We start from the raw sequence: 52,482 nt of genomic DNA on the forward strand, positions 1-52,482 counted from the left end.
TTAAGTCTTTAAAATAACTACAGGGGTGTAGCTCCAATTGGCAGAGCAGCGGATTCCAAATCCGCGTGTTGGGAGTTCGAATCTCTCCACCCCTGCCATCTTCAAGAAAGCCTCGTCAGAAATGACGAGGCTTTTTTACGTCTGTATGATTGTAAATTCCCACATAAAGAAAGCCCCACGATAAAGTGAGGCTTAATATGATGATCATTGATAGTGATAAAAGTGACGTAGCCAACGTTCAGCTATCATTATTTCGTCATCTTCACATAATGATTGAATACCTGGTTTAAATTGCGTGGCATCTTTAATGAGCTTTAATCCTGCAAGCATATGAGCCGCTTCAAATAAATACAGAGTTGGATCGCCCATCCCTGTTTTAAAAGGCGTATTTGCTGATTCCCCCCCCGCAAAGAGATACACGCTGTACCCATGACGTGTTTTATATTCTTTGGTTAAATTATTGGTTTTCACTTCGGTGAGTACACCTTGTTGTAATAAATCAGGCAAATGAAGTTCATCATCAGCAGAGGTAACTGTGCTGATAAACATTGGTTGTGAAAGTGCATCAATCATCTCAGGTGTAATTGATTGATTGCCTGTGCAACAAAACAACATATTACAATGTTCGACTAAATATTTGATTGAGCAAGCTTGAATGCCGTCACGAGGAAACTGAGTTAATCTTCTTGGGTCGATATCAGTAACATGAATATTGGTAATACCTTTTGATCTGAGATGTTTTATCACACCGCGGCCAAGGTTTCCCGCTCCGATTACGCCAGTTTTTAGAAAGCCTGAATTATTAATTTTAAGGCCAAATTCTTCTCGTAATATTTGATCGGAATAGTGAACAATACATTCAGAAGCTTCAAAATCTGCTGGCGCTTTGATACTCAGATGGGAAACCGTAACAAGAGGCTTTGAAATTGATTTATTAAGATATTTTTGTAAGCCATTCGCGGTTAACTCAGTAATACCTATGCATTGTTCTTTGAAGGTGTCGCAAATATGTGTAATAGAGGACGAGAAATATCCACCGTGATCAAGAATAAGGAAAGGAGTGTCAGGAGTAATATGTTGGCGGATAAACATCTCACAATACTCAATATTTTTTAAATGAGCTTTATTATTGTGAGTCGAAACAACATGACAACGTGGGATTTTCTTTATCGTTGCGAGAAGTTCTGGGTTTGCGCCTACAGTGGCATCTTTGGGAATGAATATAAGTTTGTCTGCGAGCTCGGCAAGAACGTTAATATAGGGTAAAGAGCCTTCATAGCAATGCATGACAGAAAAAATCACAAGATTATTAGGGAGAACATATTCTTGTGAGAGTTTTTTTAGAAATTGATAACCATGATCAGCATAAAAATCAGCACAATATGAATGCGTTAATATTGGACTAGGCACTACTGTTGTTCCTTGAAAAATGCACTAATAAAACGAGCTAAAGTAAGTTATCTACATAGCTATCATTAAAAAGCTGTAGTAAAGCATGCAATAGAGGCTCTTGCTCACGGGACTGTTTACAACATAAACCTAAACTCATCGGCTCTATTGATTCTGTGTTAAACCGTTGTACTTTATCACTAACAGGACTGTTGTTAATAACAACATCGGGCGCTATGCCTACACCACAGCCAAGCGCAACCATACTAACAATGGCTTCATGGCCTGATATTTGGGCATAAATAGAGGGTGTTATTTTCTTTTTCTTGAACCATTTATCAGCACGGGTTCGCGCAGGTCCAGATTCTGGCAGTATAAAAGATAAAGATTTCCAATCTGGATCATAAGTTAAGCTTTTTTGTAATGTGGGTGATGAGATTAATGGCCCAATCAACGACATCTGGATTTGATCAACTTCGATGTAAGTTAATTTAGACGGTAGGGTGTCTGGTTTAGCAGCAATAGCGATGTCGACATCACCGGATAGGACTTTCTCTATTGCGAGGGCAGGATCCCCTGTTTGAAGTTGAATTTCGATATGGGGATAAATGACGCGAAACTTATTTAAGATATTAGGAAGGTGGCTATAGCTTGCCGTCACCGAACAGAAGAGGGTTAATTTCCCTTGTAGCTGAGAATGATCTTCCTGTAATTCACTTTTTAATTCGAACCAATTACTCACAATTAAAGATGCGACGGGAAGCAATTTCTTTCCAGCTAGCGTTAATTCAACACTGCGATTATCACGCATAAATAAGGTTTGGCTTAACTCCTCTTCGAGACGCTGAATAACGCGACTTAATGCCGAAGGGCTGATATGCATGGCTTGTGCTGTTTGGCTAAAGTTATGGGACTCACAAAGGTGAATAAATAGTTGCAGATTTTTAATATTCATCATCCATGTTGCACAATTTGCAATTAGTTGTTGTGAATATAGCACTTTGCGCAACAAATTACCTGATCTACTATCAGGTTATTCGACAATAATATGTCGACTAAAGGATTTATTTTTTCACGGAGTTTGTTGTTATGGCTAATTATTTTAATACCCTGAACCTACGTCAGCAGTTAGATCAACTAGGTCGTTGTCGTTTTATGGATCGTGCGGAATTCGCAACAGAAGCTGATTACCTTAAAGGTAAGAAAGTGGTGATTGTTGGTTGTGGTGCGCAAGGTCTAAACCAAGGCCTAAACATGCGTGACTCAGGTCTAGATGTCTCTTATGCGCTACGCCAAGCGGCGATTGATGAGCAACGTCAATCATTTAAGAATGCAAAAGAAAATGGGTTTGAAGTAGGTAGCTACGAGCAACTGATCCCACAAGCTGATTTAGTGGTAAACCTAACACCTGATAAGCAGCACACGAATGTGGTTGAAACGGTTATGCCATTAATGAAGCAAGGTGCATCTCTTGGTTACTCACACGGTTTCAACATCGTTGAAGAGGGCATGCAAATTCGTAAAGACTTAACCGTTGTTATGGTTGCACCTAAGTGTCCAGGTACAGAAGTTCGAGAAGAATATAAGCGTGGTTTCGGTGTGCCAACACTGATTGCTGTTCACCCAGAAAATGACCCACAAGGTGATGGTCTTGAGATTGCTAAAGCATGGGCGGCAGCAACAGGTGGTCACCGTGCGGGCGTACTTGAGTCATCATTTGTCGCTGAAGTAAAATCTGATCTAATGGGAGAGCAGACGATCCTGTGTGGCATGCTACAAGCAGGCTCTATTGTTTGTTACGAGAAGATGATTGCTGATGGCATCGCACCAGAATACGCAGGTAAGCTTCTGCAGTACGGTTGGGAAACGATCACTGAAGCACTGAAGTTTGGTGGTGTATCTCATATGATGGATCGTCTATCAAACCCAGCTAAAGTAAAAGCGTTTGACCTATCGGAAGAGCTAAAAGATCTGATGCGTCCACTTTACAACAAGCACATGGATGACATTATCTCTGGTCACTTCTCTAGCACTATGATGGCTGACTGGGCGAACGATGATGCTGATCTTCTTGGCTGGCGTGGTGAGACCGCTGAAACGCAATTTGAAAACTACCCATCTTCTGATATTCAAATCAGTGAGCAAGAGTACTTTGATAACGGCATCTTGATGGTTGCTATGGTACGTGCAGGTGTTGAGCTGGCATTTGAAGCAATGACGGCATCAGGCATCATTGATGAGTCAGCATACTACGAGTCGCTACACGAACTACCACTTATCGCAAATACTATTGCACGTAAGCGTTTATATGAAATGAACGTAGTGATCTCTGATACCGCAGAATACGGTAACTACCTATTTGCAAATGTGGCAACACCTCTACTTCGTGAGCAGTTCATGCCAAAAGTAGCGACGGATGTGATTGGTAAAGGACTAGGTGAGACATCTAACTTTGCTGATAACCAGAAGTTAATTGAAGTGAATGAAGCGCTGCGTAATCACCCAGTAGAAGTGATTGGTAAAGAGCTACGTGGTTACATGAAAGACATGAAGCAAATTGCTGTTGGCGGTTAATTTTAGCGTTGATTAAATAGAAAAAAGCCCGGTTTATACCGGGCTTTTTAATGTCGGAATTTTCAAATTAAGCGTTATCGCTTTTCGCTTCAGCATCAAGTTTTGCTTCAAGCTCTGCCATTTTTTGCTCAAGTTCATTAAGCTTCTGTCGAGTACGAAGGAGAACCTGAGTTTGCACATCAAATTCTTCACGGTTCACGACATCTAATTTACCCAATTGCGCTTGGATCACTTGTCGTACTTTTTGCTCAACGTCATTGCCGAGCTCTTTTACTGGCTGTGGCATTGCGTCTTGAATTTGCTTAGCTACTTGCTCAAGCTTCTTTGGATCAAACATGATTCGCTTACTCCGTTGCGAGAATCGTTATTCTTCTATTGTAATCGTCGTACTAGCTAAAATAAAAGGGCGCGGAAGTTCCAGCGCCCTTTTTCATTTATTTATTACTTAGAAATGGCTATCTGTTGCATCGTCATCTTCAACGAATACAGGTAGCGGTTTGTGTTCGCTTGCGAGGAATGTATAGATAACTGGCAGAACAAACAAGGTAAACAATGTACCGATAGAAAGACCTGCCACGATAACGATACCAATACTAAAGCGAGAGGCTGCACCTGCGCCTGATGCGTAAAGTAGTGGAACCAAGCCTGCAATCATCGCACATGTGGTCATTAGGATTGGACGAAGACGTATCTTCGCGGCTTCCATGACCGCTTCTAAGCGATTCTTACCATGGTATAACTGTTCTTCTTTTGCTACTTCACAGATCAAGATGCCGTGTTTGGTTATCAAACCTATCAAGGTTATCAAACCGATTTGTGAGTAGATATTCAAGGTCGTCGCTCCCCATGCCAGTGCGATTAACGCACCACAAATAGCAAGTGGAACTGACACAAGAATAACCAGCGGATCGCGAAGTGATTCAAATTGAATCGCAAGTACTAGGAAGATAACAGCCAATGCTAAACCGAAGGTTGCGTATAGTGCATTACCTTCTGTTACGTACTGACGGCTCTCACCAAGGTAGTTGTAGCTATAACCTTTAGGGAGAACTTTTGCTGCTTCGGTATTTAACCAACTTACCGCTTCACCAATGGATGTGCCAGGGGCTAATACGCCACTGATGGTTGCTGCGTTTTGCTGGTTAAAGCTTGGTAACGTTGGTGGGGTTGATTTCACCGTGATGGTTACTAAGCTACCTAGTGGGATCAGATCACCAGTATTGGTTTTCACATAATAGTTGTTTAAATCATTTGGATTGAAACGATTCTTACGCTCAACCTGTGGGATCACCTTGTATGAACGACCTAAGATATCAACACGGTTAATATCACCACCGGCTAACATGGTACTTAATGTGTTACCGATTGATTGCATCGTCACACCATAAGCGCCTGCTTTGTCTTTGTTGATATTGATTTTCATATCTGCCGAGTCGTACTTCAAGTTAAGATCTGAGTAGACGAACATCGGGTTGTCTTTCACCTTAGTCAGCATATCAGATGCCACTTGGAACAAACTTTTAAAGTTATTCGGCGTGGTGATCACGAACTGCACAGGGAAACCACCGCCAGCACCAGGCAAGCTTGGCATTTGGAACGCAGCCACTGACATTTGAGGAATGTCTTTGATTTTCTTAGCAACCTCATTTGCCACTTCGGCTTGGCTCTGATCACGCTGACTCCAAGGTTTCAAGGTCGCTAGACCAAAGGCTTGGTTAGATGCAGGGATACCGGAGAATACCTGTGCATACTCTACGCTCTTTTGATCGGTTAGCACCTTGTTAACTTGGTTCATGGTGTCTTCAATGTAATCCAAGTTTGCGTTTGATGGCGCATTACCTTGGAATACCACCACACCATTATCTTCAGCTGGTGCCAGTTCACTTGGAATGAACTTGAATAAGAACGGTAAGCTCGCAAATGCACAAATTGCAAATACAATCACGACTGAACGCATCTTCATGATGCCACCTAGCATTTTTTCATAGCGTAGGGTGAGGCGATCAAGGAAGCGATGCACTGTTTGTTCAAATTTATTTGGCGCTGCGTTTTCTTTCAGGAAGTGGGCACACATTACCGGCGATAATGTTAGTGCGATGATCCCTGAAATAAATACGGCGCCCGCGAGTGTTAATGCAAACTCTTTAAACAGCGAGCCTGTTAAGCCACCCATTAATGCGATAGGTGCGTATACCGCGCCTAGGGCGATAGTCATCGAAATAACCGGAACGGCAATTTCACGGGTACCAATAATGGCAGCACGGAAAGGGCTTTGTCCCATTTTCATGTGACGCTCAACGTTTTCAAGAACAACGATGGCGTCATCCACCACCAGTCCGATGGCGAGTACCATGGCCAGTAGTGTCATGAGGTTCCAAGAAAAACCAAACATTTGCATCACGAGGGCGACACCAACAAGTGATAGCGGGATCGTGATGATTGGGATCAGTACCGAGCGTAGTGAACCGATAAATAGGGCTATCACCACTAATACAATCACGGCTGCTTCAAGGATGGTTTTAATGACCTCATGAATCGAGTCGTTAATCGCAATCGTTGAATCGTACATCACCGTCATTTTGATGGTGCTTGGCATATTACGTTCAATGGTTGGCAGTAGTTTTAGCACATCGGATGCAATATCAATTGGGTTTGCACTCGGCGCTGCTTGGATAGCGGCGACTACGGCTTCTTGACCATTTGCTGTCGCACGGTAGCTGTCACTGCTTCTTGATAACGTTACTTTAGCAATGTCACCTAAGCGAGTGACTTGACCATCTTTACTAGTAACAACTAACTTTTCTAGTGTTTCAGGACTATTTGATTGCGTGTTAGCGCTGCCGTTATAAAGTACAAAGTCGTTATTAACCTGACCAACAGCAGATTGGTAGTTATTGGCTTTGAGTACTTGAATAACATCGGCAGCTGATAGGTTAAATGCCGCCATCTTTTGTGGATCTAACCAAACACGTAAGGCGTAAGGAACACCACCGTACATATCGACTTTAGACACACCGTTAACGGTAAATAACTGTGGTTTAACCACTCGCTCAATGTAGTCAGTGATTTGACTCGAGTTTAAGCTCTTACTGGTGAAACCTAAGTAAAGCACACCGGTATCACCACCTGTTGATAAGGTGATCGTTGGATCTTGGGTTTCTGTAGGTAGTTGTGAACGTACTGAGTTTACCTTCGCCAAAATGTCAGCCAAGGCTGCATTGGGGTTGGTATTCAGTTTCATTTGTACCGTAATTGTCGACATCCCCAAGGTACTTTGGGCGGTGATGTAGTCAATATTATCGGCTTGGGCAATGGCTTGTTCTAAGGGCTGAGTAATAAAGCCCTGCATCAGATCGGCACTTGCACCGTAGTAAGCTGTGCTTACGGTTACTACGGTGTTGGTCATTTCTGGATACTGTCGAACCTGCATTTTGAAAATCGCCTGAAATCCGAGCAATGCGATCATTAAACTGATCGAAATTGCGAGGACTGGGCGTCTGATAAATATATCAGTAAAGCGCATACTGAGTGTTCTCCAATTACAACAGTGGGGTTACGGCTGGAGCTTTAAGTGCATCATTTTCAACGATATGTACTAGCGTCTTATTACTTAAACGGATTTGACCTGTAGTAACAATTTGCTCGCCAGCTTTAATACCAGAAAGGATTCGCACTTGATTACCATGATTTTGACCTGTGGTTATCACTGTTTGAATTGCACGTAATTTACCGTCTTGTTCTTTTAGTACGTATACCGTGTCACCGTATAAGGTGTAAGTAATCGCAGTTTGTGGGACGATAATTTGATCGGGAATGGTTGGTAAGATCACGCGTGCACGAGCAAACATACCGCTACGTAATTTACCGCCACTGTTTGGAATATCTGCTTGAACTTGGATTAGACCTGTCTGGGCATTTACTGCCGGCTCAATCGCTGTGATTTGACCCTTGAAGTTAATATCTTGGTAAGCATCGACATTGATATCTACTTCTTGACCAATTTTGATCTTAGAAATATCTGTTTGAGGAACCGTAAAGCGAAAACGCATGGTACGGGTATCTTCAAGGCGAACAATTTGCGTACCCGGTTGAATGTACTGACCTAAGTAAACATTACGTAAGCCAACTTCACCAGTAAAGGGTGCCACGATATCACGGCGTTGGATTGATTCTTCTAACGATTTGATCTGTGAGACAAGTGCAAGGTAATTAGCTTTTGCTTCATCAAGGTTTGATTTAGATACCGAGCCTTTACGATATAGATCTTGGTAGCGCTTGTAGGTAGCCTCTACTGCCGGTAATTTCGCTTTAGTACTTTCTAGGCTAGAGACTTCTACATTAGAGTTAATTGATACTAACTCTTGACCGGCTTTAACATGCTGACCTGATTCAAATGCAATTTTGCTGATCACACCTGAGGCTTCAGAAGTTAATGTTACACCTTGTACTGGTTCAATAAAACCAATCGCTTGAATGGCTGGATACCAGTTCTCTCCTTTTGTTGTCATCGCCGTAACTGGATAATTGGGCTCTGGCATATTTGCCATGTACTCCGCGATTTTTTTCTGTTTGAACAAGTTGAAACCAATGACGCTCCCGAATAACAGGAGGACAAGAAGTAACACGACTATCCATTTTTTCATTGTAAAGTTTGCTCCGGTTTTACGCTATTAATGCAGAATGATGGCGTCCCACGAAGCATTGATTACTGCTTCAAGTTCGTCATCGTTGATCTGTAAACCACCATTGATTTGACGTCGAGCTAGGTTACAACTCGTCTCAAGGCTCAAAACACTCAGAACCTCGTTATCAATATTTTTAAATAAGCCGCAGGTTTTTCCTTCATTAAACATAGTTGCTACGGAAGAAAATAATTTTTGGCTTAAGTGCTTCTGCTCTTGTCTACTGCGACAAGGCAGATTTTGGAACTGACCCCGAATGATCAATGGGGCATCACCATTTAGTGTCATATGCCATAAATTAAGCCACATGGTGCGATAACGCTGCTTAATTGGCATGGTATCGACAACATTATTACTAATTTGAGCGGCGATATAACTTAAAATATGATCATGTAATTGGTTGAGTAAGTCGTCTTTATCGTTGAAGTAACGATAAATAGTTCCTGCTGCAACATTGGCTTCTTTAGCCACCATTTGCATTGAAAGGCCGTGAAAACCAAATTCAGCAAGTAGCTTTTCTGTCGCTGCCAATATACGTACTTTTTTCTCATTCATAGTGGTAATCATATTTGGGGGTGCAATGAATGAACGCTCGTTCATTATTGTAGATAGTCACCCTTGATACGCAAGTTTTTAATATGGCTTTTGCACAATATTCATTGATTATTCAGTTTAAGTTATATGCTAGGCGAATGGTGGCTTTGAACTTATTTGTTAGATGTTATAGGTGTTGCTATTAGAGGAAGTTAGAGGTAAAAAAACGCACACCCAAAGGCATGCGCTAATTTATTTTTCGGAGGAAGTATTACTCGGCTACTTGCTCTTTATTGTCGGTATTTTTCTTTTTGCCGCGGCTGAAAATACGCTCAACCACCACAAAGAATATTGGAATAAAGAAAATCCCAAGGAATGTCGAACTTAACATACCGCCAAGTACTGCAGTACCAATCGCATTCTTACCGCCAGAGCCTACACCAGTACTGATTGCCAATGGCACAACACCGAGACCAAATGCCAGTGATGTCATGATAATTGGGCGCAGACGTACACGAACAGCGTGGAGTGTTGCTTCAACCAGTCCAGCGCCTTTTTCGTAGTACTCCTTAGCAAATTCGACAATCAAGATGGCGTTCTTAGTTGCCAAGCCAACTGTGGTTAATAGACCTACTTGGAAGAACACGTCATTTGGCATACCACGAGCGTTCATGGCCAGTAGTGCACCGATGATCCCAAGTGGCACGACTAATACCACGGCAAAAGGAACAGACCAGCTTTCATACAAGGCTGCAAGTACTAAGAATACAACTAAGATAGATAACGCATACAGCATAGGTGCTTGGTTACCTGATAGTCGCTCTTCATAAGATAAAGCATTCCATTCGATACCAAAGCCCGGTGGTAATTGTTTTACCATCTCTTCAATATCAAGCATTGCCTGACCTGTACTGTAACCCGGGACCACGCTACCTTGAATGTTGACCGCAGGTGTCGCATTGAAACGCTCAAGTCGAGGTGATGCGTATTTCCATTCGCCCGTCGCAAATGCGGAGAATGGTACCATTTCACCTTTGTTGTTACGGACATACCAGGTATCTAAATCCGTTGGTTTCATACGATATTGTGCATCACCTTGTACGAACACTTTTTTCACGCGTCCACGGTCGATGAAGTCATTCACATATGAGCTACCCCAAGCGGTACCTAATACTTTATTTACTGATTGAATATCAATACCGAGAGCACGAATTTTGGCTTGATCAATATTGATTTGGTACATCGGTGCATCTTCTTGCCCGTTAGGACGTACCCCAACAAGATTTGGGTTTTGTGCCGCTAGACCTAACAACTGGTTACGCGCTGCGATCAGTTTATCGTGTCCTTGACCACTTCTATCTTGGAGGTAGAAGTCAAAACCACTCGCTGTACCTAATTCAATGACCGCAGGTGGTGCAAATGAGAACACCATTGCGTTCTTTATTGTCTGGAAATAGGCCATTGAACGGTTAACGATAGATTTCACATCCATCCCTGGCAATTGGCGATCAGACCAATCTTTTAATCCAACAAAGGCCATACCCATATTTTGACCACTACCAGCAAAACTAAAGCCTGATATACTTAATACACTAGCGACAGTCTCTTTTTCTTGATTTAGGTAGTAATCAGAGACCTTATCCATCACTTCTTGGGTTTGCTCTTGGGTAGAGTTCACCGGCAAGATAGCCTGACTAAACAAGATACCCTGATCTTCATCAGGTAAGAACGAGGTTGGCATACGCATGAAGATCCAACCGACAGCAACGGTTAGGCCAAGGAAGATAAACATCACGCGAATAGAGCGCTTAATCATCGCCGCAACACTTGATTCATAGCGCTTGGTTAAGTTATCAAAGGTGCGGTTAAACCAACCAAAGAAGCCTTTCTTCTCTCCGTGCTCTACCGGTTTTAGCATGGTTGCACACAAGGCAGGGGTCAAAATCACGGCCACCAAGACTGAGAGTGCCATGGCGGTAACAATGGTTATTGAGAACTGACGGTAAATAACCCCTGTTGAGCCTGACATAAATGCCATAGGAACAAATACAGCAGAGAGGGTTAAGGCAATACCGACCAGTGCGCCCGTGATCTGATCCATCGACTTACGTGTTGCTTCAACGGCATTTAAGCCTTCTTCATGCATCACACGTTCAACGTTTTCTACCACCACGATAGCATCATCAACCAGCAAGCCGATGGCAAGCACCATCGCGAACATGGTTAAAGTATTGATGGAGTATCCCGCCAGAGACAGCACCGCAAAGGTACCTAATAGTACAACCGGAACCGCAATAGTTGGGATCAAGGTTGCACGGAAGTTCTGTAAGAACAGGTACATGATGATAAACACCAGTGCCACCGCCTCAAACAGTGTATGAACAACCCCTTCAATCGATTTTTCAACGAATGGCGTAGTATCGTACGGGTAAACCGCGGTTAAACCTTCAGGAAAGAAAGGTTTTAGCTCTTCAACTTTCGCTTTTACCGCTTCTGCTGTCGCAAGTGCATTAGCCCCTGTAGCGAGTTTTATACCTAAACCACTAGCAGGTTTTCCGTTGTAAAGTACTTGAACAGAATAACTTTCAGCCCCTAATTCAACTCGTGCAACATCACTAAGGTGGACTGTTGCGCCAGAAGAGTCAGATTTAACAATAATGTTTTTAAATTCTTCTGGTGTTTGTAAGCGGCTTTGTGCGGAAACTGTCGCGTTAAGCTCTTGGCCTGGCAGAGAAGGAGATGCACCAAGTTGACCTGCCGAGATCTGTGCATTCTGCTCTTTAATTGCCGAAATAACATCAATACTGGTAAGGTTATATTTGGTCAGTTTTAAAGGATCTAGCCAGATACGCATCGCATATTGTGCACCGAAAGTGGTGATTTCACCCACACCCGGAACACGACTCATAGGATCGGCAACATTCGAACTGATATAGTCCGAAATATCGTTTTTATCCATTGAGCCATCTTCAGAATAGAAACCAACAACCATCAAGAATGATGAGCTTGCTTTGTTTACCTTCACACCTTGTTGTTGCACTTCCATTGGTAACAGAGGAAGGGCTGATTGCAGTTTGTTCTGCACCTGTACCTGAGCGATATCAGGATCCGCTTCAGCATTAAAGGTGAGGGTAATTTGAGTATTACCAAAGCTATCACTGGTGGAGGATAAATAGCGCAGGTTATCGATACCTGTCATACGTTGTTCGATAACCTGAGTAACGGTATCTTCCATGGTTTTTGCGTTTGCGCCAGGGTAGTTAGCGCTGATCACCACCGTAGGTGGTGCAATACTCGGATACTGCGACACTGGCAATTTGAGAATTGACAGTACCCCCGCAAGCATCACGATAATTGCGATCACCCAAGCAAAAATAGGGCGATCGATAAAGAAACGAGCCATATCTTATCTCTACTTTTGTGGTTGTGTGTTATCGGCTATGGTCGGTTGAACCAAAGCACCTGGGCGAACTTTTTGTAAGCCATCAACAATGACTTGGTCACCATCTTTTAAGCCTTTGGTGATACGCCATTGGTTATCAATCACTTGTGCTGTAGTTACAAGGCGAGATTCCACTTTGTTTTCGGCATTAACAACCATGACCGTTGCTTCGCCTTTACTATTACGGGTAACGGCTTTTTGTGGAACCATGATAGCTTTAGGATCGGTACCTGTGTTTAGCACTGCGCGAACATACATACCCGGAAGTAAGATACCGTCTGGATTTGGGAATTCAGCGCGTAATGTGACAGAGCCTGTATTAGGATCAACGTTGACTTCAGAAAACTGTAATACGCCGTGATGAGGATAAACCGAACCATCTTCTAGGATAAGTTCAACATCAGCATTCTGGCTAGCTTGGAGTTCACCTTGCTTTAATGCCGCTTTTAAACGGAGTAATTGCGCACTAGATTGAGCAATATCGACATTAATGGGATCTAACTGCTGAATAGTTGCAAGTACTTGAGCTTGCCCTGCATTAACTAATGCGCCAGGAGTTACAGAAGATTGACCAATACGACCTGAAATTGGGGCTTTAACTTTGGTATAATCCAAATTGATTTTGGCTGTATTGACGTTTGCTTTTGCTACTTCAAGTCCTGCGATAGCAACTTTATAGGCAGCTTGGTTATCATCGTTAGTTTGTTTGCTGAAAGCACCGCGTTCTACTAGCTTTTTACTACGAATAGCTAATGCTTTTGCTGATTCTAACGTTGCTTGTGCCTTGGCAAGTTCTGCTTTAGCACTTAAGTAAGCGGCATTATAAGTTGCAGAGTCAATGTTATAGAGTGATTGGCCTTTCTTTACATCACTACCTTCGGTAAAACCACGGTTTGTGATAATGCCAGAAACTTGAGGACGAACTTCTGCTTCTAAATAAGCTTTGCTTCGACCGGGTAATTCCACGCGGATTTCTTGTGGGTGAGATGTAATGGCAATAGTACCGACGGGGATACTTTTTGCTGCTTGTTGCGCAGTATTTTCTGCCGCATTCTGATCACAAGCTGTTACCCATAGTGCCATACTGACAACCATGGCCATTTTTGCGATTTTCCGCATGAAATCTCCTAATTTTAAGCAATATAACCGAGCGTAAATATCCAAATATATGGATTTACAATAGAGTAACCACTATTTACCATTTTGTAACCTATGATAACCGTTTAAACACAGAACGGTTATTTTTGGCATAAAATAGAGTTTCTACCATGGAGTCACGTAGAAATTACTATTTATACCTTTAGGGGATTGTTAATCATTACGTATGATTTTTTGTGATTGGTCTGAGTTTTAGTATTTGCCATATGAATAAAACTCAAGTTTAAAGTGAATGTATATGCACCTTTTTAAACGAGCGTCAGGATAACGAATGAAACTGAACCCAAGGCAAACAGAAGCAGTAAAATACGTTTCTGGGCCATGCTTAGTACTTGCTGGTGCAGGCTCTGGTAAAACCCGTGTGATCACTAATAAAATTGCTTATTTAGTACAGCAGTGTGATTACAAAGCACGCAATATTGCCGCGTTGACTTTTACTAATAAAGCGGCACGTGAAATGAAAGAGCGTGTAGGGCAAACATTGGGACGTCAAGAATCGAAAGGGTTGATGGTTTCTACCTTTCATACTTTAGGTTTGAATATCATTCGTCGTGAATATAAGCATTTAGGTTTAAAAGCCAGTTTTTCACTGTTTGATGATCAAGACCAAATGGCGCTTCTCAAAGAGCTCACCGAAGATGAGCTTGAAGGCGATAAAGATTTATTAAAGCAATTAATGTCCTCTATTTCTAATTGGAAAAATGACATGTTATCGCCAGCCGATGCGACAGCACACGCCCGTAGTGAGCGCGATCAATTGTTTGCACATTGCTATGAAATGTACCAGCGTCAAATGAAAGCCTATAACGCATTAGATTTTGATGATTTGATTTTACTGCCTGTTTTGTTGCTGCGAGATAACGCCGAAGTGCGTAAACATTGGCAGAACCGTATTCGTTACTTGCTGGTGGATGAGTATCAAGATACCAATACTAGCCAATACTTATTTGTAAAACTATTGGTAGGTGAGCGTGCGCGCTTTACTGTGGTTGGTGATGACGATCAGTCTATTTACTCATGGCGTGGAGCGCAGCCAGAAAATCTAGGCTTGCTGAATAAAGATTTCCCTAGTTTAAAAGTGATCAAACTCGAGCAAAATTACCGTTCGACCAGCCGTATTTTGCGAACAGCGAATATTTTGATCGCTAATAACCCCCACTTATTTGAAAAAGCCCTTTTCTCTGAGATCCCTGATGGCGCGATGCTTAAAGTGATCACAGCGAAAAATGAAGAGCATGAAGCAGAAAAAGTGATTGGTGAACTCATTGCTCATCGCTTTATGAATAACACCGCTTATAAAGATTATGCGATCTTGTATCGAGGTAACCATCAGTCACGCTTGTTTGAAAAGTCGCTGATGCAAAACCGTATTCCTTATAAAATTTCAGGTGGCACATCATTTTTCTCACGTTCTGAAATCAAAGACATCATGGCGTACTTACGCCTACTGACTAACCTCGATGATGACAACGCATTTTTACGTATCGTCAATACACCACGTCGAGAAATCGGCCCAGTGACACTCGAGAAGCTTGGGACATACGCTAACATGCGTGGCAAAAGCTTGTTTGCCGCGAGTTTTGAGATGGGGTTAGAGCAACACCTATCAGGTCGAGGTTTAGAATCACTGCAACGCTTTACCCATTGGGTTAATCAATTAGCAGATAATGCTGAACGCGGTGATACGGTGGCGGCTGTGCGTCAATTAGTGCGTGATATTCATTACGAAGATTGGCTATACGAAACCTCACCAAGCCCAAAAGCTGCTGAGATGCGAATGAAAAACGTCTCTGATTTATATAGTTGGATCACCGCTGATTTAGAAGGTGATAACTATGATAATGAAGAGAAAACCTTAAAAGAAGTGGTGCAACGTTTAACCCTACGCGACATGATGGAACGAGGGGATGATGATGACGATGCTGATCAAGTACAACTTATGACGTTGCACGCCTCTAAAGGGCTGGAGTTTCCTTATGTGTTCTTAGTGGGGACAGAAGAGGGGATCTTGCCGCACCAAACCAGCATTGATGAAGAAAACGTTGATGAAGAACGTCGCCTTGCATATGTTGGGATCACGCGAGCACAGCGCGAACTAACCTTTACTTTATGTAAAGAGCGTCGTCAGTATGGCGAGCTAATCAAACCTGAGCCAAGTCGATTCTTGTACGAATTACCACAAGATGATTTGGAGTGGGAAAGTGAGCGCAAACCTGTTTCTGCTGAAGAGCGGATGAACAAAGGGCAAGCGCATATTGCTAATATTCGCGCGATGTTTAAAAAGTAACCCTACAAAATAGCGGCCATATAAAAAGAGGGTGAGCATTAATAATGCTCACCCTCTTTATTTATGATTGAGAAATCTATGGTTGAGAAAAATTATAAGCCAGCAATCATGTAATTAATTGCGGCAACAATTTCTTCATCACTACAATCCATACAGGCCCCTTTTGCAGGCATAGCATTAAAGCCATTAATAGCATGATCGGCTAACACATCTTTACCTTGGGCAATACGAGCAGACCAATCACCCGCATCGTCTTTCTTTGGCGCGCCCATGACACCAGAAGTATGACAAGAAGCACAAAAAGTATTATAAACGGCATCACCATTACGTGGAGCTACTGTGACTTCTACAATAGGGGCTTCACCTTCAAGATGTAATGAACCTACAGGTTTAATGCGCTCAGCAATAGCTTCATCTGTCATGTCGTCAGCAACTGTGGGAGCTGCAATGGTGAATGCGACTACAGCAGCGAATAAAAATTGTCGAAAAGAAAAATCCATGGCGTTCACCTTATACTTCCCAATTGTATTTTTAGTTGTTGTTATCTTTACGCGCAGCTAATGTTGAAATTGAACGGTTAATGTTTTTAAATGATTATATTGTTGCATATTTGTTAGTATATCGGGTTGTGCTGTAGGATCAAACTTGTGCGCTGTATTTGTATGATACGAATCAATAGTTATTTGAGCATAAAATCAGCGAGCGAAAGAAAAATAAAAAAAAACACTTGCCGAGAGGCGTTCTGATCCGTAATATTCACCCCCGTCGATAGGGCAAGGCGCCCGTAGCTCAGCTGGATAGAGCGTTGGCCTCCGGAGCCAAAGGCCGAAGGTTCGAATCCTTTCGGGCGCACCATTTAAATGGTCGTATTGGCGGAAGGTAATACATTGGTGGCTATAGCTCAGTTGGTAGAGTCCCGGATTGTGATTCCGGTTGTCGCGAGTTCAAGCCTCGTTAGCCACCCCATATTATAGAGAGTTGATACGTCAGCTTTCTGGCTTTTTTAAAGCCCGCTTGTTTATTCAAGCACACAGAATTAAGTCGGTGAATAGCGCAGTTTGGTAGCGCATCTGGTTTGGGACCAGAGGGTCGGGGGTTCGAATCCCTCTTCACCGACCACTTATAATGGTGGCTATAGCTCAGTTGGTAGAGTCCCGGATTGTGATTCCGGTTGTCGCGAGTTCAAGTCTCGTTAGCCACCCCATTATTTAGGTTATCTTATTAAGAAGCCTTGGCATTAAAAGCCTAAAACATTGTCGGTGAATAGCGCAGTTTGGTAGCGCATCTGGTTTGGGACCAGAGGGTCGGGGGTTCGAATCCCTCTTCACCGACCACTATTAAGAAAACCGTATCGAAAGATGCGGTTTTTTTTCGCCTATAGAAAAGTAAAAGTCGCTCAGTGTTGTTGATTGGGGCCAGAGAGGTGGAGGATTCCCTGATGTTAGAGCTTCGCTTTTTATCGTTCCTAATGAAGGAGCTGTATCGTAATCGTAGGTTTTCTTCGTCGCCAATCTGATTTTATGTGGTGATAGATTTTAATAAATTTGTAATTATCCACTTATATATCTAGTAAATTAAAATTTTTGGTTGTTACTGTTGTGTATTTTTATGAAAGCAGTTGATGTTGTGATTATGTAAATCGTGGTAGTTGTTGTTAGTGATAAATTATTCATAACTTGTCTTTTGTTTTTTTAGGAAATAGTGATTATTTTGATGATTTTGCATGATATCGCTGTTTTTGTGGGTGTTTTGCATTGAAAATATATTTAGGTGGATATAGTTTTGCCGATAAGTAAAAGTGAATAATTATTCGATAATTCACATTTATTATAGTTTTTTGCTTTGAAATGTTGCTTTTGTGTAAAATATTTGACAGATTGATAGGCCGACATGCCATAGATGAATGTTCTGGTGTGGAAAGGATTCAAGTTTTTATATTGGCAGGATCTGCCAAGCAATTGAGGTCGGTCATGGCTTTATTAGAAGTAAAAAACCTTCGGATAGAATATCCATCCCGCCATGGGGTGCATGCTGCGGTGAAATCATTGTCGTTTTCTATTGAGCGCGGTGAAATTGTCGGCGTAGTGGGTGAATCTGGTGCGGGTAAATCAACCGTCGGCAATGCGGTGATTGATCTATTGAGTCCACCAGGACAAATCGCTAAGGGTGATGTGTATCTTGATGGGACAAAAATTTCAGGGCTGACGCCAGAGCAAATGCGTCAGGTACGTGGCGCTAAGATAGGGTTTATTTTTCAAGACCCAATGACATCGCTAAACCCGCTATTTACGGTTGAACAACAACTCACTGAAACTATAGTAACCAATTTACAAGTCACTCAGCAGGAAGCGTACAAACGTGCATTAACGTTAATGGAGCAGGTGGGTATTCCGCAACCGGAATTGCGCATTAAGCAATACCCTCACCAGTTTTCAGGCGGTATGCGCCAACGTGTCGTGATTGCTATCGCGCTGGCAGGAGAGCCTGATTTAATCATTGCTGATGAGCCTACAACAGCGTTAGATGTTTCGATTCAAGATCAAATTTTGACGTTGATCCGTGCGTTGTGTGTTGAGAAAAACGTCGGCTGTATGTTGGTTACTCACGATATGGGCGTTGTCTCGAATGTGACTGATCGCGTTGCAGTAATGTATCGCGGTGACTTAGTCGAGCTCGGCACCACAGAGCAAGTTTTACACCGTCCAGAACATCCATATACTCAAAGCCTAATTTCAGCTGTTCCACGTTCAGATATTAAATTACAGCGTTTTCCATTGGTGAATTATATCGAAGCGGCAGAAGAAACGCCGCCATTAGATGTTAAAAATCATTGGTTAGGGCAGCGCCAAGAGCAACGTGATTATTCAGGACCATTGTTGAATGTAGAGAACGTGAGTTTGCGCTTTGTGACCAAAGATTCTTTCTTTGAAAGTCGTCGGGAATATGTTCAAGCCAATAATGATGTCAGTTTCCAAGTCTTTGAAGGTGAAACCTTTGGCTTAGTGGGTGAATCTGGCTCTGGTAAATCAACCATTGCTCGTGTAATTGCTGGTTTATACCCGCCGAATGAAGGTCGGGTGACATTTGAAGGAATGGATCTAACGGCGCTGAAAAGTGAAGCTGACCGTCGTCCTTTCCGTCGTCAAATGCAGATGGTCTTCCAAAACCCCTATACCTCGATGAATCCACGGATGCGTATTTTCGATATTATTGCAGAGCCTATCCGTTTTCATAAATTAACCGAGAACGAAGCACAAACCCGTCAAATTGTGCATGATTTATTGGATCATGTTGGATTAGGACGTGCCTCTGGGGTGAAATATCCTCACGAGTTTTCAGGCGGTCAACGTCAACGTATTTCTATTGCTCGTGCTCTCGCAACACGTCCACGATTGTTGATCTGTGATGAGCCAACATCAGCTCTGGATGTGTCTGTTCAAGCACAAATTTTGAATTTACTTAAAGATCTGCAAGACGAATTGAATTTAACCATGCTGTTTATCAGCCATGACTTACCCGTGATCCGTCAAATGTGTGATCGCATTGGGGTGATGCAAAAAGGTACTTTGCTGGAAGTGGCGAAAACTGAACAGCTTTTTACCGATCCTCAACATGAATACAGCCAACATTTAATTTCACTAATGCCAGAATTTAAAGGGATTAGTCAAAATGGATTAAAGCGCGCTTAGTCCACATCAACAAACATTACTCGCGGGAGAGGTCCCGTGCATAAAGGAGTTATGCAATGAAAACCATCAAGAGCAAATTAGCCGTAGCATTGATTGCCGCGGGGTTAAGTTTTAGTGCTACTGCTGCAGAAATCAAACTGGGTTACGCTTCGGATCCTGTTTCATTAGATCCGCATGAGCAGTTATCAGGCGGTACGCTACAGCTATCTCATATGGTGTTCGATCCTCTTGTTCGTTTTACCCAAGATATGGATTTTGAGCCGCGTCTAGCGGAAAGCTGGGAGCGTGTTGATGATCACACGTTCCGTTTCAAATTGCGTCAAGGGGTGAAATTCCATTCGGGTAATCCACTTACGGCGGACGATGTGGTATGGACATTTAATCGCCTGCAAGATTCGGCAGACTTTAAAAAGATCTTTGCCCCGTATTCTGAAATGAAGAAAGTGGATGACTACACGGTTGAGTTGATCTCGAAAGGAACCTATCCACTGGTACTACAAACTGCGACATACATCTTCCCAATGGACAGCAAGTTCTACACAGGGAAAACCGCTGAAGGTAAAGATAAAGCGGAAATTGCGAAACACGGTAACTCATTTGCTTCTACCAATCTTTCAGGTACCGGTCCATTTATCGTTACAGAGCGTGAGCAAGGGGTAAAAGTTGAATTTACCCGTAATGCAAATTACTGGGATAAAGCGTCAAAAGGTAATGTAGATAAGCTAACACTATTGCCTATCAAAGAAGATGCAACACGTCTTGCAGCGTTGCTTTCTGGTGGTGTTGATATGATTGATCACGTTGCACCTAATGATCATAAACGTTTGAAAGAAGCAAAAGATGTTGATCTGGTGACACTACCGGGTACCCGTATCATCACGTTCCAAATGAACCAAAACAGCAATGAAGCGTTGAAAGATGTACGCGTACGCCAAGCGATCGTACATGCGATTAACAACGAAGGCATCGTGAAGAAAATCATGAAAGGCTTTGCGACTACGGCAGGTCAACAGAGCCCTGCCGGTTACCAAGGTTACAATGCTGATTTAGTACCGCGTTACGATGTGAAAAAAGCCAAAGAATTAATGAAAGAAGCAGGCTATGCCGACGGCTTTACATTAACCATGATGGCACCGAATAACCGTTATGTGAACGATGCAAAAGTAGCGCAAGCGGTAGCGGCGATGCTGTCTAAAATTGGCGTGAAAGTCGATCTCAAGACCATGCCAAAAGCGCAATACTGGCCTGAGTTTGATAAGTGTGCGGCAGACATGATGATGATTGGTTGGCATGCCGATACTGAAGATTCAGCGAACATGACTGAGTTCCTAACCATGACGCGTAATGAAGAAACAGGTCAAGGTCAGTACAACTGTGGTTTTTACTCTAACCCTGAAGTCGATAAGTTGATTGAAGCGGCGAACGTAGAAACCGATCAAGCCAAACGTAAAGTCATGCTACAGAAGGTAGAAGCGACGTTGTACAACGAAGCGGCGTTTGTCCCACTGCATTGGCAGAGCCTTGCATGGGGCGCGCGTTCAAATGTACACGCGGCCGATATTGTTAACCCAATGGAACAGCCTTACTTTGGCGATCTTGTGGTCGATGAAAAGTAAGTAATGTTATAGCGAAAGCGACAGTGCCGGAGCTTGCTCCGGCACTTTTTCAGGAAGAAAGAGAAGGGGCAGGGAATGTTTACGTTTCTGGTCAAGCGCCTGTATCAGGCACTGATAGTGATGTTTGTGATCAGTTTGGTGGCCTTTGCCATCCAAGATAACCTTGGCGACCCATTACGAGAGTTGGTGGGGCAATCTGTATCAGAAGCTGAACGACAACAATTACGTGATGATTTAGGACTTAACGATCCGTTTATCACCAAATACAGCCGATTTTTAGCGAATGCGGTGCAAGGCGATCTGGGCACGTCTTATACCTTTAAAAAGCCTGCCACAGAGGTGATTTTAGACAAGTTAGTTGCCACCTTAGAGTTAGTTTTTGGTGCCACAATTATTATTGTCTTGGTCTCTATTCCGCTTGGCGTGTACTCCGCGATTCATCCCAATAGTTTCTTAACCAAAGCCATTATGGCGTTCAGTAGTATTGGTATATCAATTCCCGTTTTCTTAACTGCCATTATGTTGATGTACGTCTTTTCTATTGAGCTAGGTTGGTTACCTTCGTTTGGTCGAGGTGAAACCGCCAACTATTTAGGTTGGGAGTCGGGGTTCTTTACCCTTGATGGCTTAAAGCACCTTGTGCTGCCATGTGTTGCCTTAGCGTCGATTATGTTGCCGTTGTTTATTCGTTTAGTGCGCTCTGAAATGTTAGAAGTGTTGAGCTCTGAATACATTAAGTTTGCGAAAGCGAAAGGGCTACCGATGAAAAAGGTCTACTACCAACACGCCTTAAAAAACACCATGCTGCCGGTATTAACGGTTGGCGGGGTGCAGATTGGTACCATGATTGCTTACACTATTTTGACTGAAAGTGTATTCCAATGGCCAGGCACAGGATTGCTGTTTTTAGATGCGATTAACCGTGTTGATACCCCACTTATCACAGCTTACGTGATTTTTGTTGGCTTGATCTTTGTTGTAACTAATACCATCGTCGATTTGCTCTATGGATTGGTTAACCCGACTGTAAACCTGACTGGCAAGGGAGAGTAAGTCATGAGTAATACACTAGCTGCACCAAGCCGTTGGGAGCGTTTTAAAAACTCCGATATTTTGTATTATTTTAAGAAAGACAAAGTGGCGATGGTGTGCTTCGCTGTCTTTCTAACGTTTGCCACCACGGCATTGTTTGCACCATTTATAGCGCCGAGTAATCCGTATGATTTAGCGTCGATAGATATTATGGATTCAGAGTTACCGCCATCATGGATGGAAGATGGTGATGAGAACTTCTTACTTGGTACCGACGATCAAGGCCGTGATATTTTATCGACCATGCTTTATGGTGCGCGTTTATCACTAACGATTGGTTTACTTGCTGTTGCACTGCAAATGACACTGGGGATCGTGATTGGCTTAACTGCGGGTTATTATGGTGGTCGTGTTGATAGTTTCTTGATGCGTATTGCGGACGTGCAGTTGTCATTCTCGACCATGATGGTGGCGATCATCGTTTCTGCGATTTTCCGCACTGCATTAGGTGCTGAAACCTATGCGCAATATGCGGTGATCATGTTGGTAATGATCATTGGTATTGCTGAATGGCCTCAGTATGCACGTACAGTGCGTGCTTCGGTATTAGCCGAAAAGAAGAAAGAGTATGTTGAAGCGGCAAAAGTCATGGGCTTTAGAGCGCCACGTATTATGTTCCGTCATATTCTGCCAAACTGTTTATCACCGATCTTAGTGATTTCAACGGTACAGGTGGCGAACGCCATTATGTCAGAAGCGGCCTTGTCATTCTTAGGCTTAGGTTTACCGGTAGATCAGCCATCATTGGGTTCACTGATCAGTATCGGCTTTAAATATATCTTCTCTGGCGCGTGGTGGATCACTGTCTTCCCCGGTATTTTGCTGGTGGTATTAGTACTGGTAATCAACTTGTTAGGTGATTGGTTACGGGACGTGTTTAACCCGAAGATTTATAAAGGCTAATAGCTTGATGTTTAGATAATAAAAAGGCGACCCATTGGTCGCCTTTTTTATTAGGTGCTGTTACGATTTTTTCATCGTAATAGTAGCAACTTTGGCACCATTATCGCTTAACGTATCACGAACAAGTACGCCTTTATCCCATGCTTTACCTGCTGGGATGTAGCTAAAGCGGTTGATCTTGAAGTTATCGGTTGTCTCACCAGTATCTTTGTCATTCCAACGTACTGTTGTGTTTAGCTGATCTAGTGTTGCTGTAGATACTTTATCGTTGGTACCAAACCACCAGAAGTCCATCTTTGCAAAGTCTTCGTATGTGATCGTTTCGTTTATGCCATCAGTAATATCGCATTTACCTATAAACTCTTGGCCTGTTAGTGTGATTGTATTCTCACCAAACGTTAAGTTAGATGTTGCTACATCATGACAATCAGGACGCGTTTCTTTAGCGGTCCATGTTCCTGTGAAGTCAACAAAGCGATCTGTTTTTGCATCCGCTACAGGATAGAAGAATTCGATGGATTCACTGATTCGTCCTGCGTAATCACCATCTAGGTATTCTTTGCTGCGAATTTGAGTGTAAACCTGAGTTACTGGATCGTATGTACCTGACTGTGCTTCTTTTTGTTTATGGTCGCCATCTTGACGCTCAATGTATTCAAGGTTAGCTTGAGTTAATAAGCGTTCACTACAGTTTTTTGCAGTCATACAAGCGTATGGAGAGCCCATTGTTTCAATTTCAGACCAAGGCATCATTTCATTTTCAGTATAAGCTTCCGCCTTATTAGTCATCTCATAAACAAAGCTTGGTAAAGTGCTTGTTTTTTCGATGGTTGAGTCGTTAGAACCAGCAAGAATAATAAATTGATCATCAGTCAACTTGTAGTTCATTAAGCTTAAGCCACCAACGTACTTACCGTTTTGTTGGTCTTGATGAATAACCGTTTTAAATGTTTCATCGCTGCTATTTTTAACGCGTAGGTTGGCACTACGATGAATAATAATTTGGTTAGAGCCTTTTGCCCATTGTGTTAATACTTCATCAGAACCACGTTGTAATTGTTCTGGGTTTAAAGATGCTTGCATGTGCTTTTGAGCATCAGCAGCAGCTACAAGCGCTTTTGAATCTAGCAGGGTTAATAGTGTTTCAACTGATTTTTCAAAGTAACCATCATCCAAGGTAATTTTCGCTAGTGCAGCTTGAATATCAGTACTTGGGTTATCTTTGATCAGTGAAGGGATGATAATGGTTGAATCATCATTGTGTTCGTTAATGGTTAGTAGTAAACGTGCAAGGTTAATAGAGCGCTCGTAGGTACCAGCTGCTTCAAATGGGGTTGTAACTGCACGACCAGAAACTGAACCAATTAATAGACCGTCTTTGCCACCGATATAGAAACTAATAGTGCCATTTTCTGCACCTAACTCGTAGTTACCTTCTGCATCTGTTTGTGCTGCTTTCGTACCGATAACGTAATCTAAGCCCTGTACCTTAGCATCAATAAATTGACCTGTTGTAACTGGTGTTGGATTGCCTGTATCTGGCTTACCAGTGTCAGGGTTGCCTGTCTCAGGAGATGGATTTTCAACATCTGGTGCTGTTGGCGTTGAAGATGAATCGTCGTTACAGCCAGTAAGAGTTAGCGTCGCAAGAAGGGATGCTGCAACAAGAGACAGTTTAAATTGCATGATATAGATTTCCTTAAACAATATGCACAGTTAATCAGCCGAAAATAACATTAAAACAGTTAGTTATAGTTGATTTTTCGATATGTTTGCAATTAAGGAAAATAAAATCAATGGTAAAAAAGTGCTTATTCTTATGATGAATACTATATTTTATAAAATGCGATAAGATTAACGAAATTGCTGGCTGGCATTAAGTCTAATGCTCTAGCTACATCAATATTTTGATAATAAAAAAGGCGACCAATGGCCGCCTTTTTTATCAGTGAAACTCAAATTTAGAATAGTAAATGTGCCATGCCTGCAATCACAGGCAAGGTGACCAGTGTACGTAGGATGAAAATTACAAATAGTTCCCACGCTTTAACGGGTACTTTACTACCGATAAGCAGTGCACCAATTTCAGACATGTAGATAAGTTGTGTCACTGACATTGCTGCGATGATAAAACGGGTCATGTCGCTTTCAATGGTTGAGGCCAAAATAGATGGCAAGAACATATCAGCGAAACCCACCACAATCGTCTTTGATGCCGCTTCCGCTTCTGGAATGTGCAGCAATTCTAAGAACGGAATAAATGGCATACCTAAGTAATCAAATAGTGGTGTATTTTCTGCAATTACCAGCGCGATAGTACCAATTGCCATAACAACAGGCAGTACGCCAAACACCATATCTACGGCATTTTTCACACCATCTAACGCAATTGCTGGAATACTTTTAACTTCAGCTGCTTTCTTTAGTGCTTGGTGTAAACCGTAAGAGAAAACGTTGTGACCTTGTGGCACATTTTCATCATGTTGACTCTCTGTTGTGCCATCAATGTAGATGTTTTTCTTACGTGATAGTGGCGGTAGGCGAGGCACAATAATTGCCGCGACAAGACCAGCAAGGCATACCGTTAAGTAGAACGGTGCAAACATGTGCTCTAAGTTAACTTGCGCGATCACGACTAAGCTAAAGGTAATAGATACCGCTGAAAAGGTTGTACCAATAATGGCCGCTTCACGTTGGGTGTACATTCCCGATTCGTATTGCTTACTGGTCAATAATACGCCTACCGAGCCATCACCTAACCAAGATGCAATGCAGTTAACAGATGAACGGCCAGGCAAACCAAAAATCGGACGCATGATTCGAGTAAATAAAGTGCCGAAAAATTCCAGTAGACCAAAATTGAGTAGAAGCGGCAGTAGCAAACCGGCAAAAATAAATACTGAGAATAGAACAGGTAGTAAATCGTTTAATACAAGACCGCCTGTCGCGTCGTTACGAAACATTACAGGGCCAATATTAAAGTACGCCATAACAGCAAAGATAGCACCAAGCTGTTGAACCACAAACCACATTGCTGATGGGTTTAGTAAGCCATTTAAAAAACCATTGCGTGTAATAAACCCTGGCTTAAACACTTTAGTGATGATCGACATGATAGCTGTAAAGCTGATCACGCCTGTCACAATCGATGTCAGTGAATGTTCAAACTGCGCTTGAATAGTTTTCGCTAAAACAGCGATAGGGATTGTAATGTCACCATTAAAATTAATCGGTGCCATAAAAAGAAAGACACCAATTAATGATGGGATAATGAACATTAGCCAGGTGTTTAAGGTGTTTTTAGGTGGTGCTACTGCTTGGTTATGCATCTTGATTTACAACCTACTGATAGAAACTGCCGAATAAATAGGAATACCCTCTATAGACCCTGTGAGAATAACTATTCACTGGTTTTCCATATTTAGGGAGGGAGAGATTACATTCTTTTAATAAAGCATGGAATAGTTGACTGGTAAAAAATGGTTAATTATGTAAATGTTTTTTGATTTTATTCTGATTTTTATGTGTTTAGTAAACGTTATGATTTAACAAATTAATAAAAATTAGTGTGTTATGACTATTATACTGTGATGGGTATTTGACTCATTATTCTAGAGGTTCTAGATACTCTTCTCATTTGCGCAATATTATTACTTATATGTAATAGTGTTTTTGCTTTGGCAGGGATTATGTTTTTCTTTGTAATGGTTATAATGATGACATTAAACAATATGTTGTATTTATTGCTTTAGCTTAATTATAACGTTACCAATTTATTGAGGTTTGCTATGACAGAACAACATCATAATCATTTTCACGTTGGTCAAATTATTGAAAATCATCCATTTGCAGCGGGAGATGGTGCTGTTCTGGAAATGTTCCGCAATGATATGACGAATGTTGTTTTTCTTGGTTTAGAGAACATTACTGAAGATGAACAACAACTGCTTGCTGAATCAGGTGCTGAGTTTGGTGTATTAAGCACTGAAAATGGCGGTTGTTTAGTGGTACTAAAACTCGGTGATCTGGCGTTTGATATTCAGTTTAATGCTGCAGTGATCCCTAATGAGTTTTTTGCACAACCTGCTGAAGATACAGCTTCATTAACATTAAACATGATGGCTGTTGATACACAAAGCAATGAAATGAAAGTGATCCGTGAGTTTTCATTGCCAGCAGAAGTTAGCCATAAATTAATTGATGTGGTTAACAAGCAGCGTGAAATCGAAGATGTGATGGCTGTGAATGCAGAAAACATGCATTTACTAAACACTATCAGCACTGAAGAGTTGCTAAAACAAATCACGCTTACGCAAATTCAAAGTGTGATTGCGCCAAGCTGTAGTTGTGGTCATGATCACCACCATCATCACTAATTAATGAATATATTTAAAAAAACATCGCCTTTGCGCGGTGTTTTTTTTCGTCTTAATTACACTTACGCTGTCATGATTAAAAAACGTCAGGCCAAAGATTGAGTGGTAGAGGGTATATAGCAAAAGGGCTTTGAACATGAGGTTCAAAGCCCTTTCTAAATTCTTTTTTCAGTAAGGTATTTTAATGCTTACTTATTGTTGCCGTTTTTGTATAGAGAAGAAAACGCTGGAGTGTATAGAGCAACAATTTTATTTACGATGCGAGTCATGGAATTACCTATAAAGTTTAAGCTGTTTTTACTGTACAACCTTCGCCCAACCCTAAGATATATAGGCATTCAGTCGTGTTTCGATGCGCGAATTATAGATATTTTTGGAACATTGAAAAATGAAAAAAACTAGTGTTTTAGTATTAGTTTTACTAATGAATTGGCGGTGTGTGTTAATAGGTAAAAATACGCTTTTAAACTAAGCTCTTTTGGTATCGTTGATAAAAGCAATAGCATAAAAAAGGCGATGTATTTCACTACATCGCCTTATCTATATTAGGTTCGTGTTAATGCCTAGCGCATTGTCACAAATTCCTCAGAGCCTGTTGGGTGAATAGCCACAACGCTATCAAAATCAGCTTTTGTTGCGCCCATCTTCATCGCGACACCAAAGCCTTGGATCATTTCGTCAACCGCGAAACCAATACCGTGTAGACCGACTACTTTCTCGTCATCGCCTGCACAGATCAGCTTCATCTTACATGGTTGACGGTGCGCAGTAACTGCGGTGTACATTGCTGTGAAGCCTGACTTGTACACTTTCACGTTTTCTTCGCCGTATTGCGCAATCGCTTCAGCTTCAGTAAGACCGATAGTACCGATTGGTGGGTGGCTAAATACTACTGTAGGGACTAATTTGTAGTCCATCTTCGCATCAGGTTTGTTGTTAAATAGACGCTCAGAAAGCTGACGACCTGCTTTAACTGCTACAGGTGTTAGTTCGATACCGCCTTCCATGATGTCACCGACACAGTAGATACCAGGAACGTTAGTTTGTTGGTATTCATCCACTTTGATGAAACCACGGTTATTGGTTTCAACACCCGCAGCGGCTAGGTTGATGGCATCTGTAGTTGGCTCACGACCGATAGCCCAGATCAGTACGTCAGTATTGTGTGATTCACCGTTTTCAAAGTACAGCGTGATTGAGCCGTCTTTTTCTTTCACTACTTCTTTTGGCACAGATTGCGTATGTAACGCTGGCCCTTCAGCTGCCATAACTTCAACTAGCGTATCTACAATCATTGGATCGAAGCTACGTAGTGGTGATTCTTTACGTACGAATAAGTGCGTATCTGTACCTAGTGCATTTAATACACCAGCGATTTCAACGGCAATGTAACCTGCACCAATGATAGCGGCACGTTTTGGTTGCTCTTTTAGTTCGAAGAAACCGTTAGAGTCGATACCGTAGTGTGCGCCTTGGATTGCAGGAATTGATGGACGGCCACCAACAGCAATAAGAATGTGATCAGCGGTGTAGTGTTCACCGTTTACTTCAACCGTTTTCTGGTCAACGAAATGGGCAAAACCGTTGATCACTTCAACTTTGTTATTGCCTAGTACATTGTCGTAAGAAGTGTGGATACGGCTGATGTAAGCTTCACGGCTTTCGACCAGTTTGCTCCAGTCAAAACCTTTTACATCAACATTGAAGCCGTAATCTTTTGCGTAAAGGTGCATAGCTTCAGCGATTTGAGCACCGTGCCACATCACTTTTTTAGGTACACAACCTACGTTTACACAAGTACCGCCGAGTGCTTTTGCTTCGATAATCGCAACTTTTGCACCATACATTGCAGCACGGTTTGCCGATGCAATACCGCCGCTACCACCGCCGATACAGATGTAATCAAAATGCTTTGCCATGACTTTACTCCATTAATATTCGTTATATTCGTGACGAGCTATTGAGCTAGTGTAATAAAGATTGGGGTGCCTGACGAGGATTTAAAATCGGAAAATACGATTGATTTGCTATTAAATCATCGGAAATTGAGATTGTGGCACGAATTATCTGGTACAGGCAGCATACACTGCCTGTATTTAAAGGGAGGAAATATTGCCAATGGAGCTTATTCAGGCACAACCCATTTAACGGTGTGGTGACCATGATTAGGCGCAATGGCTTGCTGTAACCAAGGTAGAATGTCACGCATTTGGCTTTCTAGCTTCCAAGGCGGGTTAATCACAATCATGCCTGATGCTGTCATACCGCGCTCTTCACTATCAGGCTCTACACCCAGTTCAATTTGTAAGATTTTTGGGATATTTAAATCTTTTAAGCCTTGAAGCATGTTGTCGATAGTTTCACGATAAACCACAGGGTACCAAATCGCATAGGTACCTGTCGCCCAACGTTGATGGCTTTGCTTGATCGCTTTTACTACATCTTGGTATTCATGTTTAAGTTCATAGGGGGGATCGATCAGTACCACACCGCGACGCTCTTTCGGCGGTAGGGTCGCTTTTAAGCGAGCAAAGGCATCTTCTTTATACATTTTTACTTGGCGATCGCCACGGAACTCTTGCAGGAGTAGAGGGAAATCACTTGGGTGAAGTTCGGTGAGTACCATACGGTCTTGATCACGGATTTGTGCGCGTGCCACTTTTGGAGAGCCAGGGTAGTAACGCAGCTCTTCGCCGTGATTAAGATCTTTAATCGTTTCAATGTAGCTTTGGATCGCTTCAGGGATATCATCACGTGACCAAATACGTGCAATACCTTGTTTAAATTCACCGGTTTTTTCGCTGCGCTCATCTTGCAGATCGTAACGACCTACACCTGAGTGGGTATCGTGATAGACGAAAGGTTTATCTTTCTGCTTGAGTGCATCCAAAATTAAGCTTTGAACAATGTGTTTAACCACGTCGGCATGGTTGCCAGCATGGAAGCTGTGACGATAACTCAGCATGAAATCAATCTCTATCGGTATATAAAAGGAGAGGGGTTAAACAGTATTATCGTTAATTCTCACCTATTATCCAACCATGACACCACCTTTAGAGTGAACAATCATGAGTAAATGCGTGAATTCTTGCCTTTTTATACACTAAACCACGCAAACGATTGAAATTTACCTATCGCGGGCGCATGTTAATAATAAGATAAAAAAATAAAGGAAAAGCGTATGTCTAACCCATTATTGACGATGACCGATTTGCCACCGTTTGCTCATATTAAACCTGAGCATATTAAGCCCGCGGTTGAACAAGCGATCGCAGATTGTCGTGAAAATGTAGAATCTGTGTTGATGGAAATGGCAGAGCCAACTTGGGAAACCATCTGTGCGCCTTTAGCTGAAACTGATGATCGCCTAGGTCGTATTTGGTCACCTGTCGGTCATCTTAATGGCGTGAAAAATAGTGCTGAATTACGTGAAGCGTATGAAAGCTGTTTGCCTCTGTTATCTGATTACAGTACCTGGGTTGGACAACACAAAGGATTGTACGAAGCCTATAAAGCGATTAAAGCGAGCGATAAATTTGCGTCGTTGAATAAAGCGCAGCAAAAGTCGATCAAAGACGCCTTAAAAGAATTTGAGCTATCAGGTATTGGCTTACCTGCACAAGAGCAAGCGCGTTACGGTGAGATCAGTAAACGCTTATCTGAGCTATCTTCAACCTTTAGTAATAACGTGTTAGATGCCACCATGGCATGGAACAAGGTCATTACTGATGTTGAGCAATTAAGCGGTTTGCCTGAATCGGTTTTGCTTGCGGCAAAAGCGAACGCAGAAGCGAAAGAGAAAGAAGGGTATTTATTCACTCTAGAAATGCCGTCGTACTTACCGGTAATGACTTACTGTGATAATCGTGAACTCCGTGCTGAAATGTATGAAGCGTTCGGTACCCGTGCCTCAGATCGTGGTCCTAATGCAGGTGAATTTGATAACACTGAAGTCATTGCAGAAAAACTGAAACTGAGCCACGAACTGGCTCGTATGTTAGGGTTTAACAGCTACAGTGAAAAATCACTGGCGACCAAAATGGCGGAATCTACCGAGCAAGTGTTAGGTTTCTTAAATGATCTTGCTGATCGTGCGAAGCCACAAGGTGAGCGTGAGGTGGCTGAGCTACGTGAATATGCTAAGAATGAATATGGTATCGACGATCTACAGCCATGGGATTTTGCTTACTATTCAGAGAAGCTAAAACAACATCGTTACAGCATTTCAGATGAAGAATTACGTCCATATTTCCCTGAAAAGAAAGTCGTTGCAGGTCTCTTTGAGGTATTAAAGCGTGTGTTTGGTTTAGAGATCAAACAACGTGAAGGTGTAGAAGTTTGGCATGATTCGGTAACGTTTTATGACATCTTTGATAATAAAGGCAAACTTCGCGGTAGCTTTTATCTTGATCTTTACGCGCGTGATCATAAACGTGGTGGTGCGTGGATGGACGAATGCATGGTTCGTCGCACCCGTATTGATGGCACACTACAAACCCCTGTCGCCTACTTAACTTGTAACTTTAACCGTCCGATTGGCGATAAGCCGGCATTGTTTACTCACAATGAAGTCGTAACCTTGTTCCATGAAACGGGCCACGGTATTCATCACATGCTAACGCAAGTTGATGTAGCGTCAGTATCAGGTATTAACGGTGTGCCATGGGATGCGGTAGAGCTACCAAGCCAGTTCCTAGAAAATTGGTGTTGGGAAGAAGAAGCACTGGCGTTTATTTCTGGTCACTATGAAACAGGCGAGCCACTACCAAAAGAAATGCTAGATAAGATGCTCGCAGCGAAGAACTTCCAATCAGCGATGTTTATTTTACGTCAGCTTGAGTTTGGTCTGTTCGATTTCACGCTATACACCGAATATGATCCAGAAGTGGGCGCACAGGTGTTAGATACCTTATTTAAAGTGAAATCACGTGTCTCAGTGGTACCAAGCCCAGAATGGGGACGTTTTCCACACAGCTTTAGTCATATTTTTGCTGGTGGCTATAGTGCAGGTTACTACAGCTATTTGTGGGCAGAATTATTGTCTTCTGATGCGTTTTCACGCTTTGAAGAGGAAGGCATTTTCAATCCGCTAACAGGTCAAGACTTCCTAACTTGTATTCTTGAGCAAGGGGGCAGTGAAGAGCCAATGGCGCTATTCAAACGCTTCCGTGGTCGAGAGCCTGAGCTAGATGCAATGCTGCGTCATAGTGGTATTACGGGTTAATTATGACTATTGCTGTATAAAAAAAGGCTCCTTTAAGGAGCCTTTTTTGATCGAGTAGAATGTTTAGTCTTGCGATGTCACGACCATAGGCCAGCCCATATCTGTTTGACGGGTTGCTTCTTGGTGTAGCTCACTACGCGTTAGCGGGTTGTTGATCAGCCATTTTGCAGGCAACAGTAACGTTAACTTATCGTTATCAACTTGCAGGCTAAATGGCGGTAAACAATGGGTATCACGACGGTGGCACATAATCACGGCAATACGTAATAAACGCAGTAATCGCGCCGCGCTTTGAGCTGAGAGTGCATGTTGCTCAGGTAAGCTGGTGAGAGGACCAATGTAGCGACGTAAGATTTCGGCCAGTAAATGACGTTGAGCACGGGTAAAACCAGGAAGATCTAGGTGCTTGATTAGATAAGCTGCATGATCTGCACTTTTCTTAAATTCAATGCTTGTCCCTATCTCATGCAGTTTTACCGCCGCTTCCAATAAGTTTTGTGCTTGAGGCTCTAGTTGCCAATTTGGGCATTGGCTTAACATCGACATTGCCATATCGTTGACAATATCGGCATGTTCGGTATCAATTTGAAAGCGTTGCTGAACACTGTTTATGGTACGAGTACATACATCATGATGGCGCATTTGTTCCATCATTTCATACACCATGCCTTCACGTAGCGCGCCACCGGCTAGCGTCATAGATTCAATTTTTAATGACTCAAATAGCGCGATTAAAATTGATAAACCGCTAGGGAATACTAATGCGCGTTCTAGTGTTAAACCTTCAATATCAAGATCTTCTAAGCGCTCGTATTGCATAGCTTGACGTTGTAAGCGCTTAAGCTTTTGCAAGGTAATGATTTCATCCATTCCTTGCGCCAGCATAATTTCTTGTAGTGCTTGTACCGTTCCACTGGCACCAACACAAGATTCCCAACCGAGTTCGGTATAGCGTTCAATGATCGGTTCAATGACTTCTTTGGCGCCATTAATCGCCGCTTCGAAGTTGGCTGAAGTGAGGTAGCGATCTTTAAAGTAACGTTCAAGCCAAGTCACACAACCAATTTTTAAGCTGGTTAAAGCGCTGCTATCAAACCCTTTGCCAATAATAACTTCAGTGCTGGCACCGCCGATATCGACCACTAAACGTTTATCACTACCACCAGAGGTGTGCGCCACCCCTTGATAGATAATGCGGGCTTCTTCTTCACCCGGAATAATATTGACCGGATAACCAAGAATAGCCTTCGCCTTGGAAAGAAATTCTTCTGCATTCACTGCTGTACGTAAGGCGGCAGTACCAACGATACGGATATGGTCGGCTTTGATATCTTGTAAGCGTTCGGCAAAGAGAGCCAAACAATCAAGGCCACGCTGCATCGCTTCTTCGCTGAGTACATTTTGGTTGTTAAGCCCTGCGGCTAAACGCACTTTACGTTTGATTTTCGCGAGTGTCTGAACACTGCCATTTACTTCGCGCACAATCCACATGTGGAAACTATTTGAGCCGAGATCAATGGCGGCATAAAGCGGTGATACTGAATTTCTTTCCATAGACATACATTACTTATCGTTATTACGCAGGCTTATTGTTTTGAGGCGGACGACGGCGATTATTGCGCGAACGTTGTTGCCCTTGACCTTGGCCTTGACGTTGAGTGTTACGGCGACCACCTTGACGAGGATTTCGTTGGAGGCGGATCGGTGCTGGAAGATCGTCTAACAATGCTTCTGAATCATACTTTGACTGTGGAATACCATGTTCAATGTAAGTTTCAATAGCGGTTAGGTTAATAGCGTACTCTTCACAAGCAAAACTGATTGAGTGACCACTTAGGCCTGCACGACCTGTACGACCAATACGGTGTACATAATCTTCTGCATCATCAGGGAGATCGTAGTTAAATACGTGCGTTACTGCAGGGATATGCAAACCACGTGCAGCGACATCGGTCGCGACTAAGATATCAACATCACCGTTGGTGAATTGATCCAAAATACGCTCACGTTTTTTCTGTGGTACATCGCCAGTTAGCAAACCAACACGATGACCATCAGCAGCTAAGTGACCCCAAACATCTTCACAGCGGTGCTTGGTATTAGCAAAAATAATTGCGCGCTCTGGCCACTCTTCCTCGATCAACGTTTGTAGTAAACGCATTTTTTCTTGGTTAGATGGGTAGAACAATTCTTCTTGAATGCGGTGGCCCGTTTTTTGTTCCGGCTCAACGACAACGCTTTCAGGACTATTCATATGTTCAAATGCTAATTCTTTCACACGGTAGGACAATGTGGCTGAGAATAGCAGGCTTAAACGCTCGCTCGGTGCTGGCATGCGACGGAACAAGAAGCGAATGTCTTTAATAAAACCTAAATCGAACATACGATCGGCTTCATCAAGTACTACGACTTGAATGCTCGCTAAATCAATAACACGTTGCTTGTAGAAATCAATAATACGGCCACACGTACCGATTAAGATATCCACACCCTCATCAAGAATCGCTTTTTGCTTCTCGTAAGGTTCGCCACCGTAAGCGAGGCCGGCTTTCAAGCCCGTACTTGCAATCAGTGATGATGCATCATTATAAATTTGGATCGCCAATTCACGCGTAGGCGCCATGATAATGGCACGCGGTTGATTGGTTTTTCGATGTGCAGGCGCAGCAGTCTCCAATAAATGGTTAAAAGTAGCGGTTAGGAAGGCAATGGTTTTACCCGTACCTGTTTGAGCCTGTCCCGCGATATCATGGCCAGTGAGCATAACTGGCAATGCCAAGGCTTGGATCGGGGTACAATTATGGAACCCTTTATCATCCAATCCTTTTAAAACTAGAGGGTTTAACCCTAGCTCGGCAAATTTCCGCTCTGTGATGTGAGTCGTCTTCATTGCTATAGAATATCAGCTTAGGGTTGCAATACGAAACGTATTCCATTCAAATAGGGTAACGATTTGCTGGTAAAATAAGATCAGCTAACAAAATCAACTGTTGGAGTGGAAGATGAGCGACAAGATTGTGCAGCTTACAGATGCGAGTTTTGACACTGATGTAATCAATGCTGCTGGCCCGGTATTAGTCGATTTTTGGGCTGAATGGTGTGGTCCATGTAAAATGATTGCCCCTATTCTTGACGAAATCGCTGATGAATACGAAGGCAAGCTAACGATTGGTAAATTAAATATTGATCAGAATGCGGAAACACCGCCGAAGTTTGGTATTCGTGGTATTCCGACATTACTGCTGTTTAAAGACGGTGGTGTAGCGGCAACAAAGGTTGGCGCGCTGTCGAAAACACAGCTTAAAGAGTTCTTAGACGCGAACCTATAAGTGCAATTTTACAAACCATGGACAATTTGTAAGTTGTACATGGTTTGTCTAACGTCTATGCTAGACGGATAGAACGTTTAGTGTTACCTTAGCGCACAGAAATTACATTTTCGTTCATTTCTTGACCAGGCCCTATTGGTCATCTTTATCTCAACTAATATAGAACCCCGATTTTGACAGACAAGAAACCCACCACTATGAACCTTACAGAATTAAAGAGCCAACCGATTTCTAAGTTGGTATCACTTGGCGAAAGTTTAGGATTAGAAAACCTTGCCCGCTTGAGAAAGCAAGACATCATCTTCTCCATTCTTAAGCAGCATGCGAAGAGTGGTGAGGATATTTTTGGCGATGGTGTTCTAGAAATATTACAAGATGGCTTCGGCTTCCTTCGTAGCGCTGATAGTTCTTACCTTGCTGGCCCTGATGATATTTATGTATCACCAAGTCAAATCCGTCGTTTTAACTTACGTACTGGCGATACCATTGCCGGAAAAATTCGTCCACCAAAAGACGGTGAGCGTTACTTTGCACTACTGAAAGTTAACGAAGTAAACTACGACAAGCCAGACAACGCCCGCAATAAGATCCTATTTGAAAACCTTACCCCACTGCATGCAAACTCACGTATGCGTATGGAACGTGGTAACGGTTCTACAGAAGACATCACAGCACGTGTTCTTGATTTAGCATCACCTATCGGTAAAGGCCAGCGTGGTCTGATTGTTGCTCCGCCAAAAGCGGGTAAAACAATGCTACTTCAAAACATTGCCCAAAGTATTGCCCATAACCACCCTGAGTGTGAGTTAATGGTATTGCTTATTGATGAGCGTCCAGAAGAAGTGACCGAGATGCAACGCCTTGTAAAAGGCGAAGTGATTGCATCAACGTTTGATGAGCCAGCATCACGTCACGTACAAGTGGCTGAAATGGTAATTGAAAAAGCAAAACGTTTAGTAGAGCACAAGAAAGATGTGGTTATCTTACTTGACTCAATTACACGTCTAGCACGTGCATACAACACCGTAATTCCTTCTTCTGGTAAGGTATTAACTGGTGGTGTAGATGCCAACGCCCTTCACCGTCCTAAGCGCTTCTTTGGTGCTGCACGTAACGTAGAAGAAGGCGGTAGCTTAACTATCATCGCAACAGCACTCGTTGATACTGGTTCGAAAATGGATGAAGTTATCTACGAAGAATTTAAAGGTACAGGTAACATGGAACTTCACCTTTCTCGTAAGATCGCTGAGAAACGTGTATTCCCTGCTATTGATATCAACCGCTCAGGTACGCGTCGTGAAGAGCTACTAGCGAAAGCGGACGAGCTACAGAAGATGTGGATTCTACGTAAGATCGTTCACCCAATGAGCGAAACTGACAGCATGGAATTCTTAATTGATAAGCTATCAATGACGAAGACTAATGATGAATTCTTTGATGCGATGCGTCGTCAGAAGTCATAATACGCTGTACTGAGTCACAGATTTTGAAAACGTCGCCCACGGGCGGCGTTTTTTATTGACAGAAATTACCTTGTATTGCGATGGTATGGGTAAGGAAGAAGAGTTTTACTTCGCTAGGGAGGCGTTATGTTACGACATTGGTGTGCGCTAGGCTTGCTGATCGCCTCGGCATTACAGCCTATTTCTGCGACAGAGATAACCGAAGCGAAAATCCAGCATATTAAGCAAATGCCACAATTTGTTGCTCACATTGAGGCGCTCAAACCTTATTATGATCACAGTGATTTTCAGTCATTGGAGATTCTGCTTGATCAACTCCCACCATTAACTCAAGAAGTGGCTCGTAGCCAGTTGATCAAATACGCCAGCGAAGTCGGTCGTTTTAACACTGCTCGTATTGCGTGGCTCAAAATTCAAGCAAAGCGACAATCACCGTTTACTATTACCGAGCAAGGTGATGGTTATACCGTCAGCCGAATGGCTTTCTTTTATAGTAATCAAGCCAATGGGCTGCTGCGTGAGTGGAAAAAAGACTTAGTGAGCCAGCGAGCTGTGATTAACTTAGAGCGAGGAAAATTGACGTTATCTGAATGGCTAAAAGGCGATTTAGAGCAGCAACAGAAGCGCAGCCAAGTGATTGCACGTGCGATCCCGCAATTATCACCGCCAGCAATTAATGCGCTGGTTGAGCAGTTTCATTCAGATCCTCAGCTGATTTGGCTGCCAGATAACAGCATCTTAGCAACCTTAGCAGCACACTCTAATGATGCGAAGTTGTATGATGTGTTATGGCGTCGCCGTACCGATCAATACAGCTTGGCAGAATTAAACCGTTTATCTCAAATTACCGCTTCTGATTTTGTGGTAAACCAATTAATTGCAGCAACGGCTAACCCTTCATTAAAAGAGCCAGCATACCGCGCTTTAACCAGCTTTAAGCCATTACCAGATACCGCCAAAACCTTTTTACAGAACCAGCTAGGTAATGAAATAGAACGTTTATTGATCACGCCTCACTTGCTTAAGCAAGGCCATGGTCACTGGTTGCAACAACTCTTAACGGCTAGCAGTGATCCTGATTTAGTGGCTCATATTGAAGAACTGCTATCGATGGGCTCAGTGTCTGCAATGAAACCCTAACCCCTTTATTTACTCGGGTGATAACCAGCTTAATTGAAACATCTGGTGGCGAAATTAGACCGCAGAACGGGTGTTTTAGCCTCTACAACTGGTTATACTAGCGAAAATCATTCTCATCACTACGCTGTTATTTTCGGTTATGGCGTAGCTCAATCGTGGTATCAGATATGAAATTCAAGGATCTGCGAGACTTCATCGCCTATTTAGAACAAAACGGGCAATTGAAGCGAATTAAGCAAGCAGTCGATCCCGATCAAGAAATAACAGAAATTAGCGATCGTACTTTACGTGCTGGTGGTCCTGCGCTTTTGTTTGAAAATCCTATTGGTTACAACATGCCAGTGCTTGCCAACTTGTTTGGTACGCCACAGCGTGTTGCGATGGGAATGGGGCGCACAGAAGTGAAAGAGTTGCGCGAAGTCGGTAAATTATTAGCGTATTTAAAAGAGCCTGAGCCACCTCGTGGTTTTCGTGAAGCGTTAGATAAGATCCCAGCATTTAAGCAAGTACTCAATATGCCAGTGAAGCGTCTGCGCAATGCACCGTGCCAAGAAATTGTGTGGCAAGGTGATGAGGTTGATTTAGATAAAATCCCTGTAATGAGCTGTTGGCCTGATGATGTGGCACCACTGCTTACATGGGGCTTAACCATCACTAAAGGACCACATAAAAAGCGCCAAAATTTAGGGATTTATCGTCAGCAAAAAATCGCGAAAAATAAAATCATTATGCGCTGGTTGGCTCACCGTGGTGGGGCGTTAGATCTGCGTGAATGGATGGAAACCCATCCGGGTGAGAAATTCCCAATCACTGTCGCTTTCGGTGCCGATCCGGCCACGATTTTAGGGGCTGTGACGCCAATTCCAGATACCTTATCTGAGTACGCTTTTGCAGGCTTACTGCGTGGGCGTCGTACTGAAGTGGTGAAAAGTTTAACCAATGACTTAGATGTGCCAGCAAGTGCAGAAATTGTCATGGAAGGCTATATCGACCCTGAAGAGTTTGCTGATGAAGGCCCGTATGGCGATCATACTGGTTACTACAACGAGAAAGAGCGTCATCATGTCTTTACCATTACGCATATCACCATGCGTAACGATCCGATTTATCACAGCACCTACACTGGTCGTCCGCCCGATGAGCCTGCAGTATTAGGTGTGGCACTTAATGAAGTCTTTGTGCCTATTTTGCAAAAGCAATTTCCTGAGATAGTTGATTTCTACCTGCCACCAGAAGGGTGTTCATACCGCATGGCAGTGGTGACGATGAAGAAGCAATATCCGGGTCATGCCAAACGTGTGATGATGGGCGTATGGTCTTTCTTGCGCCAATTCATGTACACCAAATATGTGATTGTGTGTGACGAGAGTGTCGATGCCCGTAATTGGGACAGTGTGGTGTCTGCGATGACAACTCACATGGAGCCCGTGCGTGATACCTTGTTCATTGATAACACGCCGATCGATTCCTTAGATTTTGCTTCGCCTGTGGTTGGGCTTGGCTCTAAAATGGGCTTAGATGCAACGGTGAAATGGGACGCTGAGCTTGCGAGTACACCATCAATTGCAACCAAATATGATCAGCAATTTGATGTTGAAGCGGGCATAGCTGCTTTGCGTGACACTTATTCTGAGATCATTGATATTTACTTACCGACGGCAAGTAAGCAGCAGATGGCGATTGTAAGTATTACCAATACTGAAGCGGATCAGGCGCAACGTGTGATGCAAGGTGTTTGGGACTTCATGGCGCAGTTTAGTGATGCAAAATTTGTCATCTTGTGTGATCAAGACGTCAACGTGCGTGATTGGAACGATGTTATTTGGGCGATCACTACACGTATGGATCCTAGCCGTGATACGGTACAGCTAGCGTCAGTATTAGACCAAAGTAGTAAGCTTGGATTAGATGCGACGAATAAATGGCCTGATGCTGTGGCACGTGAATGGGGCAACCCAATAGTTAAAAATCCGCAAGTTGTCGCGAAAATAGATGCGATTTGGGACCAACTTGGGATCGAGATCTAACTGTTTATCGCTATACTGAGCGGTAGAGTGAGTATTATTTATTGCTGCTTCAAAGAGTAAGTAGTAAGAGAAAATTATGTATCAAGTACGCCTGTTGCCAAACAACATCACCTTTACTGCGTCAACGCAGCAAACGGTATTACAAGCAGCGCTCGACGCAGGCATTACTTTTCCCAATCGCTGTCAGGTAGGGGCATGTGCTATGTGTCTGTGCCGTAAAACATCCGGTGAAGTGAGTTATCAGTTAGCGCCAATGCTCACTGAAAAAGAACAAGCGGAAGGATGGATTTTTACCTGCCAAGCGGTCGCGGAAAGTGACTTGGTGTTAACGTTAGACTAGAGGAAAACCATGTCTATCCAGTGCGAAGTAAAGTCAGTACAACCCTTAGCCGCGAACACGTATCGCATTTTGTTAAAGCCTGAGCAGGCGATTGATTTCAAAGCGGGACAATATCTGCTTGCGGTAATGGGCGAGAAAGATAAGCGTCCATTTTCAATTGCCAGTAGCCCATGTCGTGAAGGCGAGCTTGAACTACATATTGGTGCGGCAGAGCAAAATGCGTATGCATTAGAAGTAGTAGAAGCGATGAAAGCGGCATTAGATTGCAATGAACCTGTGGTGATTGATGCTGCCCACGGTGATGCATGGCTGCGCCATGAAAGTGAGCGTCCACTACTAATGATCGCCGGTGGTACTGGTTTTTCTTATATCCGTAGCATGCTTGATAACTGCATTAGCCGTGGTTTAACCCAGCCTATTTTTGTGTATTGGGGTGGTCGTGGTATCGATCAGCTGTATGCGAATGAAGAGATGCAGGCGTTAGCAGCAAAACACGGCAACATTACCTATGTGCCTGTAGTTGAAAATGCCCCTGCAAACTGGTCAGGCAAAGTCGGTAATGTATTGGATGCTGTTGCAGAAGATTTTGTTTGCCTATCAGCGTACGACATCTACGTGTGTGGTCGTTTTGAAATGGCAGGTGCCGCCCGTGAGCGTTTCTGCAGTGATAAAAATGCGCAAAGAGAACATATGTTTGCTGACGCATTTGCGTTTATTTAACGATTAAATGTTTAAACCAAAGCCAGCGTTAAACGCTGGCTTTGTTGTTTTTATAACAAGCGATTTACCATTGGCTTTGCTGAACTTTGCGTTTCACCCAGGTTTCATTTAGCCACAGTGAAAACATTATGATCACGCCACCGACTATCAAACGTGAATAATCCACATCACGATTCCAAATCACGATATTCACAATCAACCCAGCAGGTACCAGTGCATTATTCATGATTGCCAGCGCGCCAGCATTGACTAACGTCGCCCCTTTATTCCAGATGAAATACCCTAAGCCTGAAGCAACGATACCAAGATAAACCAATATCCCCCATTGAGTATCGGTCGTCGGTAGCTTGTCGTTATTGCCAAACAATAAGAACATCGGTAACGCGATACAGATAGCACCAATGTAAAACCAGCCAAATACCGTATGTTGTGGCAACTCTGTGGTTTCTTGTTCGATAATTCGCTTATAGCCCACTTGCCCGATAGCAAAACACAGGTTCGCCCCTTGGACGATGAAAAAGCCGATAATAAAGTTTTGGTTGATGCCTTCAAACTTGATCACAGCAGCACCCAGTACAGCGATTGCTGCGGTGAGCAAATACCACGGAGAAAACTGTTTATGGAGTGCATCGTAAATCAAAGTGACATAAATTGGGGTGAAAATAGTAAACAGTAATACTTCAGGCACACTGAGATATAAAAAAGATTGGTAGTAGAAGCAATACATGATCCCTAATTGGAAAGCGCCAACCATCATTAATTTGAGCGCTAATTTGAGATGAATATGTTTAAAGCGTAAAAAAGGGATAAAAACCAACGCGGCTAAACTGACACGAGTTAATACCGAAAACCAAGGGTCAACCTGACCTGCAAGGTAGACGCCAATTAAGCTAAAAGAAAACGCCCATAAAAGGGTGATGACAGATAAATATCCCATTACGCCAGCAACATCCATTTGAAAAATTAAGGGTATGCAGTGTAGCGAAAGTTAATCTTGTCGCCTATGAAAGATAGAGTAGAAAATAACAGGTATGAGCAGCAGCCAACGGTGTTGGCTGCTGGATTAAGAGGGGGATAGCGAGATTATTTCAGTGGAATCATTAATAAATCAACAGGCGTACGGCTTAGAAGTTGGCGGGTTGATGATAAGATTTTGCTCCAGAAATCTTGATGATGACCACAAATGACCAAATCAACATCCATGTTTTTTATCGCATGACAAATTTCTTCACTCAGATCACCGCTACCGACAAGGGTATGTGACACCGGATAGTGTGCTTTTTGTGCCAGTTGATGAAGGCGTGTTTGCGCATCATTTTCAGCACGCTCATGCATCTCTGCTAAATTAATATCAATGAGTCCGGTGTATAAATCAGCGTAATCAACATCGATATGGATCAGAGATAACTTCGCATCTAGGGCTTTGGCTAATAGCGCGGCCTTATGGACTAATACTTCGCTATCGTCTGATAAATCGATGGCGGCAAGGATATGTTTATAGACCATTAACTGACACTCCATATTCATTAGGTATGATTCATATTAGCATTGAGTATGGGGCAAAAATATCGATTTAGTCGCATCTTATTACGGAGTTGTGGTTAATTATTTTTCAAAAACAAGTAAGCGATTTTACTGTTGATTTCGTACTTCATGAAAAATAAAAGAGAATTATCTCAGTATTTTTTTTCGTTAGTTGCATTCTAAACAATGCGCAGTGACAATGTCTTGATTACACTTAAACAAACAGGAGTAGTGCAATGTTAGCCAAGGCTATGGTTGATAACCTAAACGAGCAAATCAACTTAGAATTTTTCTCTTCAAACCTATACTTACAGATGAGTGCATGGTGTGAGGATAAAGGTTTCGAAGGTGCTGCTGAATTTTTACGTGCTCATGCCGTTGAAGAAATGGAACATATGCAACGTTTGTTTACTTATGTGAGCGAAACAGGCGCATTGCCAATTCTTGGTACGATTGAGGCGCCAAAACACGAATTTGCATCACTAGGTGATGTATTCCGTGAAACCTATGAGCACGAGCAATTAATTACTAAGAAGATCAATGAGCTTGCTCATGTTGCATTTACTACGCAAGATTACTCAACATTTAACTTTTTACAGTGGTACGTATCAGAGCAACACGAAGAAGAAAAATTGTTTAAAGGCATTTTAGATAAAATTGAGTTAGTCGGTGAAGACGGTAAGGCACTATTCTTTATTGATAAAGATTTATCCGCGATGGCAAAAGCAGAGTCTACATCTGTTATGGATTCACAAGCCTAATATTGATAGGGAGCAAATTTGCTCCCTTATCTCCCGGCGAGTGGAACCGCATTTTTTGGGAGAATATATATGAGTAGTGATGCATTTCTTTTCGCACTTTTTTTAGTGGCAGTTGTTAATACGTCTCGTTACATCAGTACCTTAAGAACATTGCTGGTGGTGATGCGAGAATGTGATCCCCTGTTGTATCAGCAAGTGGATGGGCGCGGTTTTTTCTCTTCTCAAGGTAATGTCAGTAAACAGATCCGTTTATTTCATTACATCCGCAGCGAGCAATATAAAAAGCATCATGATCCGGTCTTTATGGCGAAATGTATTAAAGTACGTAAGCTATTTGTTCTCGCCAGTACCTTTATGATCACCTTTTTTATCGCGATTTTTGCGGTTGCCTTTCTTGGCTACTAACACTTCTTCGACGGAGCACTAAGAACCTTGTTTTTAGGCTAGCTTTGCGCGGTGTCCGATGTTTAGTATGATCTCAATATAATATGACGGATAGGCTATATCGGTAGCCTATTTTTTGCGTATCGCTAATCATAGAGAAACAGAAACGTTATGGAAAAGTTCATATATTGGTGGTCGTCGTTAGAAAAGGGCGCATCTGTCGATTGGATGTATAACATTGGCTTACTGTTATTGTTGAGCTCGGTGTTATGGGGCGGATGGATCTTATTGTCACGCCGTTTAGCTATAGTGGCAGAAAAAAGTCAGTTTATTTGGGATGACGCATTAATCAGTGCGATCCGCGCCCCCATTACCTTATGTATTTGGGTTTGGCCGGGACTGCTGTCGATAGGCATATTAGTCGATAACTTGACCAGTTATTCCAGTACATCATTATCGACTCTTCGTCATCTGTTGCTGATCTGGACTATTGTTTGGACGCTATTTCGTTTAATTTCCAATATGGAGCAGACCATATTGGAAAACCGACCGCAGCGTGATGCGACAACCGTAAATGCGATATCGAAGATTTTGCGTTTAATCGTCATGGTGTTTGGCGGTTTAATTGCGATGCAAAATCTGGGCTTGAGTTTATCAGGCTTACTCACCTTTGGTGGTGTTGGTGGTTTAGTTGTCGGTATGGCAGCCAAAGATCTGCTGGCGAATTTCTTTGGCGGCATGATGTTATATTTTGATCGTCCGTTTAAGGTGGGTGATTGGATCCGCAGTCCTGATCGTCAAATTGAAGGTACGGTAGAGAAAATTGGTTTCCGTATGACCATTATTCGCACCTTTGATAAGCGTCCAATGTATGTGCCTAACTCGGTGTTTAGCTCGGTGGTGGTAGAAAATGCGTCTCGCATGCTCAATCGCCGTATTAAGCAAAGTGTCGGTTTACGGTATTGTGATGCTGCGGTGGTGGGTGATGTCGTGCGTGATATTAAAACTATGCTACAAAACCATCCAGATATCGATACTCGACAAACCTTGATTGTGAGTTTTGATACTTACGGTGCGTCGTCACTTAATATCTTGGTATATACCTTTACCAAAACGGTTGAATGGATTAAGTACAAAGACGTACAGCAGGATGTGATGCTTAAAATTGTTGAGATTGTACATTCGCATGGGGCCGATTTTGCTTTCCCAACCACAACATTAGACATGCCTGCAGCGGCATCTACGGCATTGGCCTCTATTGAGCGTGCTCAGCAAGCTTAATAGGTTTGCTATCAGGATAAATTATTACGGTTGGTATTACGCCATTAGGTAGGTAAAATAGCCGCCGCGAGAGAGAAAGGATGCTAGCGACTAGCATCCTTTTTTCGTTTTTCCCTTAGTGTTTTTGAAAGGCAGATAGTAATTCATGGCAAATAAATACGATGTCGTCATTATCGGTGCAGGTGCTGCAGGGCTAATGTGTGCAGCTGAAGCGGGTAAGCGTGGTCGCTCTGTATTGGTGGTTGATCATGGTAAGAAGCCGGGACGTAAAATCCTGATCTCAGGTGGCGGTCGTTGTAACTTTACCAATATGGATGTGGCCGCGAATAATTATGTTTGTCGTAATCCACACTTTGTGAAATCTGCGCTATCTCAATACACCCAATGGGATTTTATAGGCATGGTGTGCCAACACGGGATTGACTATGAAGAGCGTGATCATGGCCAGTTATTCTGCCTAGATTCCGCCAAAGACATTGTTCAAATGTTGTTGTCTGAATGCGATATGCCTAATATCGCCCAGCGTTACCAAGTCGATGTTCATAGTATTGAAAAGACGGATTCAGGCTTCACGCTTGGCCTTAATACCGACACCGTTAGCTGTGAATCGCTGGTGGTCGCAACCGGTGGTTTATCGATGCCGAAACTGGGTGCAACCCCGTTTGGTTATCAAATTGCTGAGCAGTTTGGCTTGAAAATGATCCCAACTACTGCAGGTCTTGTACCGTTTACGCTGCATGTTGAAGATAAAGAAGCGCTCGCGGATCTGTCTGGTATTGCTGTTCCTGCGGTCGTTGAAACTGAAGATGGCACTTCATTTAAAGAGAACTTACTGTTTACCCACCGTGGTTTATCAGGCCCTGTGATTTTACAGGTATCGTCATACTGGAAGCCGGGTCAGAAGATCACCGCAGATTTATTACCGCATTTAACCTTGGTTGACACCTTAAATGAGATGCGTGAAGCACATCCAAACCAAAGCTTGAAAAACTCGCTGTCTCGCTTACTGCCTAAGCGTCTTATCGAGGCTTTGATTGAGCGTGGTGATGTACAAGATAAACCGTTAAAGCAACTTAATCATAAAGAGCTGGCATTACTGAGTGAATACTTCCACCAATGGCAGATCGCGCCAAATGGTACAGAAGGCTATCGTACAGCAGAAGTGACATTAGGCGGCGTTGATACCGATGAGCTATCCTCAAAAACCATGGAAACTAAGAAAGTTAAAGGCTTGTACTTTGCGGGTGAAGTGATGGATGTGAGTGGTTGGTTAGGTGGCTATAACTTCCAGTGGGCATGGAGCTCTGGTTATGTTGCTGGGCAATATGCCTAATTTATTTCATACAATATTTTGTCTCTAGTTTTAATACTCTCTTATTAAGAAAGATAAGAGAGTATCTCCCTGCCTATCACGACGTTACTGACTTTTCTTGTTTGAGCGTGTCTTGTAGCCAAGCAATGACGTTTTGTACTTCTGGCCTGTTCTGGCTTTCTTTCTTACTGACGATGAAATAGCTACAACGGCTTAATACACTATGGGGTGTAAGCTCTGCTAATAAGCCTGCTTTTATTTCATCGTTGACAAACATTCGATGTGTAACAAAAACACCCAACCCTGCGATAGCAGCTTCAATTGCCTGCACAGAACTTTGAAAATAACGCCGCTTGGTGTTGTTAGGTACATCGACGCCTAAGCTTTGACACCAATGTGTCCAATCTGAGTCACGTAGAGAGCGATCCACCCAAATCGTTGGCTGTTCAGCAAAGTAGTTATCTAAATCATCAGGAAGAGGCTTTTTGGCGGGGCTACCGACTAGCACCAACCTATCTTCATTCCAAGGAACCACATTGTACTCAGGCCATTCATTTCCCTCACCATAACAAATAGCAATATCAAGGTTATGGGGAAGGAGCTCTAATGCCAACGTCGAATGCGTAGAAAAGCGTAAATCAATATCAGGATACTTTTCTTGTAATGCTGGCATTCGAGGAATTAACCATTTTAGCCCTAAGGAAGGAATAATACTGATAGAGATCTGCTGCTGAGAGGTTAACTCTCGAAGAGTTGCCTGTTCAATGATATTTATCCCCTCTTGAATGGCACGTTGATAGCGTTTTCCATCTTCTGTTAACGTCATTTGACGTGTTGTACGATGAAATAACCGCTTTCCGAGATAGCTTTCAAGGTTTTGAATACTTTGACTAACAGCTGAGTGAGTGACGCACAACTCATTGGCTGCTTTAGAAAAATTAAGGTGTTCACATACGCTGAGAAAAACAGGCAGCGATTTTAATGGCGGTATATGCTTCATTTTCATTTGTTAGAAAAACTTACATAACCGTAAGTATATATCGTTTCTCTCTATTGTCGCTAAAAACTAAAATACAGTGAAAACAATATGAAATAGTCATATTTAGCAGGATATCTAATTGAAGTGCTAATGACCTAACAAGAGAAAATTATGATGAAAAAAGCATTACTCGTTATCGATTTTATTAATGATATTGTCCACCCCGACGGAAAAATCCCATCATGTGCTTCGCATGTTCAAGAACAAAATGCGATACCCCATACCAACCAAGCGCTTGCATATGCCCGTAAAAATGATTGGTTAGTGATTCTCGTTAAAGTCGGATTCGAATCCCATTATTATGCCCAACCTAAAAACTCGCCAATCTTTGGTTTGGCCAATCAATATAAGGCATTGCAGTTAGGCTGCTTTGGTACTGAATTTCATGATGATTTAGATGTACAAACGAGTGACTTTATTATTGAAAAACCAAGAATTAGCCCTTTTTACGGTACACAATTAGAAGCGGTTTTACGTGCCAACCGTATTGAACATGTGTATTTAGCTGGTGTGAGTACCACTTTAGCTATTCAATCGACGACCCGAGATGCGCATGACCGCGATTATAAAGTGACGATTATTGAAGACGCTTGTGCTGCAGACAGTCAGCAAACACATCAACAGTCTATTGAGTTGCTTTCTCGACTTGCCGAAGTGATCAGGGTTGAACAGCTTACCTGTTAGTAATTGAGACAAATACAAGAGCATAAAGCCGATGAAAATGACATGGGGCTATAATCAGTGGCATATAAAACAGACACTATCTGCATGGTGTGATGTACCAACGCTTGTGTGCATGACGGTTGCTATTTTTCCCTGTTTCATTGTGGCGTGTATAACCGGCGATCATCATTACCTGCAACTGGGGTTGGTGAGTGGGGCACTTTTTTGTGTGCAAAATAGTTTAGGTTTAAGCGGGTTATTAGAAACGTGCTTACATTGGCTGGCTATTATTTTAGGTTTTACGGTGTTGTATTGGGTGCAAAGCTCTCCACTGTTGTTTGCTTTGTTCTGCGCTTTATTGGGGGCGATTTGCGCCAGTTTTGCTTATTGGGATAAAAATTTAAAATCGTTAGGAAATTGGATATTGATCCCTGCGTTATATTTAAGTTGTGAGCTTTATGATCGTGTAAACCCTCATACATTTACTCATGCGTATATAAAATTACTTGAACAATTACCCGTTACCTTAATTGGACCAATATTGGTTTTAGTCTGTTTAAATATGGCTAAAATGCCGAAAGATCGGACATATGCTCTGATTGGTAGGGATCATCCCTATATCGTTAAAAAACAACCAGCGGTCATTTACTCGGTATTAAGTATTTTCTTCGCTATTTTTATGACCGCTGTTTTTGTTAAATATTTCGCTATAAAACAAGGACAGTGGGTTATTTGGTCTTCGGTGAGTGTGATAACCGGGGAACTAAGTAGTATGCATAAAAAGCTTAAGCATCGAGGTAGAGGGGCGGTATTAGGTTTAAGTTTAGGAGGAGCGGCTGTTTATCTATTTTCACTTATTGGAAGTGCTACAGTACTAAATAGCTTTGCCGCGTTTCTTATTCCTTTAACTCTCGTCATTAAACCTTATCCTGTCGCTTTTACATTACGTTGTATGTTTATTGCCATTGCTGCTGGCTCGATGACACATACAGAATCAATTGCTATGGTTCGAATGTTCGATGTTGTATTGGGTGGTGCGATTGGTGTGATAAGTGTTTATGTTGTGACTTATGTGATTAGCCCTTTATTGAAAATAAAGAGAGAAAAAGAGGGATATTGAATCGATATTTAAATATAAAATGTTTATTTTAAATTTAAAATGATTACTATCAATGAGTTACATTGATAACCAAAAATTATAGAAAATAAGCCTTTACAATTACTGGTTATAAGACAATAATGGCGTCGCTCTGTTGTTCAGAGTTATTAATGAAACATCAAGTAAAAGTAAAACCTCAGAATTTCTTCGTTATTGTTGTCATCCTCAGTGTTTCCCTTAGCTTCATCGTCACATTCAATAATTCAAGCTTTCAGCGCATCGTGATTTTTTATTGCGATAACTCATGAATTTTAAATTAAATAAGGGACACAATATGTCTACTGGTATCGTTAAGTGGTTCAACGAAGAGAAAGGTTTCGGTTTCATTACTCAGGATAATGGCGGCGCTGACGTATTCGTTCATTTCCGTGCTATCGCTTCTGAAGGTTTTAAAACTTTGGCTGAAGGCCAAAAAGTTTCTTTCGAAGTAGAGCAAGGTCAAAAAGGCCTACAAGCAGCTAACGTTGTAGCGCTATAAGAATTTAAGTTGGCGCAAAGAGTTATATACTATTTGCGCCGCTTTCAAAGTAAAAATAATTAGTTATACCGTACCATCGAAAATAATAACCACTTCCAATATCTGCTTTTGTTTGTATTTGTCGTTACGTTCCTATTTCCCTCGTTACCTATAATAAATAGATTTTATACTCATTTTATAATTTAAATGTACTAAGAAATATCTTAGAAATTAATTTAAGTTAATGATAAAGCTAAGGATATGCTCATGTCTCGATCTCTTGGTCGTAAACGATTTTGGTTTCAACAAAACCGCCCTGTAAATACAATAAATACAGAAACAGAAGAAGCAATAAAATAATGAACGTAAATTTTAACTTATTAAAAAATAAACATTCTTGGAATTCAACAATTCATCAGTTAAATAGTGATGTATTAACCCGACATGTATTAATGAAAGGGAATGTTGATAATGTGGATATTAATTTCTCATACTGTGAAAAAACCGGTAAAGGCGATATTACTAATGCTGATAATAAACTAATTGGTAATTTCACTATCTCTTATTAATACCTAAAGGGTATTAAATTAATCGAATAAACACATTCGCTTAATTTAATAATCTTACTCGCTGAAAATTGAAATTTGTCATCTTTTTCGTAGAAGAAAACTGTTTATCGCCACATTTATGTTGTTTTATCCGTGTTTCCCTTTGCTTTATCGATAGTTCAAACATCGTTATTTCGGCCGTCGCGTGTTGCGACACCTCAATGAAATACATATAAGGGACACATAATGTCTAATAAAACACTTGGTTTAGTAAAATGGTTTAACGAAGAGAAAGGTTTTGGTTTTCTAACCCAAGACAATGGCGGCGCTGACGTCTTCGTTCACTTCCGTGCTATCGCTTCAGAAGGTTTCAAAACCTTAACTGAAGGTCAGAAAGTTTCCTTTGACGTAGAGCAAGGCCAAAAAGGTCTGCAAGCGGCAAATGTTATCGCGCTATAAGTTTATCTGTTGATAAGCATGAAATGCTGGCTAAGGCCGGCATTTTTTATATCTGTAATTTGGCGTCATTGATTGCGATGTAATACGCACGATATTAATTTTATTAATGGAATGACATAAAAAAATCCCCACTCAATGAGCGGGGATTTAGGTAGTCACGTTATCGACTTAGTCGATTATAGAGCGTCTTTATTGATACAAAGAACGTGGTATTTACCGTCTTCGATCTCTGCGCCTTCAGTTTCGTGTTCGAAACCTGGGAATTCTGCATCCCATGCTTCTAGTGCTTTCAAGTACTGGATTTGAGGACTTGTTTCGTCACCGAAGTTTTCACCACCCATTAGCATTGGGATGCCTGGTGGGTAAGGGATAACAGAGTTCGCTGCAACACGACCCACTAGCTTGTCAGAAGGTACTAGCTCAACTTCATCAGATACTACGAACTGGTAAGCAGTACGTGGTTTCACTTCCATTACAGGAAGGCTTGAGTAAGCATGGTTTAGTACTTGGCTTGGGTTATGGCGAACTAGGTATTCAAACATCTTGTTACCTAGATCTTTAAGACCAAGACCTTTGTATACTTCTGGTGCTGATGCAACTAACTCAGGTAATAGTGTTTCGATATCTGCGTTAGCATCGTAGTGACGCTTGAATGACAACAATGTGTTGATCAATGTGTCACGCTTACCTTTAGTAATACCCATTGAGAATAGGAACATTACTTGGAAGTCAGTAGTACGTGTTGGTACGATACCGAAACGACCTAGGTATGCAGTCACAAGCGCTGCTGGAACACCTGTTTCTAGGAAGTTACCGTTGTCGTCAAGTCCAGGAGTTAGCAAGCTAACTTTGATTGGATCAAGCATACACCAGTCATTGTCGATTTCGTCAAAGCCGTGCCACTTGTCGC

The 52,482-nt window shown here is 42.3% G+C and carries 41 protein-coding genes, 6 tRNA genes and 1 pseudogene; 29 read left to right on the plus strand and 19 right to left on the minus strand.

The features are described 5' to 3' along the window. Positions 1-21: 21 nt before the first annotated feature. Positions 22-98 (plus strand) — tRNA-Trp (locus C9J40_RS20300). A gap of 106 nt (positions 99-204) precedes the next feature. On the opposite strand, the gene C9J40_RS20305 is transcribed toward C9J40_RS20300, so the two are convergent. Together C9J40_RS20305 and ilvY are read right to left on the minus strand one after the other, a co-directional pair. Next, positions 205-1,410, minus strand: a complete 1,206-nt coding sequence (locus C9J40_RS20305) for an NAD(P)-binding domain-containing protein (protein ID WP_107208547.1) — start codon at positions 1,408-1,410, stop codon at positions 205-207. A gap of 37 nt (positions 1,411-1,447) precedes the next feature. Next, positions 1,448-2,398 (minus strand): HTH-type transcriptional activator IlvY, encoded by a 951-nt coding sequence (ilvY, locus tag C9J40_RS20310; RefSeq protein ID WP_199187167.1) that lies wholly within the window; start codon positions 2,396-2,398, stop codon positions 1,448-1,450. An 80-nt stretch (positions 2,399-2,478) separates the two neighbouring features. Between ilvY and ilvC the strand changes: the two genes are divergently transcribed. After that, a complete protein-coding gene (gene ilvC / locus C9J40_RS20315) occupies positions 2,479-3,963 on the plus strand; it encodes a ketol-acid reductoisomerase (RefSeq protein WP_005372215.1) in 1,485 nt (494 codons plus the stop codon). A 67-nt stretch (positions 3,964-4,030) separates the two neighbouring features. Here ilvC and C9J40_RS20320 read toward each other — a convergent pair whose 3' ends face one another. The 6 genes from C9J40_RS20320 to C9J40_RS20345 form a co-directional block, all read right to left on the minus strand. Next, a complete protein-coding gene (locus C9J40_RS20320; RefSeq protein WP_107208548.1) occupies positions 4,031-4,300 on the minus strand; it encodes an accessory factor UbiK family protein in 270 nt (89 codons plus the stop codon). A gap of 108 nt (positions 4,301-4,408) precedes the next feature. Then, positions 4,409-7,486, minus strand: coding sequence for a multidrug efflux RND transporter permease subunit (locus tag C9J40_RS20325; protein WP_107208549.1), 3,078 nt, complete (start codon positions 7,484-7,486; stop codon positions 4,409-4,411). Positions 7,487-7,502: 16 nt separating this feature from the next. Next, positions 7,503-8,606, minus strand: a complete 1,104-nt coding sequence (locus C9J40_RS20330) for an efflux RND transporter periplasmic adaptor subunit (protein WP_107208550.1) — start codon at positions 8,604-8,606, stop codon at positions 7,503-7,505. A 27-nt stretch (positions 8,607-8,633) separates the two neighbouring features. After that, entirely contained in the window at positions 8,634-9,245 is a 612-nt protein-coding gene (locus C9J40_RS20335) for a TetR/AcrR family transcriptional regulator (protein ID WP_107208551.1), read from the minus strand. Positions 9,246-9,450: 205 nt separating this feature from the next. Then, positions 9,451-12,582, minus strand: a complete 3,132-nt coding sequence (locus C9J40_RS20340; RefSeq protein ID WP_107247856.1) for an efflux RND transporter permease subunit — start codon at positions 12,580-12,582, stop codon at positions 9,451-9,453. A 9-nt stretch (positions 12,583-12,591) separates the two neighbouring features. Continuing rightward, a complete protein-coding gene (locus C9J40_RS20345) occupies positions 12,592-13,740 on the minus strand; it encodes an efflux RND transporter periplasmic adaptor subunit (protein WP_107208553.1) in 1,149 nt (382 codons plus the stop codon). Between the two features lie 310 nt (positions 13,741-14,050). Here C9J40_RS20345 and rep point away from each other — a divergent pair, with 310 nt between their 5' ends. Continuing rightward, entirely contained in the window at positions 14,051-16,066 is a 2,016-nt protein-coding gene (rep, locus tag C9J40_RS20350) for a DNA helicase Rep (protein WP_107247857.1), read from the plus strand. Between the two features lie 92 nt (positions 16,067-16,158). Here rep and C9J40_RS20355 read toward each other — a convergent pair whose 3' ends face one another. Beyond that, positions 16,159-16,566 carry a cytochrome c5 family protein gene (locus C9J40_RS20355; protein ID WP_107247858.1) on the minus strand — a complete coding sequence of 136 codons (408 nt, stop codon included), beginning with the start codon at positions 16,564-16,566 and terminating at the stop codon, positions 16,159-16,161. A 278-nt stretch (positions 16,567-16,844) separates the two neighbouring features. On the opposite strand from C9J40_RS20355, the gene C9J40_RS20360 reads away from it, so the two are divergent. The 9 genes from C9J40_RS20360 (at position 16,845) to C9J40_RS20400 (ending at position 23,366) form a co-directional block, all read left to right on the plus strand. Next, a tRNA-Arg gene (locus tag C9J40_RS20360) sits at positions 16,845-16,921 on the plus strand. A 35-nt stretch (positions 16,922-16,956) separates the two neighbouring features. After that, positions 16,957-17,032 (plus strand) — tRNA-His (locus C9J40_RS20365). Between the two features lie 76 nt (positions 17,033-17,108). After that, a tRNA-Pro gene (locus C9J40_RS20370) sits at positions 17,109-17,185 on the plus strand. 9 nt (positions 17,186-17,194) lie between these two features. Continuing rightward, positions 17,195-17,270 (plus strand) — tRNA-His (locus C9J40_RS20375). 53 nt (positions 17,271-17,323) lie between these two features. Next, positions 17,324-17,400 (plus strand) — tRNA-Pro (locus C9J40_RS20380). A gap of 636 nt (positions 17,401-18,036) precedes the next feature. After that, complete coding sequence (locus C9J40_RS20385; protein WP_107208556.1) at positions 18,037-19,755, plus strand: ABC transporter ATP-binding protein; 1,719 nt, start codon at positions 18,037-18,039, stop codon at positions 19,753-19,755. 56 nt (positions 19,756-19,811) lie between these two features. Beyond that, positions 19,812-21,371, plus strand: a complete 1,560-nt coding sequence (locus C9J40_RS20390) for an ABC transporter substrate-binding protein (protein ID WP_107247859.1) — start codon at positions 19,812-19,814, stop codon at positions 21,369-21,371. 75 nt (positions 21,372-21,446) lie between these two features. Further along, positions 21,447-22,424 (plus strand): ABC transporter permease, encoded by a 978-nt coding sequence (locus C9J40_RS20395; RefSeq protein ID WP_005372184.1) that lies wholly within the window; start codon positions 21,447-21,449, stop codon positions 22,422-22,424. Between the two features lie 3 nt (positions 22,425-22,427). Beyond that, positions 22,428-23,366, plus strand: a complete 939-nt coding sequence (locus C9J40_RS20400) for an ABC transporter permease (RefSeq protein WP_006647518.1) — start codon at positions 22,428-22,430, stop codon at positions 23,364-23,366. A 60-nt stretch (positions 23,367-23,426) separates the two neighbouring features. On the opposite strand, the gene C9J40_RS20405 is transcribed toward C9J40_RS20400, so the two are convergent. Both C9J40_RS20405 and C9J40_RS20410 read right to left on the minus strand, forming a co-directional pair. Then, positions 23,427-25,052 carry a chromosome partitioning protein ParA gene (locus tag C9J40_RS20405; RefSeq protein WP_107208558.1) on the minus strand — a complete coding sequence of 542 codons (1,626 nt, stop codon included), beginning with the start codon at positions 25,050-25,052 and terminating at the stop codon, positions 23,427-23,429. Between the two features lie 275 nt (positions 25,053-25,327). Then, positions 25,328-26,695, minus strand: coding sequence for a YjiH family protein (locus C9J40_RS20410; protein ID WP_107247860.1), 1,368 nt, complete (start codon positions 26,693-26,695; stop codon positions 25,328-25,330). 459 nt (positions 26,696-27,154) lie between these two features. Here C9J40_RS20410 and C9J40_RS20415 point away from each other — a divergent pair, with 459 nt between their 5' ends. Next, positions 27,155-27,742: a hypothetical protein gene (locus C9J40_RS20415; RefSeq protein WP_107208560.1), complete on the plus strand. Its 588-nt coding sequence runs from the start codon at positions 27,155-27,157 to the stop codon at positions 27,740-27,742. 563 nt (positions 27,743-28,305) lie between these two features. Here the strand turns inward: C9J40_RS20415 and gorA are convergent. Both gorA and C9J40_RS20425 read right to left on the minus strand, forming a co-directional pair. Further along, complete coding sequence (gorA, locus tag C9J40_RS20420) at positions 28,306-29,661, minus strand: glutathione-disulfide reductase (protein WP_107208561.1); 1,356 nt, start codon at positions 29,659-29,661, stop codon at positions 28,306-28,308. A gap of 206 nt (positions 29,662-29,867) precedes the next feature. Next, positions 29,868-30,707 (minus strand): 23S rRNA (adenine(2030)-N(6))-methyltransferase RlmJ, encoded by an 840-nt coding sequence (locus C9J40_RS20425; protein WP_107247861.1) that lies wholly within the window; start codon positions 30,705-30,707, stop codon positions 29,868-29,870. A 216-nt stretch (positions 30,708-30,923) separates the two neighbouring features. On the opposite strand from C9J40_RS20425, the gene prlC reads away from it, so the two are divergent. Beyond that, the gene (gene prlC / locus C9J40_RS20430; RefSeq protein ID WP_107208563.1) at positions 30,924-32,966 is read left to right on the plus strand and encodes an oligopeptidase A; all 2,043 of its coding nucleotides are present in this window, start codon (positions 30,924-30,926) and stop codon (positions 32,964-32,966) included. A 63-nt stretch (positions 32,967-33,029) separates the two neighbouring features. Here the strand turns inward: prlC and gppA are convergent, their stop codons facing one another. After that, positions 33,030-34,520, minus strand: coding sequence for a guanosine-5'-triphosphate,3'-diphosphate diphosphatase (gppA, locus tag C9J40_RS20435; protein ID WP_107208576.1), 1,491 nt, complete (start codon positions 34,518-34,520; stop codon positions 33,030-33,032). Between the two features lie 22 nt (positions 34,521-34,542). Next, positions 34,543-35,856, minus strand: a complete 1,314-nt coding sequence (gene rhlB / locus C9J40_RS20440; protein WP_107208564.1) for an ATP-dependent RNA helicase RhlB — start codon at positions 35,854-35,856, stop codon at positions 34,543-34,545. A gap of 112 nt (positions 35,857-35,968) precedes the next feature. On the opposite strand from rhlB, the gene trxA reads away from it, so the two are divergent. The 6 genes from trxA to fre all read left to right on the plus strand — a co-directional run bounded on the left by trxA (position 35,969) and on the right by fre (position 41,985). After that, complete coding sequence (trxA, locus tag C9J40_RS20445) at positions 35,969-36,295, plus strand: thioredoxin TrxA (RefSeq protein ID WP_005372169.1); 327 nt, start codon at positions 35,969-35,971, stop codon at positions 36,293-36,295. A gap of 197 nt (positions 36,296-36,492) precedes the next feature. After that, a complete protein-coding gene (rho, locus tag C9J40_RS20450; RefSeq protein WP_005372168.1) occupies positions 36,493-37,758 on the plus strand; it encodes a transcription termination factor Rho in 1,266 nt (421 codons plus the stop codon). Positions 37,759-37,884: 126 nt separating this feature from the next. Further along, entirely contained in the window at positions 37,885-38,898 is a 1,014-nt protein-coding gene (locus tag C9J40_RS20455; RefSeq protein WP_107247862.1) for a hypothetical protein, read from the plus strand. 167 nt (positions 38,899-39,065) lie between these two features. Then, positions 39,066-40,925, plus strand: coding sequence for a 4-hydroxy-3-polyprenylbenzoate decarboxylase (gene ubiD, locus C9J40_RS20460; RefSeq protein WP_107247869.1), 1,860 nt, complete (start codon positions 39,066-39,068; stop codon positions 40,923-40,925). Between the two features lie 73 nt (positions 40,926-40,998). Further along, entirely contained in the window at positions 40,999-41,265 is a 267-nt protein-coding gene (locus C9J40_RS20465) for a 2Fe-2S iron-sulfur cluster-binding protein (protein ID WP_199187169.1), read from the plus strand. A 9-nt stretch (positions 41,266-41,274) separates the two neighbouring features. After that, a complete protein-coding gene (fre, locus tag C9J40_RS20470) occupies positions 41,275-41,985 on the plus strand; it encodes an NAD(P)H-flavin reductase (RefSeq protein WP_107247864.1) in 711 nt (236 codons plus the stop codon). A gap of 64 nt (positions 41,986-42,049) precedes the next feature. On the opposite strand, the gene C9J40_RS20475 is transcribed toward fre, so the two are convergent. After that, positions 42,050-42,922: a carboxylate/amino acid/amine transporter gene (locus tag C9J40_RS20475; protein ID WP_107247865.1), complete on the minus strand. Its 873-nt coding sequence runs from the start codon at positions 42,920-42,922 to the stop codon at positions 42,050-42,052. A gap of 146 nt (positions 42,923-43,068) precedes the next feature. Beyond that, positions 43,069-43,491 carry a universal stress protein gene (locus C9J40_RS20480; RefSeq protein ID WP_107208568.1) on the minus strand — a complete coding sequence of 141 codons (423 nt, stop codon included), beginning with the start codon at positions 43,489-43,491 and terminating at the stop codon, positions 43,069-43,071. Positions 43,492-43,745: 254 nt separating this feature from the next. Here C9J40_RS20480 and ftnA point away from each other — a divergent pair, with 254 nt between their 5' ends. From ftnA to C9J40_RS20500, 4 genes are all read left to right on the plus strand, one after another. After that, positions 43,746-44,270 (plus strand): non-heme ferritin, encoded by a 525-nt coding sequence (ftnA, locus tag C9J40_RS20485; protein ID WP_107208569.1) that lies wholly within the window; start codon positions 43,746-43,748, stop codon positions 44,268-44,270. 69 nt (positions 44,271-44,339) lie between these two features. Further along, complete coding sequence (gene uspB / locus C9J40_RS20490; protein WP_105061214.1) at positions 44,340-44,675, plus strand: universal stress protein UspB; 336 nt, start codon at positions 44,340-44,342, stop codon at positions 44,673-44,675. Between the two features lie 150 nt (positions 44,676-44,825). Further along, positions 44,826-45,935: a mechanosensitive ion channel family protein gene (locus C9J40_RS20495; protein ID WP_107208570.1), complete on the plus strand. Its 1,110-nt coding sequence runs from the start codon at positions 44,826-44,828 to the stop codon at positions 45,933-45,935. Between the two features lie 145 nt (positions 45,936-46,080). Continuing rightward, entirely contained in the window at positions 46,081-47,268 is a 1,188-nt protein-coding gene (locus C9J40_RS20500) for an NAD(P)/FAD-dependent oxidoreductase (protein ID WP_107247866.1), read from the plus strand. A gap of 76 nt (positions 47,269-47,344) precedes the next feature. On the opposite strand, the gene C9J40_RS20505 is transcribed toward C9J40_RS20500, so the two are convergent. After that, complete coding sequence (locus C9J40_RS20505; RefSeq protein ID WP_107247867.1) at positions 47,345-48,253, minus strand: LysR substrate-binding domain-containing protein; 909 nt, start codon at positions 48,251-48,253, stop codon at positions 47,345-47,347. Between the two features lie 147 nt (positions 48,254-48,400). Here C9J40_RS20505 and C9J40_RS20510 point away from each other — a divergent pair, with 147 nt between their 5' ends. The 5 genes from C9J40_RS20510 to C9J40_RS20530 all read left to right on the plus strand — a co-directional run bounded on the left by C9J40_RS20510 (position 48,401) and on the right by C9J40_RS20530 (position 51,572). Further along, positions 48,401-48,970: an isochorismatase family cysteine hydrolase gene (locus C9J40_RS20510; RefSeq protein WP_107247870.1), complete on the plus strand. Its 570-nt coding sequence runs from the start codon at positions 48,401-48,403 to the stop codon at positions 48,968-48,970. A gap of 31 nt (positions 48,971-49,001) precedes the next feature. Then, entirely contained in the window at positions 49,002-50,069 is a 1,068-nt protein-coding gene (locus C9J40_RS20515; protein ID WP_107247868.1) for an FUSC family protein, read from the plus strand. Positions 50,070-50,352: 283 nt separating this feature from the next. Next, positions 50,353-50,586 carry a cold-shock protein gene (locus C9J40_RS20520; RefSeq protein ID WP_039861059.1) on the plus strand — a complete coding sequence of 78 codons (234 nt, stop codon included), beginning with the start codon at positions 50,353-50,355 and terminating at the stop codon, positions 50,584-50,586. Positions 50,587-50,924: 338 nt separating this feature from the next. Beyond that, entirely contained in the window at positions 50,925-51,134 is a 210-nt protein-coding gene (locus C9J40_RS22305) for a hypothetical protein (RefSeq protein ID WP_107208574.1), read from the plus strand. Between the two features lie 225 nt (positions 51,135-51,359). Further along, on the plus strand, positions 51,360-51,572 hold the full coding sequence (locus C9J40_RS20530) for a cold-shock protein (protein ID WP_006647467.1): 213 nt from the start codon (positions 51,360-51,362) through the stop codon (positions 51,570-51,572). Positions 51,573-51,748: 176 nt separating this feature from the next. Here the strand turns inward: C9J40_RS20530 and C9J40_RS20535 are convergent. Beyond that, a pseudogene (locus C9J40_RS20535) lies at positions 51,749-52,482 on the minus strand (arginine decarboxylase); the annotation flags it as partial.

Origin of the sequence: Photobacterium sp. GB-72, from assembly GCF_003026095.1 — a bacterium.
In the GTDB taxonomy this organism is placed as follows: Bacteria; Pseudomonadota; Gammaproteobacteria; order Enterobacterales; family Vibrionaceae; genus Photobacterium.

What these genes read in the sequence shown, in the direction of transcription:
- C9J40_RS20500 (WP_107247866.1), top strand. Translation starts at nt 46,081, where the DNA reads ATGGCAAATAAATACGATGTCGTCATTATCGGTGCAGGTGCTGCAGGG.
- C9J40_RS20320 (WP_107208548.1), bottom strand. Translation starts at nt 4,300, where the DNA reads ATGTTTGATCCAAAGAAGCTTGAGCAAGTAGCTAAGCAAATTCAAGAC.
- ilvC (WP_005372215.1), top strand. Translation starts at nt 2,479, where the DNA reads ATGGCTAATTATTTTAATACCCTGAACCTACGTCAGCAGTTAGATCAA.
- gppA (WP_107208576.1), bottom strand. Translation starts at nt 34,520, where the DNA reads ATGGAAAGAAATTCAGTATCACCGCTTTATGCCGCCATTGATCTCGGC.
- C9J40_RS20345 (WP_107208553.1), bottom strand. Translation starts at nt 13,740, where the DNA reads ATGCGGAAAATCGCAAAAATGGCCATGGTTGTCAGTATGGCACTATGG.
- C9J40_RS20455 (WP_107247862.1), top strand. Translation starts at nt 37,885, where the DNA reads ATGTTACGACATTGGTGTGCGCTAGGCTTGCTGATCGCCTCGGCATTA.
- C9J40_RS20390 (WP_107247859.1), top strand. Translation starts at nt 19,812, where the DNA reads ATGAAAACCATCAAGAGCAAATTAGCCGTAGCATTGATTGCCGCGGGG.
- C9J40_RS20425 (WP_107247861.1), bottom strand. Translation starts at nt 30,707, where the DNA reads ATGCTGAGTTATCGTCACAGCTTCCATGCTGGCAACCATGCCGACGTG.
- C9J40_RS20505 (WP_107247867.1), bottom strand. Translation starts at nt 48,253, where the DNA reads ATGAAAATGAAGCATATACCGCCATTAAAATCGCTGCCTGTTTTTCTC.
- C9J40_RS20475 (WP_107247865.1), bottom strand. Translation starts at nt 42,922, where the DNA reads ATGGGATATTTATCTGTCATCACCCTTTTATGGGCGTTTTCTTTTAGC.
- C9J40_RS22305 (WP_107208574.1), top strand. Translation starts at nt 50,925, where the DNA reads ATGAACGTAAATTTTAACTTATTAAAAAATAAACATTCTTGGAATTCA.
- C9J40_RS20335 (WP_107208551.1), bottom strand. Translation starts at nt 9,245, where the DNA reads ATGAACGAGCGTTCATTCATTGCACCCCCAAATATGATTACCACTATG.
- prlC (WP_107208563.1), top strand. Translation starts at nt 30,924, where the DNA reads ATGTCTAACCCATTATTGACGATGACCGATTTGCCACCGTTTGCTCAT.
- C9J40_RS20410 (WP_107247860.1), bottom strand. Translation starts at nt 26,695, where the DNA reads ATGCATAACCAAGCAGTAGCACCACCTAAAAACACCTTAAACACCTGG.
- C9J40_RS20510 (WP_107247870.1), top strand. Translation starts at nt 48,401, where the DNA reads ATGAAAAAAGCATTACTCGTTATCGATTTTATTAATGATATTGTCCAC.
- gorA (WP_107208561.1), bottom strand. Translation starts at nt 29,661, where the DNA reads ATGGCAAAGCATTTTGATTACATCTGTATCGGCGGTGGTAGCGGCGGT.
- C9J40_RS20515 (WP_107247868.1), top strand. Translation starts at nt 49,002, where the DNA reads ATGAAAATGACATGGGGCTATAATCAGTGGCATATAAAACAGACACTA.
- C9J40_RS20530 (WP_006647467.1), top strand. Translation starts at nt 51,360, where the DNA reads ATGTCTAATAAAACACTTGGTTTAGTAAAATGGTTTAACGAAGAGAAA.
- C9J40_RS20340 (WP_107247856.1), bottom strand. Translation starts at nt 12,582, where the DNA reads ATGGCTCGTTTCTTTATCGATCGCCCTATTTTTGCTTGGGTGATCGCA.
- C9J40_RS20400 (WP_006647518.1), top strand. Translation starts at nt 22,428, where the DNA reads ATGAGTAATACACTAGCTGCACCAAGCCGTTGGGAGCGTTTTAAAAAC.
- ftnA (WP_107208569.1), top strand. Translation starts at nt 43,746, where the DNA reads ATGTTAGCCAAGGCTATGGTTGATAACCTAAACGAGCAAATCAACTTA.
- uspB (WP_105061214.1), top strand. Translation starts at nt 44,340, where the DNA reads ATGAGTAGTGATGCATTTCTTTTCGCACTTTTTTTAGTGGCAGTTGTT.
- C9J40_RS20330 (WP_107208550.1), bottom strand. Translation starts at nt 8,606, where the DNA reads ATGAAAAAATGGATAGTCGTGTTACTTCTTGTCCTCCTGTTATTCGGG.
- C9J40_RS20385 (WP_107208556.1), top strand. Translation starts at nt 18,037, where the DNA reads ATGGCTTTATTAGAAGTAAAAAACCTTCGGATAGAATATCCATCCCGC.
- C9J40_RS20495 (WP_107208570.1), top strand. Translation starts at nt 44,826, where the DNA reads ATGGAAAAGTTCATATATTGGTGGTCGTCGTTAGAAAAGGGCGCATCT.
- C9J40_RS20405 (WP_107208558.1), bottom strand. Translation starts at nt 25,052, where the DNA reads ATGCAATTTAAACTGTCTCTTGTTGCAGCATCCCTTCTTGCGACGCTA.
- trxA (WP_005372169.1), top strand. Translation starts at nt 35,969, where the DNA reads ATGAGCGACAAGATTGTGCAGCTTACAGATGCGAGTTTTGACACTGAT.
- C9J40_RS20415 (WP_107208560.1), top strand. Translation starts at nt 27,155, where the DNA reads ATGACAGAACAACATCATAATCATTTTCACGTTGGTCAAATTATTGAA.
- rep (WP_107247857.1), top strand. Translation starts at nt 14,051, where the DNA reads ATGAAACTGAACCCAAGGCAAACAGAAGCAGTAAAATACGTTTCTGGG.
- C9J40_RS20480 (WP_107208568.1), bottom strand. Translation starts at nt 43,491, where the DNA reads ATGGTCTATAAACATATCCTTGCCGCCATCGATTTATCAGACGATAGC.
- C9J40_RS20355 (WP_107247858.1), bottom strand. Translation starts at nt 16,566, where the DNA reads ATGGATTTTTCTTTTCGACAATTTTTATTCGCTGCTGTAGTCGCATTC.
- ubiD (WP_107247869.1), top strand. Translation starts at nt 39,066, where the DNA reads ATGAAATTCAAGGATCTGCGAGACTTCATCGCCTATTTAGAACAAAAC.
- C9J40_RS20395 (WP_005372184.1), top strand. Translation starts at nt 21,447, where the DNA reads ATGTTTACGTTTCTGGTCAAGCGCCTGTATCAGGCACTGATAGTGATG.
- C9J40_RS20325 (WP_107208549.1), bottom strand. Translation starts at nt 7,486, where the DNA reads ATGCGCTTTACTGATATATTTATCAGACGCCCAGTCCTCGCAATTTCG.
- fre (WP_107247864.1), top strand. Translation starts at nt 41,275, where the DNA reads ATGTCTATCCAGTGCGAAGTAAAGTCAGTACAACCCTTAGCCGCGAAC.
- rhlB (WP_107208564.1), bottom strand. Translation starts at nt 35,856, where the DNA reads ATGAAGACGACTCACATCACAGAGCGGAAATTTGCCGAGCTAGGGTTA.
- C9J40_RS20520 (WP_039861059.1), top strand. Translation starts at nt 50,353, where the DNA reads ATGAATTTTAAATTAAATAAGGGACACAATATGTCTACTGGTATCGTT.
- rho (WP_005372168.1), top strand. Translation starts at nt 36,493, where the DNA reads ATGAACCTTACAGAATTAAAGAGCCAACCGATTTCTAAGTTGGTATCA.